This window comes from Rhabdothermincola salaria, assembly GCF_021246445.1.
In the GTDB taxonomy this organism is placed as follows: Bacteria; Actinomycetota; Acidimicrobiia; order Acidimicrobiales; family Acidimicrobilacustridaceae; genus Rhabdothermincola_A; species Rhabdothermincola_A salaria.
Genome location: NZ_JAJQXW010000002.1, coordinates 453,901 through 511,571, shown reverse-complemented (window position 1 = coordinate 511,571; position 57,671 = coordinate 453,901). Strand labels below are relative to the sequence as shown.

At 72.1% G+C, this 57,671-nt stretch carries 45 protein-coding genes and 1 pseudogene (2 of these 46 only partly in view); 22 read left to right on the top strand and 24 right to left on the bottom strand.

What is annotated here, in order from left to right; all coding sequences use genetic code 11:
• From LUW87_RS11625 to LUW87_RS11610, 4 genes are all read right to left on the bottom strand, one after another.
• Window positions 1-9,453, bottom strand: partial view of a fibronectin type III domain-containing protein gene (locus LUW87_RS11625; RefSeq protein WP_232671342.1) — the 5' portion only. 876 nt of this gene lie to the left of the window's left edge; the window shows 9,453 of its 10,329 coding nt (coding positions 1-9,453); it begins with the start codon at window positions 9,451-9,453; its stop codon lies off the left edge, out of view.
• A gap of 187 nt (window positions 9,454-9,640) precedes the next feature.
• Window positions 9,641-12,376, bottom strand: a complete 2,736-nt coding sequence (locus tag LUW87_RS11620; protein ID WP_232671341.1) for a helix-turn-helix transcriptional regulator — start codon at window positions 12,374-12,376, stop codon at window positions 9,641-9,643.
• 64 nt (window positions 12,377-12,440) lie between these two features.
• A complete protein-coding gene (locus tag LUW87_RS11615) occupies window positions 12,441-13,904 on the bottom strand; it encodes an amidohydrolase family protein (RefSeq protein WP_232671340.1) in 1,464 nt (487 codons plus the stop codon).
• Between the two features lie 82 nt (window positions 13,905-13,986).
• On the bottom strand, window positions 13,987-14,745 hold the full coding sequence (locus tag LUW87_RS11610) for an SDR family NAD(P)-dependent oxidoreductase (RefSeq protein WP_232671339.1): 759 nt from the start codon (window positions 14,743-14,745) through the stop codon (window positions 13,987-13,989).
• Window positions 14,746-14,889: 144 nt separating this feature from the next.
• Between LUW87_RS11610 and LUW87_RS11605 the strand changes: the two genes are divergently transcribed.
• On the top strand, window positions 14,890-15,873 hold the full coding sequence (locus LUW87_RS11605) for a methanogen output domain 1-containing protein (RefSeq protein WP_232671338.1): 984 nt from the start codon (window positions 14,890-14,892) through the stop codon (window positions 15,871-15,873).
• 31 nt (window positions 15,874-15,904) lie between these two features.
• On the opposite strand, the gene purU is transcribed toward LUW87_RS11605, so the two are convergent.
• The 3 genes from purU to LUW87_RS11590 form a co-directional block, all read right to left on the bottom strand.
• Window positions 15,905-16,777 carry a formyltetrahydrofolate deformylase gene (purU, locus tag LUW87_RS11600; protein ID WP_232671337.1) on the bottom strand — a complete coding sequence of 291 codons (873 nt, stop codon included), beginning with the start codon at window positions 16,775-16,777 and terminating at the stop codon, window positions 15,905-15,907.
• A gap of 67 nt (window positions 16,778-16,844) precedes the next feature.
• Window positions 16,845-17,117 carry a hypothetical protein gene (locus LUW87_RS11595; protein ID WP_232671336.1) on the bottom strand — a complete coding sequence of 91 codons (273 nt, stop codon included), beginning with the start codon at window positions 17,115-17,117 and terminating at the stop codon, window positions 16,845-16,847.
• A gap of 36 nt (window positions 17,118-17,153) precedes the next feature.
• Window positions 17,154-17,894, bottom strand: a complete 741-nt coding sequence (locus LUW87_RS11590; RefSeq protein ID WP_232671335.1) for a hypothetical protein — start codon at window positions 17,892-17,894, stop codon at window positions 17,154-17,156.
• A 95-nt stretch (window positions 17,895-17,989) separates the two neighbouring features.
• Here LUW87_RS11590 and LUW87_RS11585 point away from each other — a divergent pair, with 95 nt between their 5' ends.
• The 3 genes from LUW87_RS11585 (at window position 17,990) to LUW87_RS11575 (ending at window position 20,007) form a co-directional block, all read left to right on the top strand.
• Window positions 17,990-18,145 carry a CsbD family protein gene (locus LUW87_RS11585; RefSeq protein WP_232671334.1) on the top strand — a complete coding sequence of 52 codons (156 nt, stop codon included), beginning with the start codon at window positions 17,990-17,992 and terminating at the stop codon, window positions 18,143-18,145.
• A 222-nt stretch (window positions 18,146-18,367) separates the two neighbouring features.
• Entirely contained in the window at window positions 18,368-18,823 is a 456-nt protein-coding gene (locus LUW87_RS11580; protein ID WP_232671333.1) for a sigma-70 family RNA polymerase sigma factor, read from the top strand.
• Window positions 18,820-20,007 carry a hypothetical protein gene (locus LUW87_RS11575; RefSeq protein ID WP_232671332.1) on the top strand — a complete coding sequence of 396 codons (1,188 nt, stop codon included), beginning with the start codon at window positions 18,820-18,822 and terminating at the stop codon, window positions 20,005-20,007. The genes LUW87_RS11580 and LUW87_RS11575 overlap by 4 nt, the downstream gene beginning before the upstream one ends.
• Before the next feature lie 120 nt (window positions 20,008-20,127).
• On the opposite strand, the gene LUW87_RS11570 is transcribed toward LUW87_RS11575, so the two are convergent.
• On the bottom strand, window positions 20,128-21,141 hold the full coding sequence (locus LUW87_RS11570) for a LysR family transcriptional regulator (protein ID WP_232671331.1): 1,014 nt from the start codon (window positions 21,139-21,141) through the stop codon (window positions 20,128-20,130).
• 195 nt (window positions 21,142-21,336) lie between these two features.
• Here LUW87_RS11570 and LUW87_RS11565 point away from each other — a divergent pair, with 195 nt between their 5' ends.
• Entirely contained in the window at window positions 21,337-22,641 is a 1,305-nt protein-coding gene (locus LUW87_RS11565; RefSeq protein WP_232671330.1) for an inositol-3-phosphate synthase, read from the top strand.
• 61 nt (window positions 22,642-22,702) lie between these two features.
• Here the strand turns inward: LUW87_RS11565 and LUW87_RS11560 are convergent, their stop codons facing one another.
• A complete protein-coding gene (locus LUW87_RS11560) occupies window positions 22,703-26,560 on the bottom strand; it encodes an ABC transporter ATP-binding protein (protein WP_232671329.1) in 3,858 nt (1,285 codons plus the stop codon).
• 123 nt (window positions 26,561-26,683) lie between these two features.
• On the opposite strand from LUW87_RS11560, the gene LUW87_RS11555 reads away from it, so the two are divergent.
• From LUW87_RS11555 to LUW87_RS11545, 3 genes are all read left to right on the top strand, one after another.
• Window positions 26,684-27,664: a DNA polymerase domain-containing protein gene (locus LUW87_RS11555; RefSeq protein WP_232671328.1), complete on the top strand. Its 981-nt coding sequence runs from the start codon at window positions 26,684-26,686 to the stop codon at window positions 27,662-27,664.
• A 62-nt stretch (window positions 27,665-27,726) separates the two neighbouring features.
• Window positions 27,727-28,212, top strand: coding sequence for a cation:proton antiporter regulatory subunit (locus LUW87_RS11550; protein ID WP_232671327.1), 486 nt, complete (start codon window positions 27,727-27,729; stop codon window positions 28,210-28,212).
• Entirely contained in the window at window positions 28,209-29,432 is a 1,224-nt protein-coding gene (locus tag LUW87_RS11545; protein WP_232671326.1) for a cation:proton antiporter, read from the top strand. Before LUW87_RS11550 ends, LUW87_RS11545 begins: the two co-directional genes overlap by 4 nt.
• 82 nt (window positions 29,433-29,514) lie before the next feature.
• On the opposite strand, the gene LUW87_RS11540 is transcribed toward LUW87_RS11545, so the two are convergent.
• On the bottom strand, window positions 29,515-30,252 hold the full coding sequence (locus tag LUW87_RS11540) for a YoaK family protein (RefSeq protein ID WP_232671325.1): 738 nt from the start codon (window positions 30,250-30,252) through the stop codon (window positions 29,515-29,517).
• Between the two features lie 53 nt (window positions 30,253-30,305).
• Here LUW87_RS11540 and LUW87_RS11535 point away from each other — a divergent pair, with 53 nt between their 5' ends.
• The gene (locus LUW87_RS11535; RefSeq protein WP_232671324.1) at window positions 30,306-31,064 is read left to right on the top strand and encodes a cupin domain-containing protein; all 759 of its coding nucleotides are present in this window, start codon (window positions 30,306-30,308) and stop codon (window positions 31,062-31,064) included.
• Between the two features lie 53 nt (window positions 31,065-31,117).
• On the opposite strand, the gene LUW87_RS11530 is transcribed toward LUW87_RS11535, so the two are convergent.
• The 3 genes from LUW87_RS11530 to LUW87_RS11520 all read right to left on the bottom strand — a co-directional run bounded on the left by LUW87_RS11530 (window position 31,118) and on the right by LUW87_RS11520 (window position 34,773).
• Window positions 31,118-32,008 (bottom strand): fructose bisphosphate aldolase, encoded by an 891-nt coding sequence (locus tag LUW87_RS11530; RefSeq protein WP_346742556.1) that lies wholly within the window; start codon window positions 32,006-32,008, stop codon window positions 31,118-31,120.
• A gap of 253 nt (window positions 32,009-32,261) precedes the next feature.
• On the bottom strand, window positions 32,262-32,888 hold the full coding sequence (locus tag LUW87_RS11525) for a hypothetical protein (RefSeq protein ID WP_232671322.1): 627 nt from the start codon (window positions 32,886-32,888) through the stop codon (window positions 32,262-32,264).
• Between the two features lie 205 nt (window positions 32,889-33,093).
• The gene (locus LUW87_RS11520) at window positions 33,094-34,773 is read right to left on the bottom strand and encodes an N-acyl-D-amino-acid deacylase family protein (protein ID WP_232671321.1); all 1,680 of its coding nucleotides are present in this window, start codon (window positions 34,771-34,773) and stop codon (window positions 33,094-33,096) included.
• Window positions 34,774-34,989: 216 nt separating this feature from the next.
• Here LUW87_RS11520 and LUW87_RS11515 point away from each other — a divergent pair, with 216 nt between their 5' ends.
• The 3 genes from LUW87_RS11515 to LUW87_RS11505 all read left to right on the top strand — a co-directional run bounded on the left by LUW87_RS11515 (window position 34,990) and on the right by LUW87_RS11505 (window position 36,461).
• On the top strand, window positions 34,990-35,463 hold the full coding sequence (locus LUW87_RS11515) for a hypothetical protein (protein ID WP_232671320.1): 474 nt from the start codon (window positions 34,990-34,992) through the stop codon (window positions 35,461-35,463).
• Window positions 35,464-35,651: 188 nt separating this feature from the next.
• Window positions 35,652-36,116: a hypothetical protein gene (locus tag LUW87_RS11510; RefSeq protein ID WP_232671319.1), complete on the top strand. Its 465-nt coding sequence runs from the start codon at window positions 35,652-35,654 to the stop codon at window positions 36,114-36,116.
• A gap of 21 nt (window positions 36,117-36,137) precedes the next feature.
• Window positions 36,138-36,461, top strand: coding sequence for a cupin domain-containing protein (locus LUW87_RS11505; protein WP_232671318.1), 324 nt, complete (start codon window positions 36,138-36,140; stop codon window positions 36,459-36,461).
• 118 nt (window positions 36,462-36,579) lie between these two features.
• On the opposite strand, the gene LUW87_RS11500 is transcribed toward LUW87_RS11505, so the two are convergent.
• The 9 genes and pseudogenes from LUW87_RS11500 to LUW87_RS11460 all read right to left on the bottom strand — a co-directional run bounded on the left by LUW87_RS11500 (window position 36,580) and on the right by LUW87_RS11460 (window position 45,759).
• Window positions 36,580-39,228: a replicative DNA helicase gene (locus LUW87_RS11500; RefSeq protein WP_232671317.1), complete on the bottom strand. Its 2,649-nt coding sequence runs from the start codon at window positions 39,226-39,228 to the stop codon at window positions 36,580-36,582.
• Window positions 39,229-39,586: 358 nt separating this feature from the next.
• Window positions 39,587-40,033 (bottom strand): 50S ribosomal protein L9, encoded by a 447-nt coding sequence (gene rplI / locus LUW87_RS11495; RefSeq protein ID WP_232671316.1) that lies wholly within the window; start codon window positions 40,031-40,033, stop codon window positions 39,587-39,589.
• A 197-nt stretch (window positions 40,034-40,230) separates the two neighbouring features.
• A pseudogene (rpsR, locus tag LUW87_RS11490) lies at window positions 40,231-40,485 on the bottom strand (30S ribosomal protein S18); the annotation flags it as partial.
• Window positions 40,485-40,946 carry a single-stranded DNA-binding protein gene (gene ssb, locus LUW87_RS11485; protein WP_232671315.1) on the bottom strand — a complete coding sequence of 154 codons (462 nt, stop codon included), beginning with the start codon at window positions 40,944-40,946 and terminating at the stop codon, window positions 40,485-40,487. The pseudogene rpsR and the gene ssb, both read right to left, overlap by 1 nt.
• 17 nt (window positions 40,947-40,963) lie before the next feature.
• Window positions 40,964-41,314: a 30S ribosomal protein S6 gene (gene rpsF / locus LUW87_RS11480; RefSeq protein WP_232671314.1), complete on the bottom strand. Its 351-nt coding sequence runs from the start codon at window positions 41,312-41,314 to the stop codon at window positions 40,964-40,966.
• Between the two features lie 169 nt (window positions 41,315-41,483).
• Entirely contained in the window at window positions 41,484-42,011 is a 528-nt protein-coding gene (locus LUW87_RS11475; protein WP_232671313.1) for a DUF192 domain-containing protein, read from the bottom strand.
• 44 nt (window positions 42,012-42,055) lie between these two features.
• Window positions 42,056-42,919: a 3-methyl-2-oxobutanoate hydroxymethyltransferase gene (gene panB, locus LUW87_RS11470; RefSeq protein WP_232671312.1), complete on the bottom strand. Its 864-nt coding sequence runs from the start codon at window positions 42,917-42,919 to the stop codon at window positions 42,056-42,058.
• 152 nt (window positions 42,920-43,071) lie between these two features.
• Window positions 43,072-45,357, bottom strand: a complete 2,286-nt coding sequence (locus LUW87_RS11465; RefSeq protein WP_232671311.1) for a transglycosylase domain-containing protein — start codon at window positions 45,355-45,357, stop codon at window positions 43,072-43,074.
• A gap of 3 nt (window positions 45,358-45,360) precedes the next feature.
• The gene (locus LUW87_RS11460; protein ID WP_232671310.1) at window positions 45,361-45,759 is read right to left on the bottom strand and encodes a DUF5318 family protein; all 399 of its coding nucleotides are present in this window, start codon (window positions 45,757-45,759) and stop codon (window positions 45,361-45,363) included.
• Between the two features lie 90 nt (window positions 45,760-45,849).
• Between LUW87_RS11460 and LUW87_RS11455 the strand changes: the two genes are divergently transcribed.
• Window positions 45,850-46,560, top strand: coding sequence for a class I SAM-dependent methyltransferase (locus LUW87_RS11455; RefSeq protein WP_232671309.1), 711 nt, complete (start codon window positions 45,850-45,852; stop codon window positions 46,558-46,560).
• Between the two features lie 49 nt (window positions 46,561-46,609).
• Here LUW87_RS11455 and LUW87_RS11450 read toward each other — a convergent pair whose 3' ends face one another.
• Entirely contained in the window at window positions 46,610-48,001 is a 1,392-nt protein-coding gene (locus LUW87_RS11450; protein WP_232671308.1) for a CCA tRNA nucleotidyltransferase, read from the bottom strand.
• Between the two features lie 68 nt (window positions 48,002-48,069).
• Window positions 48,070-49,083, bottom strand: coding sequence for a histone deacetylase family protein (locus tag LUW87_RS11445; RefSeq protein WP_232671307.1), 1,014 nt, complete (start codon window positions 49,081-49,083; stop codon window positions 48,070-48,072).
• Between the two features lie 73 nt (window positions 49,084-49,156).
• On the opposite strand from LUW87_RS11445, the gene LUW87_RS11440 reads away from it, so the two are divergent.
• The 9 genes from LUW87_RS11440 to trxA all read left to right on the top strand — a co-directional run.
• The gene (locus tag LUW87_RS11440) at window positions 49,157-49,888 is read left to right on the top strand and encodes a GNAT family N-acetyltransferase (RefSeq protein WP_232671306.1); all 732 of its coding nucleotides are present in this window, start codon (window positions 49,157-49,159) and stop codon (window positions 49,886-49,888) included.
• On the top strand, window positions 49,885-51,972 hold the full coding sequence (locus LUW87_RS11435) for a DUF6049 family protein (protein WP_232671305.1): 2,088 nt from the start codon (window positions 49,885-49,887) through the stop codon (window positions 51,970-51,972). The genes LUW87_RS11440 and LUW87_RS11435 overlap by 4 nt, the downstream gene beginning before the upstream one ends.
• A gap of 67 nt (window positions 51,973-52,039) precedes the next feature.
• Entirely contained in the window at window positions 52,040-52,879 is an 840-nt protein-coding gene (locus LUW87_RS11430) for a DegV family protein (RefSeq protein ID WP_232671304.1), read from the top strand.
• Window positions 52,880-52,917: 38 nt separating this feature from the next.
• Window positions 52,918-54,456 (top strand): protein kinase domain-containing protein, encoded by a 1,539-nt coding sequence (locus tag LUW87_RS11425; protein ID WP_232671303.1) that lies wholly within the window; start codon window positions 52,918-52,920, stop codon window positions 54,454-54,456.
• Between the two features lie 31 nt (window positions 54,457-54,487).
• Window positions 54,488-55,087: a sigma-70 family RNA polymerase sigma factor gene (locus tag LUW87_RS11420; protein WP_232671302.1), complete on the top strand. Its 600-nt coding sequence runs from the start codon at window positions 54,488-54,490 to the stop codon at window positions 55,085-55,087.
• Window positions 55,084-55,992 carry a hypothetical protein gene (locus LUW87_RS11415; protein ID WP_232671301.1) on the top strand — a complete coding sequence of 303 codons (909 nt, stop codon included), beginning with the start codon at window positions 55,084-55,086 and terminating at the stop codon, window positions 55,990-55,992. The genes LUW87_RS11420 and LUW87_RS11415 overlap by 4 nt, the downstream gene beginning before the upstream one ends.
• A 70-nt stretch (window positions 55,993-56,062) precedes the next feature.
• A complete protein-coding gene (locus LUW87_RS11410; RefSeq protein ID WP_232671300.1) occupies window positions 56,063-56,524 on the top strand; it encodes a hypothetical protein in 462 nt (153 codons plus the stop codon).
• 79 nt (window positions 56,525-56,603) lie between these two features.
• On the top strand, window positions 56,604-57,575 hold the full coding sequence (gene trxB / locus LUW87_RS11405; RefSeq protein WP_232671299.1) for a thioredoxin-disulfide reductase: 972 nt from the start codon (window positions 56,604-56,606) through the stop codon (window positions 57,573-57,575).
• An 88-nt stretch (window positions 57,576-57,663) separates the two neighbouring features.
• On the top strand, window positions 57,664-57,671 hold the 5' portion of the coding sequence (gene trxA / locus LUW87_RS11400) for a thioredoxin (protein ID WP_232671298.1). Its footprint extends 319 nt past the window's final position; 8 of the gene's 327 nt are visible here — the first part of the coding sequence; it begins with the start codon at window positions 57,664-57,666; its stop codon lies off the right edge, out of view.

The window sequence follows — 57,671 nt, the reverse complement described above, 5'->3', positions numbered from 1 at the left end:
CTCGAGCCGACCGACCTCGTCGCCCAGCTCATCACCGGTGGCCGCCGGGATCATCGGGACCGCCCCGTTCACCGCCGCCGGCGCCGACGCCGCCGGCCGGGCACCGTCGGAGCCGGCCTTCACCCCGCCGAGCGGGGCGATGAACTCGTCGTCGGGATCCTTGGTGCGTTCGAAGAACGCCACCTCCTGGCCCTCGATGCGGCCGATGCGGTAGTCGATCGCGTGGCGGCCGTCGAGGGCCTCGATGGTGCTCGTCACGTCCACGGGCGGCAGAGCGGCCGACGTGACCACCTCGGCCACCTCGGCGGAGCCCTCCCGAGGCACCAGGGTCCACGTGCCCTCCGCCGGCTCGAGCACCAGGACGTGCTGTTGGCGGTCACCCCGGAAGAGCAGGTAGCCCTCCTCGTCGGGGGCGCCGTCGGTGACGTCCTCGTAGCGGGTGCCGTCAGGGGCCACGAGGGCGTAGTCGGGCACGCCGGCGTCGCTGAAGAGCTGCACGCCGAGCATCTTCTCGTCCGGCCCGATGGCGAAGGCGTGGGTCGGCGCCTCGTTCTGCGGGGTCGAGACCAGCTCGCTCTGCACCTGGTTGCCCTGCACCTGGTTGCTGGAGAACTCGCTGAGCTCGGCCGCCTCCACGATGAGGTAGCGACCCATGTCGCACTTGAAGCGCAGCGAACGCAGCGGACGGTCCCAGTAGAAGCCGCCGCCGACGTTCAGGCCCTGTTCACCGCCCAACGAGGCGCAGGCGCCCAGGCCCACGGTGTTGATCAGCACGCCCGCCCCGGCCACCTCCCAACCGAAGAGGGTGGCGCCCACCGAGCCCTCGGCCTGGAACCCGAAGCCTCTGAGCGGTTCGCCCGTGTCGGGGTTGGTGGCGCCGATGGCCTGGGAGCGGAACACCGATGCGTCGACCTGGCCGAAGATGGTGATCGGCGCCACCGGCTGGGCCACGACGCGGCCACCCATGCCGACGAAGCCGCGGGTCTGGATCTTGATGTAGCCCTGGGCGTCGACCGGCAGGCCGAAGAGCTCGGCGTTGGCCCGCAGCATGAACTCCAGCCATTCGGCCTGGTACTCGTCGTAGGGCGTGGACGGGTCCCAGTCGGGCTGCTCCTCGAGGCTGACCGAGCCGTCGAGCTGCATGAACGGCACCGCCGGCGGTCCGACCCGGGCGCCCATGTCGCCCTGCAGGAACAGGTTGGGGTCCTTCCTGAGCGTGGCGCCGACGCTGTCGAGCGTCACCCCGGGGAACAGCGGCAGGCCCAGCCCGCTGGCCGAGAGCGAGGCCCCCACCAGCTTGTTGTCGCGAAGGCGGATCGAGCCGGCGATGCCCACCGGGTTGGGGGTGGGCAGCTCGATGGCGATGGCGCCCTCCCACACGTCGCCCTCGCCGTCGCAACCGGCTCGGGTCGACCCGTCGGGACAGAGGCTGATGTAGAGGCCCTTGAGCGGGAACGCCGTGAGCGCGCCGTTGCCCGACGCCGGGACGCCGTTGGCGCTCGGCGGGTCCGGCTCGTCGTCACCGTCGGCATCGAAGCCGAGCTCGCCGCCGATGAGACGACCGTCGACGACGTCCATCCCCACCACGATCGAGGGCGCCCAGGGCAGGTTGTCCACCGCCGTGCCGATGGAGCCCTGCCAGCCGCCGTCGGGGCTGAAGCCCATCGAGAACGAGTGGATGGGCAGCGCGTCGAAGAAGAGGATGTTCTGGGCCGCCAGGGAGCCGCCGACCACCCGCCCACCGTCGAAGTCGAGGCTGAAGGCGAGGGTGGACGGCTCGGAGCTCCCGGCCCGGGCCACGCCACCGTTGCCCGACAGCCTGGTGCCGTCGGGCGTCTCCTCGAAGGAGACCCCGAGGTCCTCGATGGTGAACAGGCCGGCCACCGGGAGCTCGTCGATCGTCAACGAGCCGCCGGTCATGCGGCCCTCGTCCATCTCGATCGAGCCCGACCCCCCGATGGTGTTGCCCTCCGGCCCGGAGATGCTGAGCCCGGCCGCCCACGTGGAGCTGCCGTCGGGGTTCTGTCCGACCTGGAACTCGAGCAGCTCGATGGTGGTGACCCCCAGCGGTACGTGTCCGATCTTGAGGCCGCCACCGACCACCCGGCCCTCGTCGAAGGTCATCGACCCGTAGAAGGTGACCAGGCGGTCCTCGAGGCCCACACGACCACCGAGGCGGAAGGAGCCCTCCTGGGTGAAGGCCACCCGGGCGTTCTCCAGCCGCACGAAGTCGCCGATGGGCAGGCAGGCCACCGACACGTCGAACCCGGACAGGCGTCCGTCGGCGAACCCGAGCGAGCCCCGCCCTTGGTAGGTCTCGCCGTCGTGGGTGACCGAGGTGCTGACCGCGTAGTAGGACTCGGCCCCTTCGGTGGTCGGCTGCCCACCCGGCACGTTGGGCCCCGTCGGGACCTGGGAGCACTCGGTGGTGCCGCCCATCATCCCGAACGGTGCCGATTCGGCTTCCAGCGGCAGAATCCGCGGTATCCGACGGCCGACGTAGTCGATGGAGAGGTCCTCGAGCACGGTGAGGTCGCCGAGGGGCAGGCTGTCGATCTGGATGGAGCCACCGACGATGGTGCCCCGCTCCACGGCCAGCGAGCCCGCGACCTGCGAACCGGCCTGGCCCGGGCGGGCGAGATGGGCGGCGAGGAACCAGTCCGTGCCCGTGGCGGAACGGTCGTACGCGATCTCCACGTCGCGCAGGTCGAGCATCCCGGCCAGTTCGATCCCACCGGCCTGCAGGTGCAGCGACTGGAGCTGGCGGTCGAGGATGGCGAAGTCCAGCGACGCGGTGGCGAGCCCGCCCTCTCCGTCGCGCACGGTGGCCGCACCGCTCCAGCGCTCCAGCGGACGGTCGACGGTCGCCGCGCGGTAGGACAGGTGCACGTCGTCGAGCACGGCCAGCTCGGTCATGCGGATCCCGTCGCCGCAGAGGGCGGCGTCGGTCATCCGGCCGTCGGTGAGCTCCATGTGGCCGCCGGCGCTGGAGGTGTTCCCGTCGCCGTAGCCGATGGTGGCCCCGAGGGCGTAGACCACGCTTCCCGCGTCGGCGCCGACGGTCGTGTCGCAGGAGTCCACCTCGCCGTCGGTCACCGCGAGGGAGAAGTCGTCGAGGGCCAGCGGGCCGAACTGGAGGTTCTCGGCGACCAGTTCGCCGCGGTGGGGCAGGCCGTCCACGAAGGCCAGCTCACCCCCGAGGGTGCTGAGCCCGCCCTCGTGGCGCACGCTGCCCTTGGCCGCCCACCCGGGCAACCCGTCGACGTCGGCGGGGAAGTCGAGCTGGAACTGCTCGATGGTGAGGGTCTCGCCGAGGCGCACGTCGCCCAGCGCCAGGCTGGCCTCGGCGAGGCGACCGTCCGCCCAGGTCATGGTGGCCGACCCCTCCGCCTCGAAGCCGCCGCTGCGCGCCAGCAGGGCGCCGGCCCAGGTGGTGGTGTCCCCTTCGGTGGAGGCGGAGAGCGACAGCTCCTCGACCTCCACCAGCCCGGCGATGGAGAGGCCCGTCACCGAGAGGTTCCCGGCCATGACGCGGCCGTCCTCGAGCGTGACGCTGCCGGTCAGCGAGCTCGATGCCCCCTGGGGCGAGAGCACTGCGGCGGACACATCCCAGATCCGCCCGTCGTCGGTGTCGGCGGTGATGAGCCGGAACTGCTCGAGGGTGAGCAACCCGTCCCACTCGACGCGCTCGGCGAGGATCTCGCCGTCGACCAGACGGCCCTGCCCGTCGATGACCAGATCCACGCTGGCCGCGGGCCCCTTCCCGCTGCCGAAGCCCTCCACCTCCCCCGATCCCGACCAGCTGGTGAGACCGGTCTTGTCGTCGAAGGAGTAGGCGAACTCCATGTCGGCGAGCTGGAGCTGGTCGTAGATCGGCAGGCGCGGGATGGTCATGGTGGCCGACACCAGCCGGCCCTCGGCCACGACCGCCTCACCGTCGATGGCGAAGGTCTCGCCGCCGGGAACGGTCACCGAACCGCCGATGGCCCAGCCCGACCCACCCTCGTCCGCGGTGTAGACGAGTCCGAAGCGGTTGAGCAGGAGGGGCCCGACCGGCAGCTCGTGGATGTCGATCGAGGCGGCCTGCACCCGGCCACCACGGCCTTCGGGCGCCAGGCTGAAGCTGCCCGACACCGCGGTGGTGCCGCCCCCGTGCACGGCCTGGCCGCTGAGGGCGAAGGTGGTGTCGCTCTCGCCGTCCCAGCGGCCGCTCTGGTCGTAGGCGATGCGGAGCTGGCGCAGCTCGACGCCGCCGACCAACGGCAACGTCGACATGGAGAGCTCGAGCGACTCGAGACCGCCGTCCATGACCGCCGCCTGGCCGGCGAACGTGCGGGTGTCGCTCTCGCCGGTGATCACGGTGCCGGAGAGGGCGAGCACGGTGCGGTCGAGCACGGCCTCCCCACCCTCCGTGGTGGGCAGCGTCGCCTGTTCCAAGCCCTCGTAGGTGAGGAGCAGGTCCTCGAAGCGGAAGAGCTCGGTGAGCTCCACCGAACCGAGGCCGAGCTGGGCGGCGACGAGGGTGCCGTCCTCGATGCCCAGGCAGCCCGTCACCGGCACCTCGTCCTGGCCGACGACGGCGCTCACCGCCCAGAGGCGCAGCTCGGGACGAGCGGGGTCGGGGACCTCGCGCTCGAGTCCCGGGCACTCGGTGAGCGCCGCATCGGTGGTGAGGCTCAGGTCGGAGAGCTTGAAGAGACCACCGAGGGGCAGGCCGTCGGCCTCGACCGTGGCGTCGACGATGCGACCGTCACGGAAGGTGAGCCCGAGGCTGGCATCGACGCGTGGGAGGTCGCCGGCGGTGACGAGCCCGGCGGCGCCGGAGACGGTTGCGAGGTCGTCGGCCTCGTCGTGGTCGTAGCCCAGCTCCAGGTCCTCGAGGTAGGCCAGGCCGCCGAGCTGGAGCATGGGCACGCCGAGCTGCATGGACTCGATGCGGCCGTCGACCATGGTGAGCGAGCCGGTCACCGGCTCGGGCGGGCCGGCTTCGAGGCCCTTGTCCGGGGTGGTGACGGCGGGGACGTCGACCAGCCCGGAGATGGCGTAGGAACCGGTGCGGTTGGTGTCGTCCTGCGAGCGGGTCAGCTCGAGCTCGAGGTCGTCGATGGTGGCCACGCCCAGCGAGAGGGTGCCCACCTCCAGCTCGGCGGCCGTCAGGAAGCCCTCGTCGTACTCGAGCAGGCCCTCCACGTCGTTGAGGAGCTTCCCGTTGGCGTCGAGGATCGTCCCGGACAGGGCCCACGAGGTGCCGAGGGTGAAGGCGATCTCGACGTCTTCCACGGTGGCCAGCTCACCGATGGGCAGCGCCGACAGGCTCAGGAACCCGGACTCGAGCTGCCCGCCGGAGGTGAACACCAGCTCGCCGCTGACGGCCCGATCGCCTTCGAAGGCCTTGCCGCGCACCTCTCCGGTGAGGGCCAGGCGGCGGTCCACCACCGCGTCGACGGTGAGGGTGAGGTCGACCTGGGCGAGGGGGCCGATCTCGACCCCGTCGATCTGCAGGGCGCCGCTCAGCACCCGTCCGTCGTCGACCACCAGCTCGCCGGTGATCTCGGCGTCGGGCTCGGCCAGGTTCCCCTCGACCGCCCACGTCCCGGCGTCCCCGTCGAACGTGAGCCGCAGCGACTCCACCGCGAGCCAGTCGCCCCACGAGACCACGGGGGGTCCGTCGTCGTCCTCGGGTGCGAGCCACAGGTCGCCGGCGACCAGGGCGCCGTCGTCGAAGGCCAGCTCCAGCTCACGCAGGGGCCCGCCCCGGATCGTGGCTTCCCAGCGCTCGACGTCCCCGTCGCGGGTGACGGCGAGGAAGGTCTCGGGGAGGGTGACGAGGCCCTCGATGGTCGTCTCGGGGATGGCCAGCGCGCCTTCCTCGATGCGTCCCTCCACGAAGTGGAGACGGCCGGTGACCACCGCGTCCTCGTCGGTCGCCTGGGCCACCCGGGCCGTGAGGTCGAAGGCGGTGCCGCCCTCGTCGGGTGCCACCAGGAGCTCGATCTCGGTGAGCTGAGCCACGCCGACGCACAGGCCGGTGGCCCGCAGCCGGCCGGCCACCGGCGCCCCGTCGTCGAGTCGCAGCGCGCCGCCGATCTCGCTCTGGCCCGTGCCGCAGGTCAGGGTGGCCATCTCCGAGCCGTCGGTGCCCCCGAGCACCCAGTCCGGGGACTTGGCCGGGTCGTACGAGAGGCGACCGTCGAGGCTCGCCAGCTCGCCCAGGGCCACGTCGACCGAGAGGTCGGCGAGCACCACGCCGCCGTCGAAGGCCATGAACCCGTCCACCGAGCTCGTCTCGCCGCCGCTGTGCATCGTGGCGGCCACCGCGTAGACCTCGGCCCCCTCCGGCGCCGGGCTGCCGTCCGGGAGGGTGGCGTCCTCACCCGCGTAGCTCAGCGAGAACGGGTCGAGGCGCCCGAACGGACCGTACGAGGCCGTCAACGTCACCTCCAGGTTCACGATCTCGCCCTCGTCGGTCACCAGGGCCCCCATGAGGCTGTCGGTGCCCCCGAGGTGGGTCACCGTCCCCGTCAACGCCCAGACGCCCGCCCGGTAGGTCATCTCGAAGTCCTCGACGGTGGCCAGGCCGAACGCGACGTCGGCGAGGGCCACGGTGCCGCCCACCAGCGAGGTGCCGTCGGTGTCGAGCTCGACGTCCACCCTCTGGCCGTCGGCCACCTCGTACTGGCCGGACCACCGGCCCTGGGACCGGTCGAACTCGAGGGTGACGGTGGCGTCGGGATCACCGAGGCCGGCCACGCTCAGGCCGGACACGACCAGGGTGCCCGCCGTCAGGTCCCCGTCGTAGTCGAGCTCACCGTCGATGGCGAAGGGATCGCCGATGGCCGAGACGATGCGCCAGGTGGTGTCGCCCGCCCAGGTGAGGGCCAGGTCCTGGAGGGCGGCCAGCTCGGCGAACACGGCGTCCTCGATCCCCTCGAGGGAGAGGTCGGCCGGATCGATGCCCAGGTCGCTGATCACCGCCGCGAAGTCCGCCGTCTGGCCACCGACCACCGCCGGCAACGGGATCGGCGCGCCGAGGAGCCAGGCGTCGTTCACGACCTGGAGGGTCATGCCGTCCGGCAGCGGGAGCCCGAACAGGTCGGCGACGGAGGCGAGGTCGATGGGCTGGTCCAGGCGCCAGTCGACGCCGAAGGTCCCCAGATCGATGGACGAGCCGTCGGAGGCGGGGAACGACGCACCATCCACGTCGCCGCCGTCGCGCCCGATCAGCGGGACCGTGACCGAGGTGTCGCCGAGCTGGGACTCGTCGGCCGACAGCACCGAACGGAGGCGAGGCTGGGTGGGCTCGGACAGGTCGAGCAGGAGCTCGACCCCCGCCGAGGGCTCGAACACGATCCCTCCGATGCCGGGCAGATCCCCGTCCGGGGCCACCGCCACGCCGGCGGCGTAGACGCCCTCGCCGCGGTCGCTCCAGCACCCGGTCAACGACAGGCCCAGGACCCCGGGGAGGGCCTCGGTGCACTTCTCACCCGGATCACCCGGATCACCCGGATCACCCGGATCACCCGGATCACCCGGATCACCCGGATCACCCGGATCACCCGGGTCGCCCGGGTCGCCGGGGTCGCCGGGGTCGCCGGGCACGGCCCAGAGACCATCGTTGCGCACCTCGACGACGGCCTTGTCGGCGCCCGGACCGGTGAGCGCGATCGATCGAGGATCGGCCACCGCCCCACCGGCGGGCACGAGCAGCACGGGGCCATCGGGTGCCTCGTCCAGCCACACGCTGATCACGCCATCCGGGTCGACGGTGAGACGGCCCTGGACCTCGAGTGCGTCCTGGCCGTGGAGCAGGGTGATCTCGCCCCCGTCGCGGACCTGGACATCACCCGAGACGGTGAGCGAGGGGAACTCGGTCCCGTCGATCGCCTGGTCGAGAGGGAGCCGACCGTCGAGCACGAGGTCGCCGTCGAAGACCGAGGGCCCGAAGTACAGCGCCAGCTCCCGCCCGGGCGGGATCACCAGCGGGTCGCCGACCCGCAGCGTGGATCTGCGCATCTCCAGCTCGAACCCGTCCGCCGGCCCGTCGGTGAGAGCGCCCTGCACGGACAGCTCGGCGTCGTCGAGGCTGATCGCTTCACTGGACAGGTCGCCCGGCCAGACCGTCGAAGTGGACCACACGTTCAGACGGTCCACGTGCTCGACGCCGGCGTTCGGTACCGCCGACCCGCCGGTGAGGAGCTCGGCGTCAGGGCCCTGGAGGGTCAGGTCGCCGATGGCCCCGACCTTCTCGCCCAGCACGAGACGGCCCTCGACGTCGAGCTCGACGCCCTCGAGGACGTCGTCACCGGCGTCGATCGCCAGCAGGTCGCCGAGGACGAGCTCGTTGTCGGCACGCGAGCGGATCGAGTCCGGGGTCAGCGCATCGCCCACGCCACCGACCGCCCAGGCCACGGAGGTGCGCCCGTCGCCGTCGTTGCGCCACACGTCGAGCGAACCAGTGCGTAGCGTCCCGCCGTCGCCGGCCACGGACAGATCGCCTCGACCGTTGACGGAGGTGCGCGAGGCCTCGAGCACGTGGCCCCCGCTGGCCACGAGCGAGGCGTCGGCGGGCAGGCCGATCCGAGGGGGCCCGATGGTGAGCTCGTCGACGAGGAGTCGACCGCCGTGCAGAGAGACGACGGCCCCGTCGTACACCCGGACGTCGCCGTTCAGGCCGTTGGTCACCGCCAGGGTGCCGGTGATGTCGAGCGAGCCACCCCGCAACGACAGGTCCACCGTCGAGGTCGCCCTGATCACGCCGCCGGCCCGCAACGCCAGGTCCCCGCCATCGATCCGGAGGTTCCGCGCGTCGAAGGACCCCAGCACCTCGAGCCCGCCGCCGTCGACCATGCGCAACGGCCCGGCCGCGGCCGATCCAGCCGGAGCGGCGAGCGAACCCACGGCCGGCTCCTTCTCCGAGATGCTGATCGGCAGGTTGTGGTTGGCCTCGACGCACGCCGCGTCGGCGGGCCCGGGGCTGCGCAGGGTCGGATCCCCCTTGGCATCGACCAGCACGGGAGCCCAGTTCCGATCGTCACCCCACCCGTCGCCGGCGGCACCGGTCCAGGTGATGGTGCAGTCCAGGGTGTCCGCCGTGATCCGGACCTCCGGGCCTCGGAGCTCGGCCAGCTCCCTCCCCTCGGCCATGGCCCGCACCGAGTAGGCCATGTCTCCGCCCTCGGGCGCGGCAGGATCGACCAGCGCGCGCGCATCACCGCCGGCCGTGGCCACGACGGCACCGTCGCGGAGCAGCTCGAAGCCGTCGATCGTGCCCCCGGGGGTCGGCCACGTCACGCTCACCGCTCGCGACCCGCTCGTGGTGTCGACGTCGACCGCCGCGACGACCAGCACGTCCTCGGCGTCCCACACCGGTTCGTCGGCGCCGACGATCGCCGCCACCCCGGTCGCGGCCGCGGCCACCACCACCGCCATGGCCACCGCCCACCAGAGTCGCACCCGCCCTCTCGGTGCGCGTGCGATCAGTCCTTCTCCGCCCAGGATCTCCACGGCAACAAAAGCTACGGAGCGCGCTCGACCCGGTCAGTAGGACATATCACCTAGCGACTCCCGACTCCCGACTCCCGCATCGCGACCCCCGCCGGCGACGAGGCGGGTGATCGGCGCCGCTCCGGCGAGGAGCGCGTCAGCGGTCGAGATAGCGGTGTGCGGCTTCGGTCCTCGACGACACCGACAGCTTCCGGTAGATCGCCGAGAGGTGGTTGGCCACCGTCTTGGGGCTCACCCCCAGCTGCACCGCGATCTGCTGGTTGGTGGCCCCGCGGCTGACCGCCGACAGCACCCGCAGCTCCGCCGGGCTCAGCTCCGCGATCCCGCCGGCACCATCGGCTCGCCGATGGACGGCGACCTTGTCCTCCCAGGGGACCGAGCCGAGGCGACGGAAGGCGTAGCGGGCTTCCGCCGCCACCTCCTCGGAGGCCGCCGTACCCCGACGACTCCGGAGCCGGGCCAGGTCGAGCAGCGCACGAGCGCGGTCGAAGCAGTCGGCCACGGGGTCGAGGATCTCGACCGCCTCCTGCAGCAGCCGGTCACCCGCGACCGGGTCTCGGCGGGCAGCGACCAAGCCGGCCGACCATGCGGCCGAACCACGCGTCCATCGGCTCGCCCCCGGCGCAGCTGCGGCGTCGGTCAGCGGCCCCAGCACCTCCGACGCCAGGTCGTCGTCACCGCGTGCCAGGTGGGCGCTCACCAGGTCGGGGCGCCACCGTCCGAGGTTGGGGGACAGGACCCCACCAGCGTTCTCGAAGAAGCGGCACTCCTCGAGGAACCCGACCGCCTCGGCCGGGGCGTCCCGGGTGAGGGCGTCCATCCCTGCCGCCCCCAGGAGGAAGTACCGCGCCCCCAGGAGGGTGAGCTCGTCGGCGATGCCCAGACCGGCGTCGAGGTCGGCCTTGGCCCCGTCGTGGTCCCCGCGCACGGAGCGAACCCGGGCCCTGAGCGCGAACCAGAACGGCGCGAACGCCCGCTGCCCGGTCGCCAGGCTCAGCACCAACGCCTCGTCGAGGTTGGCGATCGCCTCGTCGTAGCGGCAACCCCGGACGTGCAGCTCGCCCAAGGTGCCGTAGGTCATGGCCAGCGAGGCCCGGGCCCGCTCACCCCGGCCCCGGGCAGCCAGCGCCGTCAGCGCCTCGACGCCGTCGTCGATCCGCTCGGCCAGACCGAACGAGCGACCGAGGTGAAGGCCCAGCTGAGGATCGTGGTCGAGCGCGTCCAGCAGGTCGATCTCGGGGAGGGCCTCCACGAGGTGCCGACCACGACCCTCCGCCGTCGCTCCGACGGCGTGGGCGTGCACCACGTCCGCCACGTGGCGGGGCACCGTCCCGGGCTCGGTGTGCTCGATGGCGAGCGCGGCCTGGACCTCGATCTCGCGGACCAGGCCCAGCATCCCCAGCGGAACGGCCATCGTGGAGTGGACGACCCCGACCTCGGCCTCCGGGGCGACCGCCACGCACTCCCGCAGCCGCTGCCAGGCGCCGAGCGGATCGCCGTTCAACGCCTCGATGCGGGCCAGCCGGATCGAGGCCATCGCCCGCCACCGCGCCGCCCCGACCCTGTCCTCGGGCCCGTCGTGAACGGTCTCGAGCTGACGGCGCGCCGCGAGGTGGCTGCCGGACACGGCGAGCACGTCGGCGGAGTCGATGCGCATCCTCTGGCACCGGTCGGCGTCGCCCGAGAGGGCGACGGCTCGCTCGAGGAGACGGGCGGCGCCCTCGGCCCCTCCGCGAGCCCGTTGGCGCCGCGCCGCGTCCTCGAGTGCGTCGACCAGCACCTCGTCCGGGCCGAGGATGCTGTGCGCCCGGTGCAGCAGACGGGTCTCGACCGGGATCTGCGCGACCTCCGCCAGGCGACCGTTCAGCTCTCGGCGACGGCGCCGCGACATCGCCACCACCGCCGCGGAACGCACCAGCGGGTGGGTGAACACGAGGCGACCGTCGTCGAGGTGTCCGAGACCGGCGGCCTCCACCTCGGCCACGAGCTCGTCGATCGATCCGGGCACGGCTGCCCCGATGACCGCCATCGACCCGTCGGCGCTCACGGCCGCCAGCTCGATCAGCTCACGCGCCGGAGGGGTGAGCGAGGCGAGCGGTCGCTCGAAGGCATCGCGGAGGTCGCCCGCCACCGGGATCGGCTCGGGAAGGAGCTGCGTGCCGTCGAGGTGTCCCGGCTCGAGGTGGTCGGGCAGGGACCGCAAGGCCAAGGGGTTCCCCTGCGAGACCTCCAGGAGGCGCACCAGGACCGCATCGGCCACCTGCGTCGATGCCGATGCCAGCAGCAACCGGCGGGCGTCGGCATCCTCCAAGCCCTCCACTCGGAGGGTCCGGAAGCCCTCGGCAAAGGCCATCACCGCGTCGGTGGGTCGGCCGGCCGCCACGGCCAGCAGGCATGGGGCGACGGCGCCCCTCAGGGCCAGGTTCACCGCCGTGCGACTGGCCGGGTCCATGTCGTGGACGTCGTCCACCAGCACAACCAACGGTCGGAGGCGCGCCGCGCTCTCGAGCGCCTCGCGCAGGACGTGGCCGGCGACGATCGGATCGACCTCGTCGACCGCGTCCAGGCGGGCGACGAAGGGATCGGCGTCCGGGAGTCGCCCCAGGAGCTCACCCAACGACGACAGCGGACGGGCGAGGTCGCCGCCGCGCCCAACCACCTCCACGACGGTCCCCCCATCGGGACCGATGTGAGCCCGGAGCCAGCGCAGGAGGCTGGACTTGCCCATCGCCGCATCGGCGACGACGACGACGACCTGCCCGCCGCCCGCCTGCGTGCGCTGCCATCCCGCGGCCAGCTCCGCCGTCACGACGTGGCGGCCCAGCAGGGCAACCCCTCCGCCGTGGTGGGTCGGCTCATCGTCGCTGCTCATGCTTCCCGCCGTGTCGTCCAGAATCCGATGCTCCCACATCCCGCCTTCGGGGCGCGGCGCTGGATCAGGCGGTGGAGACCGCTCCCGACTCGATGGCCTTGCGGGCGGCCGACTCGACGACGGTGCCGTCGAAGAACCCCGGGTTGCCCTGGGTGAAGAGCTTCACCGGGTTGTGGAACGTGAAGTCGGCGAAGTCGGCGTCGGTGAGCAACCCCTTGCGCACGAGGCCGTGCGCCTCGTCGACCACGCCGGCCATGTCCTCGACGTCCCAGTGGGCCAGGTCCGAGCTGAAGATGGGCTGGAGGCGGGCGCCGAAGGCGTTGGCCTCGGAGAAGGCGAAGGCGATGGCCCGGTCGTCGGCCTCGCAGCCGAAGAAGAACCGGGGCACGAACTTGTCGCGGATGTCGGACTTCTTCTCGATGCCCATGAAGCGGAACTCGTCACGGTGGGGCGGCTCGACCCCGACCGCGATCATGTCGCGCAGGGTGGCCTTCACGTCGACGTCGCCCGCCTTGACCAGCAGGTCGGCGCCGTAGGAGGTCATGAGCCGCTCGAACTCGTCGAGGTCGACCAGGGCCGGGTCGAGGTTGCCTTCGAGCGCTTCGAGGTTGCGCTTCTCCCAGTGCTCGATGAAGTCGATGAGCAAGCTGGACGCCCACCCCACGCCGCACTCGAGGAAGGCGATGTTGAGGGTCGGGAAGCGGTTGGTGACACCACCCATGAAGAGGCTCTTGCAGAGCCGGTTCATGCGCTCGGCGAAGAACCCGATGTGGTTGTAGACGTAGCTGCTGATCGAGGTGAACGTGAAGGGAGCGAGGTCGCCCAGACCGCCGTGGAAGGTGACCGCGAACCCGTGCTCCACGCACTTGGCCCACACCGGGTCGTAGTCGTGGGCGCTGTCGAGGCCGAACGTGTCGAACCAGTGGGTCTGGCCGGGCAGCAACCACGGCGAGGCCGCTCCCGGCTCCTCGATGGGCCGCAGCACCCCCTCGGGGAAGCTCACCACCTTGACGCCGTTGGCCGCGCAACGGTCGAGCTCGACCAACGCCTCGTCGGGCGTGTGCATCGGGATCACCGCACCGGCGGTGAGCCGGTCGGCGTAGGGCCGGTAGGTGTCGAAGAGGAAGTCGTTGAACCCCCGGCACAGGCCGTTGCGCATCTCGTCGTCGTCGTGGCCGGCGATGCCGAGGGCCTTGGACGGGAAGAGGATCGAGTAGTCGATGCCGAACTCGTCCATGCGCTCGTGCAGCAGGCCCGGGATGGCGGCCGTGGCGAGGTCGCGGGTGTTGCCCGGCGTGCCCCACCAGGCGCTCTGCGGTGTGCGGGTGCGCTGACGGCGCTCCCAGTCGTGGCCACCGATGATGCTGTCGTGCTGGCTGGTCTGGGCCCGGTACTCCTCGAACTTCTTCGGCCCCAGCGCCTCGCGCAGGTAGGGCATGGCGGCCGGCAGATACTCCTGCACGTGGCCGTCCGCATCGATGATCGGGTGGTCGAGCTGCTCGCGGATCTGCTGCGATTCCGAGGTCACGGGGACTCCTGGGTGAGACGGAGGGATGGAGCGGGGATGGTCGGTCTCGGCGCGCTGCCGGGCGGGCCAGGGCGGCAGCCGGTCAGGGGACCGTGTAGCCGCCGTCGACGGGCAGGGCCACGCCCACCACGAACGAGGCGGCGGGGGAGGCCAGCCAGACGGCGGCCTGGGCGATCTCCTCGGGCTCGGCGATGCGCCCGATGGGGTGCAGGCCGGCGATCTCGGCCTCGGCCTCGGCGCTGCCCTGCATCCACTCGTCGACCATGCGGGAGCGGGCGGTGCCCGGACAGATGGCGTTGACGCGGATGCCCTTGCCGATGACCTCGAGGGCCACCGACCGGGTGAGGCCGATGACCCCGTGCTTGGCCGCCACGTAGTTGGCCTGGCCGGGGAAACCGATGAGGCCGGCTCCTGACGAGGTGTTCACGATGGCACCGCCGCCGGCGGCCTCGAGGTGCGGGATCTCGTGCTTCATGCAGTAGAAGACGCCGCTGAGCATGACGTCGATGCCCCGCTGCCACACGTCGTCGTCCATGTCGGCGACGTCGGCGCCGGCGCCCATGATGCCGGCGTTGTTGTGGGCCACGTCCAGACGCCCGTAGGTCTCCACGGTGCGCGCCACCATCTCGGCCACCGCCGCGCTGTCGGCCACGTCGACCGGCACGGCCAGCGCATCACCCCCGGCCGCGCGCACGAGCTCGGCAGTCTGCTCGGCCCCGTCGAGGTCGATGTCGGCTGCCACGACCTGGGCACCCTCACCGGCGAAGAGCCGCACCGAGGCTCGTCCGATGCCTGACGCGGCCCCCGTGACGAGGACCACTTTGCCGTCGAACTGCCCCATGGCGAGCTCCTCCGAGCAGACGTGGTGATCGGCATCACCCTAACGCCTGTTTGGCAGAGGCGCCGAGCCGGACGTCGCCGACCTCCCGCCGCACCGCCGAGTGGATCGACGAGGAGGGGCGCGACAGGCCTACCGTGGCGACTCATGGAGTGGTTCCTCGACACCCGGGTCGCCGGCTCCGGCTCCGATCTCCGCCACCAGGTCATGGACTACCTGCAACGCCACGGCGACCCCGCCGACGACTTCGCCGGGGCGGAGATCACCATCTCCGAGCTGCTCTCCAACGTCGAGCGCCACACCGAAGGCGTGGCCTGGGTGTCGCTCACCTGGAGCGGCACCAACCCGCTGCTCTCCGTCCAGGACCTGGGCCCCGGCTTCGACCTGCAGGCGGCCCTCCCCGAAGACCACCTCTCGGTGGGTGGCCGCGGGCTGTTCCTGGCCGATCGGTTGTCCCGGGGCCTGGCGGTGCGTCGCCGCAGCCACCGCGGCTCCCACGTGAGCGCCACCCTGCCCGTCAACCGGCCCACCGCCGCGGACCTCGATCCCCCCCGCCACCGCATCGACGCCCTGCCCGCTCCCGACGAGGCCCGTCCCGATGGCGGCTTCGGCCGCGAGCCCTTCCTACGCGCCCTCGTCGTCCAGCTGGCGGCATCGGTGGAGGAACAGCGGGGTCCGGACGCGGCCGAGGCGGCGGTGGCCCAGGTCGGCATCGACGTCGGGGGCAGCATGGAGAACGAGTACCGGGCGGCGGCCGAGGTGGTCGGCCACCTCTCGGCTCAGCAGCTCGCCGAGTGCTACGTCCGCCTCAAGCACGCGATCGACGGTGCCTTCTACGTGATCGAGGTCAGCGACGACCGCATCGTGCTCGGCAACGACCGCTGCCCGTTCGGCGACGTCGTGACCCGGGCACCGTCGCTGTGCCGCATGACGTCGAGCGTGTTCGGTGGGATCGCGGCGGCCAACCGCGACGATGGCGCGGCGGTGCTGCTCGAGGAGCGCATCGCCGTCGGCGACCCGGGATGTCGGGTCGTCATCGACCTGGCTCCCGGCTCCCACGCCCCGAACCCGGCGGCCCACCACTACCGCAGCCCCGCCGCGGGCACACCGGTCGCCGAGCCGTCGCGCTGAGGCATCCGGCCGGTCCGCAAAGACGAGGCCGTCAGGCGAAGACGCAGGTGCGGTTGTCCCACACGAGCACGCGCTGCTCGAGGTGGAGGCGCACGGCGTCGGCCAAGGTCTGACGTTCGACGTCGCGGCCCTTGCGCACCAGGTCCTCGACCTCGTCGCGGTGGGTCACCGTGGCCACCCGCTGGGCGATGATGGGCCCGGCATCGAGCTCGGCGGTCACGTAGTGGGCGGTGGCGCCGATGATCTTGACGCCCCGATCGTGGGCCCGGTGGTAGGGCCGGGCGCCGGCGAAGGCGGGGAGGAAGGAGTGGTGGATGTTGATCATCCGGCCCGTCCAGGCCTCGGTGATGGCCTCGGGGAGGATCCGCATGTAGCGCGCCAGCACCACGAGGTCGGGCTGCAGCTCCTCGAGGGTGGCGGCGAAGGCGGCTTCCTGGGCGACCCGCTCCTCGCCCGACAGGCCGCCCTCGACCGAGCGGAAGGCGACACCGTGGCGTTCGGCCAGGGCCCGCGCCGGCGTCTTGTCGGAGACGACGGCGACCACCTCGGCGTCGAGCTCGCCCAACTCGACCCGGTTGAGCAGATCGGCGGCGCAGTAGAGCTCACCCGAGCAGGCCACCGCCACCCTCGTCGGCGTGCCGGGACGGTGCAGCTCCCACTCGATGCCCATCCGCCGGGCGGCGTCGGCCAGTCCGGCGTCGAAGCGACCCCAGTCGATGGGCCCGTCGATCTCGATGCGCTGCAGGAAGACGCTGGAGGCCCGGTCGGTGTGCTGGTCGGCGTTGGCGATGTTGCCGCCCGCCTCGGCGATGAGGTTGGCGACCGCGGCGACGATGCCCGGTTGGTCGGCGCAGCGCACCGTGAGCACGCTGGGCTGGGGTCGTTTGGCGGGTTCGGCAGGCACGGGGGCTCGTTCGGTCGGCGGGATCGGGACCGGGACTGCGGTCCGGGTCAGGTCAGGTCAGGTCAGGTCAGGTCAGGAGGCTGCCCAGGCCCCAGATCGAGGCGATGGTGCCCAGCACGATCATCACGATGCTGCGCGAGAGAGGCGGGCGGGGCAGGTCGTTGCCGTCGGGATCCTCCCGCGGGCGCACCAGCGCCAGCGTGGTGCCCACGGCCAGAGCCGCCCCGATGGCCAGCACCAGCCAGGGCAGGAGGTCGTCGCCGAGCGGGTTCAGGGTCTCCGACTCCTGGGCGAACACGAGTCGCAGGTCATCGCTGGTGGGGTGCAGGTCTCGGCCCATCGGTCCACGCTCTCGTCGTCGGCTCGGGCGAGCCGGTCAGGCGCCCTGGGGATCGTAGGTGTCGTCGGCCGAGAGGTCGAAGTCGCCGTCGCTCACCCGGCCGGTCACGACCAGCCCTTCGAGGACGTCGGTCGCCCCGCCCTCGCGACGCACCTCGAGGCGGCGTAGCGCCCCGGTGGCCCGATCGAAGCACAGCTCGGCCCGGCGGCCGTACACCGCCTCGGGCTCGCTGAGGCGCCGTTCGAGCCTGAAGCAGTCGTTGCCGACCTCCTCCACCGCATAGAGGGGATCGTCGCCCAGGACGTAGTCCTGCAGGGCCTGCAGCTGCTCGCCCCGCCTGACCTCCCACGGTTCGGCCTCACCGCTCACGGCACAGGCGTAGTCGGCGCCCTCGGAGCGGCCGCAGTTGACCGTGCGACCACCCACCACGCCGACGGTGCCCCCGAGCGAGCGCTGGATGCGGTCCGGCGGCCGTTGGACCACCAGCAGCCCGGAGACGAGGGCCCGACCCTCGTCGAGGGTGCGACGGAACTCCCCCTCGAGCCGGTAGGTGGCGTCGAGGTTGCGTTCGCTGGCGTCGAGGAAGGCGTCCGCCGCGGCCGCCCCGGTGACCACGGCCGGCTCTCGACGGTCGAGCAGCCACGCCACGATCGCCCCCACGGTGACGAGCACGGCGAGCCCGGCGAGCACCCAACGGCGTCCCAGGTCCCGGGATCGCTCCCGTCCCGGTTCACCGTCACCGGCCACGGGCGACTCGGACTCGGACTCGGACGCCATCGGTGGCGACGGTAGCGGGGGCACGAGAAGAGAGGGTGCTGTGCGGTCCCGGTCGTGGGTACGAGGAGGACATCCCCCGAACGAATGGAGCACCCATGGCGAACATGGACGAAGCGAAGGGCCGGGCCAAGGAAGCGGCCGGCGACATCACCGACGACGACGACCTCAAGCGTGAGGGCAAGGCCGACAAGGCCACCGGCAAGGTCAAGGACGCGGTGGACTCCGTCAAGAACAAGCTCACCGGCAAGTAGCCCGACCTCCCCCCGACCTCGACCCCGCCGTCGTGCCGCCACCGCACGCCGGCGGGGTCGAGTCGCGCCCCGCCCGCCCTCACGGGTGCTCGAGTCGTCGAGCCCGAGAGCACGAGACGGGGCCGACGAGTTGCCCGCTGGAACCGAGGTGTCGCACCGCTCGTCGTAGAGGATGTGAGCGGAACAGCCACCGGGGTACCGGCCCCGAGGACGGTGGAGGACGTGGTCGACGACGAGGCGGGGTTCGAGGCGCTGTACCGGCGCGAGTACGAACCCATGGTGCGCGTGGCGTTCCTGTTGCTCGACGCCGACACCCTGGCCGAAGAAGCCGTCCACGACGCCTTCGCCAAGGTCTACGAACGCTGGGAGAAGATCGACGACCACGGTGCCTACCTGCGGCGCTGCGTCGTCAACCGGTGCCGTGACCTGCAACGGCGACGCAAGCTCGAACGCCGGCACCGCCTCGAGGGGGGTGCCGCCTACGACGAGCTCGGCGCCCGCGAGCTCACCGACGCTCTGGCGGCCCTGCCCCACAGGCAACGGGCCGCCATCGTGCTGCGCTACTACGAGGGGCTCAGCGAGGCCGACATCGCCGCCGCCCTCGACATGGCCCCCGGCACGGTGAAGTCGACGGTCAGCCGGGGGCTGGCCCAGCTGCGCGAGGTGGTGGAGCGATGACCGACCACGAGCACCACGACGACCTCGACCCGTTCGAGCGCCGCCTGGCCGCCCGCCTCGACCGACGAGCTGCCACGATCGCCGCCGACCCCGAGGGGCTGTCCGCCATCCGCGCCCGTGTCGGCCAGCGGCGGCGACGGCGCCACCTGGTCGTCGGCGTCGCCTCTGTGCTCGCGCTCGTGGTGGTCGTCGCCGGCGTGCTCGACCTCACCCGTTCGCCCGACGACACCGACGTGGTCGACGCCGGTGGCAGCACCATGCCCTTCCTCGGCTTCGCCAACGACACCTGGCAGGTGACGACCTACGCCCCCGGCACCTCCTACGTGGCCTTCGATTCGATGGAAGGCCCGAGCGACGAGGCCGTGACCCTCCTCGTCACCCGCGACGGCACCGGACCGGGGGAGACGAGCCAGACCATGCCGTCCGGCGTCCCCGGGGTGGAACGCATCGCCGAGCGCACCATCGAGCACTCGGAGGGGCCGCTGCAGGTCGGCACCGTCCGCTGGGCATCCGGTGAGGAGGACCGACCCCCGACGGAGGGGCCGGCGCTGTGGTGGTCGCCCGCCCCGGGCTGGACGGCCACCCTCATGGGCAACTCCCCCGACGCCTTCGCCGATGCCGAGGCCCTGCTCGAGGCGGCGGACCCCGTGGTCGACGTCGATCGCCCCACCTGGGAGCGGCGACTGCGCAGCTCCGTGGGGGACGTCCTGCTCAGCGCGAACCCGGCCCTGGTGCTGCGTGGCGCCGACGGATCCACCCAGGTGGTCCAGGCCACGCTCGACTTCGTGCTCATGTGGATCGCGCCCTCCGGGAGCACCCCGCCCACGCTGCTGGTCGCCGGCGGTCCGGGTGTTGAGTTCGGCCTCGACGGCACCGAGCAGCCGATCGAGGTACGGGGGCGGCCCGGCCACCTCGACGAGGGCCGCGACGCACCCGAGCGGACCATCTCGTGGACCGAGGGCGACCGCACCTACGCCCTCCACCTCGGCGTCGACCAGTCGGTCGACGACGCCCTCGCCCTGGCCGACCGGCTCACGATGTCCACCGGCGAGGAGTGGGAGGACCTGCTCTTCCCCGCCGAGCCCCGGCCGGTGCCCCCGGCGCTGCTGGAGCGCTGGAGCGAGCCCGTTGGGTCGTCGGCGAGCGGGACCGGGTCCTCCCCTGAGTCATCCGGCTCGCCCTAGGCATCCTGGGGGCGCGAGCCCGGCGATGCTCCCCCCACCCCGTAGTTGCATGTGTTCGACGCTCCCCAGAGCGACGAACACATGCAGGAAGCGGAAGATGGGCGATGCCGGCGAGGTCGGTCAGGAGCCCGTCGGGTGGGGGCGGGGACCGCCGAGCTCATCGGTGAGGGAGTCGGGCAAGGCGGACCTCAGGGCGTTCGCCAGGGTGTCGGCGGCGGGGTTGGTGACCCGTCCTGCCCGACGGGCGATGACCAGGCGGCGGGTGGCGAGGACCTCCGGCTCGCCGCTGGGGCGCCGGCGACGAGGGCCCTCGCGGGCCTGCAGCTCGGGCAGCACCGTCCAACCCACGCCCAGGCGGGCCATCTCGCGCAGCACCTCGGGCTGGTGCGACTCGGCCACCACCTCCACCGGGGCACCCCGCGCCCGCAGCGCGGCCTCCACCACCGCCCGGGTGTGCGAGCCGGCCGGGAAGAGCACCCACGGCCCCCAGGACGCCGGATCGGTCACCCCGCCCCCCTCGGCGTCGCCATCGTCGCTTCCCTCGCCGTCGGGATCCGAGCGTCGCCGGTCGCCCGGCGCGGCGGAGAGGCCCTCCGCGGGAACCACGACGAGCGGTTCCTCGAGCAGCACCTCGACCTCGAGCGCCGGGTCGAGCTCCGGCGGTTCCACCACCACGGCCAGGTCGAGCGCCCCCGAGGCCAGCTGCTCGAGCAGCTCGCCCGACGGTGCCACCCGCAGGCGCAGGTCGACCTCGGGGTGGCTGCGACGGAAGGCCCGCAGCGGGTCGGCGCAGTGGTGCACGGCGGCGGCGTCGATCATGCCCACCCGGAGGCGGCCCGACGCCCCCGAACGGACGGCGGCCGCCCAGCGAGCCAGGTCGCCGGTGTCGGCCACCACCCGGCGGGCATAGGCGAGGACCTCGGCGGCCTCCTCCCGTAGGACCTGGCGCCGACCCACCCGTTCGAAGAGCGACACCCCCACCCGACGCTCGAGCTCGGCCAGGCCCTGCGACAGCGCCGAGGTCGTCACCCCCACCGCCGCGGCCGCGGCGGCGAAGGTGGGGGCTTCGGCCACCGCCACCAGGTAGGTGAGCTGCGGCACGGTCACCGCCGGCAGCGGGACCTCAGCGTCCACCGCCAACCCCTTCGTTCTTGCATGCGTTCGGCGTCGCAGAGCACGCCGAAGCCATGCAAGAACCGGTGGGGAGGTACGTCGTCGGGGTGTGGCGGGCCGGGGTAGGAGCGGGTCGAGGGGCCACCCCCCGAGGCTAACTGTTCAGTCTTGCTACACAGACCTCAATGACTGTTCAGTTCCTCGTAGCATCGCGGCATGACCGAATCCGTTGACATCGCCCCCGCCACCGGGCGCCTCGGGGTGCTCACCCCCGGGATGGGCGCCGTGGCCTCCACCTTCATCGCCGGCGTGCTGGCCACCCGGGCCGGCACCGCCGTGCCCGTCGGCTCGCTCACCCAGCTCGCCCACATCCGCCTGGGCAAGCGCGAGGACGAGCGCAACCCCATGATCAAGGAGTTCGTGCCGCTGGCCGACCTCGGCGACCTGGTGTTCGGCGGTTGGGACCCCATCAGCCCGAACGCCCTCGAGGCCGCCCGCACCGCCGGCGTGCTCGACGACAAGGACCTCAACCCCATCTCGGCCGAGCTCGAGGGCGTGGTGGCCATGGACGCCGTGTTCGACCAGCGCTGGGTCAAGCGCCTCGAGGGCGCCCGGGTCAAGCAGGTCACCGCCAAGCGGGCCCAGGCCGAGGCGCTCATGGCCGACATCGAACGCTTCCGCGCCGAGAACGACTGCGACCGCCTCGTCATGGTCTGGTGCGGCAGCACCGAGGCCTACCAGGAGGCCAGCGCCGTGCACATGTCGATCGAGGCGTTCGAGGCCGGCCTCGACGCCGACGACGACAACATCTCGCCCAGCCAGATCTACGCCTACGCCGCCCTCATGTCGAAGGTGCCGTTCGCCAACGGGGCCCCGAACCTCTCCGTCGACCTGCCCTGCATGCGCGAGCTGTCCGCCCGCGAGGGCGTGCCCATCGCCGGCAAGGACTTCAAGACCGGCCAGACCTGGCTCAAGACGCTGCTCGCCCCCGGCATCAAGGCCCGCATGCTCGGCCTGCGCGGCTGGTACTCCACCAACATCCTCGGCAACCGCGACGGCGAGGTGCTCGACGACCCGGAGAACTTCAAGACCAAGGAGGTCTCCAAGCTCGGCGTCATCGACTCCGTGCTGCAGCCCGAGGTGTACCCGGACCTCTACGGCGACGTCGACCACGTGGTGCGCATCAACTACTACCCGCCCCGCGGTGACAACAAGGAGGGCTGGGACAACATCGACATCTTCGGGTGGATGAACTACCCGATGCAGATCAAGGTCAACTTCCTCTGCCGCGACTCCATCCTCGCCGCCCCCATCGTGCTCGACCTGGCCCTGTTCATGGACCTCGCCGCCCGTTCCGGCCAGAGCGGCGTGCAGGAGTGGCTGAGCTTCTACTTCAAGGCGCCTCAGGCAGCCACGCCGGTGCCGGCCGAGCACGATCTGTTCATCCAGCAGACCAAGCTCAAGAACACGCTGCGCGAGTGGATGGGTGAGGAGCCCGTCACCCACTCCGAAGCCGGCTGACCACTCTGGTGCGTCGGTCTCGGGGCCGGTGGGGCAGCGTCGCTCCACCGGCCCCGGCGCGTCACGGCACCAGCGCGCCGTCCCCGTCGTCGGCGGTCTCGGCGAACGCGGCCCACAGCGAGGCGTAGGCCCCACCGGCGGCCACCAGCTCGTCGTGGGTGCCGTCCTCGACCACCCGGCCGTCGTCGACCACCACGATGCGGTCGGCCCGGCGGGCGGTGGGTAGGCGATGGGCCACCATCAGGGTCGTGCGCCCCTGGGCGGCGGCGTCCATGGCTCGCTGCACCCGGCCCTCGGTGGCCAGGTCGAGCTGGGAGGTGGCTTCGTCGAGCAGGAGGATGGCGGGGTCGACCAGGCGGGCCCGGGCCAGGGCGATGAGCTGGCGCTGGCCCGACGAGAGCGACCGGCCCCGCTCGCTCACCGCCGTCAGGTAGCCCTCGGGCAGGGTGGCCACGAACTCGTGGGCGCCCACCGCCCGGGCGGCGGCCTCGACCTCGGCGTCGGTGGCCTCGGGGCGACCGTAGGCGATGTTGTCGCGCACGGTCCCGGTGAAGAGGAAGGCCTCCTGGGGCACGATGCCGAGCTGGCGCCGGAAGGCACCGAGGTCGATGTCGCGCAGGTCGATGCCGTCGACGGTGACCCGCCCCTCGGTAGGGTCGTAGAAGCGGGCCACCAGCTTCACGACGGTGGACTTGCCGGCCCCGGTCTCGCCCACGAGGGCCACGGTCTGCCCGGCCGGGATGACCAGGTCGAGCCGGCGCAGGGCGTCGTCGGACGCTCCGGAGTAGCGGAACCGCATCGCCTCGAAGCGCACCTCGCCCCGCACCCGACCCGGGTCGACCGGGTCAGCGGGCGGTGGGGTGGTGGAGGGGGTGGCCAGCAGCTCCTCGATCTTGGCCACCGACACCGACGCCTGCTGCCAGGTGTCGAGCACCTGGGACAGCTGCTGCAGAGGGGCGAAGAACTGGTTGAGGTACAGCAGGAAGGCGATGACCACGCCGGCGGTCACGATCCCGCGCGGCTCGAGGGCGGCACCCGTGCCCAGCACCACCACCGCGCCGAGGTCGGACAGCAACAAGATGAACGGGAAGTAGAGGGCCACCAGCCGCTGCGCCCCCAGGCGGTGGTCGAGGTAGCGACGGTTCACCGAGCGGAACCCCGAGATGTTGCGATCCTCACGGGTGTAGGCCTGCGCGACCCGGACACCCGAGAGGCTCTCCTGGAGGTTGGCGTTCACGTCGGCGATGGCTTCGCGGGCCTTCTCGTAGCGCTCGGTCGACCGGCGCCGGTACCACCAGGTGGCCAGCAGCAGCGGCGGCAGGATCGACGCCGCCGCCAACGCCAGGGGCGGCGACAGGATGACGAGGAACACGAACACGCCGACGCAGGTGAACACCCCGACCACGGCGTTGATGAGGCCGGTCTGCACCAGCTGGGAGAGCGCCTCCACGTCGGTGGTCATGCGGGTCATCAGGCGCCCGTCGAGCTCGGCGTCGTAGTAGTCGAGCGACATGCGCTGCAGGTGCCCGAAGATCTTGACCCGAAGGGCGTACAGCATGCGCTCGGCGGTGCGGCCCGTCACCAGCGTGTAGGTCCACACCACGGCCCAGTCGACGAGCACCGCGCCGGCGAACATCACCACCGCGGCCCACAGGGCGGCCCGGTCGCCCGGCGTGATGCCCTCGTCCACCCCTCGGCTCACGAACACCGGTCCGAGCAGGGTCAAGATGGTGTCGAGCACGACGAGGCCGAGACCCAACGCCAAGCCGGCCACCCACGGGCGCACGAACCGGCGGATGCGGAACGGTCCGTCCTCGGGTGCTGACACGGCCGCGACGTCGACGTCGGGGGTGCCGTCGGCCGGCGGCAGCCGGTCGAGCGCGGCCAGCAACTCCGGGGTGGCCGACAGTGCCGCCCCACCGAAGCCGCCGCCCCCTCCTCCGCCCCCGGTGCCGGGGTTGCGAGCCGGGCCGGCGACCGCCGCGCTGGGGGCCGGCGCCGCACCGGAGGGGGCGGGCCAGGCGGACAAGGTGATGGCCCCGGCCGAGCGACCCGCTTCGTCGGCCTCGGCCACCCGCTCGGCGTAGAGCGCCAGCGGCTCTGCCCCCTCCCCCGCGACCCTCCCCTGTACCGCGGAGCCGAGGGCCGGGTCGACCAGCCCCTCGCCGTCGAGGTCCTCGTCGCCGGCGAACAGGGTCCGGTACCGGGGGCTCTCCACCATCAGCGACTCGTGGGACCCCTCGGCCACCACTCGACCAGCGTCGAGGACCACGATCCGTTGGGCCAACCGCAGGGTCGAGCGACGGTGGGCGATGAGGATGGTGGTGCGGTCCTGCATGAGCGAGCGGAGGGTGGCGTGGATGGCTTCCTCGGTCGCTGCGTCGATCGCCGAGGTGGCGTCGTCGAGCACGAGGATCCGAGGGTCGGTGAGGATGGCGCGGGCCAGGGCGATGCGCTGGCGTTGGCCCCCGGAGAGGGTGAGCCCCCGCTCGCCGACCACGGTGGCGTAGCCGTCGGGCAGCGCGGTCACGAAGCCGTGGGCCCCGGCCGCCGTCGCCGCCGCCACCACGTCGTCGTGGGTGGCGTCGGGGCGGCCGTAGGCGATGTTGGCCGCCACCGAGTCCGAGAAGAGGAAGGCGTCCTCGAACACCACGCCGACCTGGCGCCGCAGCGACTCGAGCGTGACCTCGCGCACGTCGGTGCCGTCGATGGTGACCCGACCCTCGGGCACGTCGTAGAAGCGGGGGAGCAGCGCGGTGACGGTGGACTTGCCCGACCCACTGGTGCCCACCAGGGCCACCACCTCGCCGGCCCCGATGCGCAGGTCGAGACCGTCGAGCACGGGCTCGCTGCGCGTGTACCCGAAGCGCACGCCCTCGAAGCGCACCTCCCCCGCCACCTCGTCGAGGGTGACGGCGTCGGGTGCCTCGGTGACCACGGCGTTGGCGTCGAGCACGTCGAGGATGCGCTCGGCACCGGCCCGGGCCTGCTGCCCCACCGTGAACAGGCCGGCCAGCATGCGCACCGGTGCGACCAGCTGCACCAGGTAGGCCGAGAAGGCGAGGAAGGTGCCGAGGGTGAGGTGCCCCTCGATGGCCAACCACCCCCCGAGGGCCAGCACCGCCACCTGGGCCAGCGCGGGGATGGCCTGCAGGGTGGAGGTGAACCGGGCCTGGAGGCGCACCAGGCGGGCGCGGGAGGCGTACAGCCCGGCTGCGGTGTCGGCCAGGTGGGCGATCTCGCGGTCCTCCTGGCCGAACCCCTTGACGACCCGGACCCCGGAGACGGCCTCGTCGACCACGCCGGCCACCTCGCCGGCTCGCTGCTGGGCGTCCCACGTGGCCGGGAAGACCTTGCGGCGCAGGCGCAGAGCGGTGACCAACAACAGCGGCAGGACCACCACCATCACCAGGGTGAGCGGCGGGGACAGGATCGTCATGATGACGAGGGCGAGCACGACCATCACCACGTTGCCCAACATGATGGGGAGGAAGGCGAGCAGGCCCTGGATGAGCGCCAGGTCGGTCGAGGCGCGCGACACGAGCTGGCCGGTCTGGAGCTGGTCGTGGCCGGCGAAGTCGAGGCGCTGCAGTCGTTCGTAGATGGCGTTGCGCAGGTCGTACTGCACGTCGAGGCTCACCCGGCCGCCGATCCAGCGCCGCACCACCGCCGAGGCGAACGAGGCCACGCCGATGACCACGAGGGCGGTCAGCCAGGGCGCCACCGGCCGGCTGCGACCCACGATGCCGTCGTCGACCACCACCTTCTGGATCAAGGGGGCCAGGGCCATGAGCCCCTGCCCGACGACCGACGCCCCGAGGGCCAGGACGACGTTGCGACGATGCGCCATGAGGAAGGGCCACAGCCGCCGGATCCAGCCGCCCTCGGCTGCCGGCTCGGGGGAGGGGCGCTCGCTCACCCCCGGGAGGCTACGGGCGCCACGCCGGGGGCAGACCGGTTCGGCGGGCACCGCCCGCCTCGATGGGGTACGAACAGACTCGTGGCAGCGCGTCCGGACCCAGAGGGCTCTCCCGTCAACGTGGTGACCGACCCCCCGGCCCGTCCTCCGGGCTGGGACTTCCCCACCGACGACGAGCTGGCCGCGCTGGACGAGCTCGCCGACGAGGGACTGTGGGCGCTCGGCGGGATCGAGGTGAAGCTCACCAACCTCGACAAGGTCCTGTTCCCCGGCCGCCACGGCGGTCCCGCCACGACCAAGCGCGACCTGGTGCGCTACGCCGCCTCGGTCGCCCCGTTCGCCCTCCCCTACCTCTACGACCGACCGGTCAACCTCAACCGGTTCCCGAACGGCGTCGACACCGACGGCTTCTGGCACAAGGCGGTGCCCTCGCACGCCCCGCAGTGGCTGAGCCGCTGGCACAACGAAGGGGCCTCCGCAGGCGACACCGAGTGGTACTTCGTGGTCGACTCACCCGCCGCCATGGCCTGGATGGCCAACTACGGGGCGATCGAGCTCAACCCCTGGACGTCGCGCATCCCCGCCGTGCGCCGGCCCACCTGGGCGCTGATCGACCTCGATCCCGGTGCCAAGACCTCGTGGGACGACCTGCTCACCCTGGCCCGCCTGCACCGCACCGCCCTCGAGCACCTCGACGTGCGGGCCGGCGCCAAGGTCACCGGCAAGCGGGGCATCCAGATCTGGGTGCCGGTGGCGCCCCGGTACGGCTTCGACGAGACGCGGGACTGGGTGGAGAAGCTGTCTAGGGCCGTCGGCGCCACGGTGCCGGACCTGGTCAGCTGGAAGTGGTCCAAGAGCGACCGCAGCGGCCTGGCCCGGCTCGACTACACCCAGAACGCCGTCAACAAGACGCTGGTGGCGCCATGGAGCACGCGCCCCGCGGCCGGGGCGCCGGTGTCGGTCCCCATCGAGTGGGACGAGCTCGACGACCCCGAGCTGGCCTCGGACCGCTGGACCATCCGGGACCTCGAGGGCCGACTGGCCGAGGTCGGCGACCCCCTCGCCCCCCTGATCGGACTGGACCAGGAGCTCCCCCCGCTCTGAGCGCGGAGCGGCTCGCACCCGTCGACTCGCACCCCGGCGAGCAGGGGACGCGACAATGGGACATGCCCGAGATCCGCGAGACCAAGCTGCCCGGCGTCGGCATCGAGTTCGAGATGTCGTGCGAGGCGGGAGAACGCGTCGGCGTCATCTCCCGGCACTCCGGACGGCGTGAGGTCGTCCTCTACGACGAGGACGACCCCGACGCCGTCGCCGCCCGCATCGAGCTGACGCAGGCCGAGAGCGCGGCGATGGCCGAGCTGCTGGGCGGCACCCGCATCACCGCCCAGCTGGCCGCCCTCTCGGCCGAGATCGAGGGCCTGTTCATCGACTGGTTGCCCCTCCCGCCCGAGTTCACCCCCATCACCATCGCCGACACCGAGATGCGCACCCGCACCGGCTCGTCGGTCATCGCCATCATGCGCGACGGCACCGCGGTGCCCGCCCCCGGACCGGAGGACGAGATGCTGGCCGGGGACACGGTCGTGCTGGTCGGCACCAAGGACGGCATCGTCGCGGCCGCCGAGCTGCTCGGCGCGTCGGCCGGGTGACCGCTCTGGCCGGCGTGGTCCCCACGATCCTCGCCGCCGGCGGCGAAGGCGTCGCCCGCACCCTGCTCGAGATCGGCGGGGTCCTCCTCGCCCTCGGCCTCATGGCCCGGCTGGCCAACCGGATCGGCCTCTCCCCGATCCCACTGTTCCTCATGACCGGGCTGCTCCTGCGCGACGGGGGCCTCTTCGACCTCACCGCCACCGACGAGTTCATCGAGGTCGGCGCCGAGATCGGCGTGGTCCTGCTGTTGCTCATGCTCGGCCTCGAGTACACGCCCCAGGAGCTGATGGGTGCGTTGCGCGCCTCGGCCGGTGCCGGCGCGGTGGATCTGGTGCTCAACTTCCTGCCTGGCCTGGCCTTCGGCCTCGTCCTCGGCTGGTCGCCCCTGGCCGCCGTCTTCCTGGGTGGCATCACCTACATCTCGTCGTCCGGCATCATCGCCAAGGTCCTCGGCGACCTCGGACGACTGGGCAACCGCGAGACCCCGACCGTGCTGGCCATCCTCGTCATCGAGGACCTGGTGATGGCCGTCTACCTGCCCATCGTGGCCGGCCTCGCCGTGGGTGGCGCCTTCTCCAGCATGGTCATCGGCGTCGTGGTGGCCATGGCGGTCGTGGCCCTGGCGCTCTTCTTGTCGGTGCGCCACACCGACGTGCTGGGGCGGCTGATCTTCGCCCGCTCCAACGAGGTCCTGCTCTTCAGCATCCTCGGCCTGGCCCTGGTCATCGCCGGCGCCGCCGAGGCGTTGCAGGTGTCCGCCGCCGTCGGTGCCTTCCTGGTGGGCATCGCCGTCTCGGGACCGTCGGCCCATCGCGGCGCCGAGCTCCTCGCCCCGCTGCGCGACCTGTTCGCCGGGGTGTTCTTCGTCTTCTTCACCTTCACCATCGAGCCCAGCGCCATCCTCCGGGCCCTGCCGATCGCGCTGGCCCTGGCCGTCGTCACCGCCGCCACCAAGATGTTCACGGGGTGGTGGGCGGCCAACCGGGCCGGCATCGGTGTCCGAGGCCGCGTCCGGGCCGGCACCGTGCTGGTCGCCCGCGGCGAGTTCTCGATCGTCATCGCCACCCTGGCCACCACCAACGCGGTCGAGCCCGACATCGGCGCCCTGGCCACCGCCTACGTGCTGATCCTCGCCGTGGTGGGCCCGGTGCTCACGCGCTACGCCGACCCGCTCACCATGCGCTTCGCCGGCTCTCGCACCCGCACCGGCTCGGCCTAGCCCACGACCCTCCCCCACCCGACCCGCTCCCACGCGTAGCTGTCGGGAAAGGGCGTCACCCCCCAGCGCCCTTTGCCGACAACTACGCCGGGGGGCGGATGTCGACGTCCCACGGCTCCTCGGCCAGGCGTCGGTGGGTGGCCAGGGCGGTCGCGGCCAACACCACCACCGGGATGAGCAACCAGCCGGCCGCCGAACCGGCCCACGCGGCGAGGGCCGCGCCGCCGAGGTAGGCGAGGACCACAGCGGCCAGGACCCGGGCGGCCCGGGCGTGCGGTGACCGCTCGTCCACGCCGGGGGCCGAGACCATCAAGGCCGACTCGGCCCCGAGCCGGGCCACCGACCCCGACGCATAGGTCGTGGCCACCGCCACCGCCCCGACCCGCAACAACGCCGCGTTCTGCATGCCCATGGCGAAGGCGCCCACCCCGATGACCGGGTACACGAACCCGGTCTCGCCGGCGTGCTCGCCGCCCAGCACGGCGATCCAGACGACGACGAGCACCATGAGGCCCGCCTCGAAGGCCAACACCAGGTCCGGGCGCATCGGGCGGTCGCGGCGGCGGTTGCGGGCATGGAACCAGTTGGCCACCGCCGCGCCGAGAGCGAACGAGACCAGGGCGGTGCCGTGACGGGCGCCGGCCCGCCAGCTGCCCTCCCCGAGCGCCATCCCGGCCAGCACCAGGTTGCCGCTCATGTTGGCCACGAACACATCGGTGACGTGCAGGAAGATGTGCGCGTCGGAGAAGCCGGCAGCCGCGGTCAGCGCCACCGCCGCGCCGAGCGGGCCCGACAACCGGGGTTGGGTGGCGTGGGGCACGTCCGCCGAGCGTAGGTGGCCCCGACCCCACGGCGCGCCCCTATCCTCGCCCCGTGCGCCTGACCATCACCGAGGTCGACGGTTCCCCGGCCGTCGCCGAACACCCCGGCTCGTGCCAGGTGAGCCGAGGGGCTCGGCTCGGCCCGCTGGTGACCGGGGGAGACCTGCGTCTGGTGATCGTCGAGCTCGAGGCCGGAGCCACCATGTCGTGGCCCGCCGAGCACGGCGAGGACGCCGTGTACCTGCTCACCGGTGCCGTGGACGTGGACGGTGCAGCCCTCGCCACGGGCGGTGCGCTGGTGCTGCACGCCGGCGGCCCCGTCACCCTCGCCGCCACCGAAGCGTCGCGCCTGGCCCACTTCTGGTCGACCCCGTCGAGCGTCGAGGACGACCCACCGGCGGGGCGGCACCTCGTCGGGCCCGACGGCTGGGCCGTGTCCGGCTCGCGCGACGCGTCGTTCGCCACCTGGTTCGCCGACTCCACCTGCGAGGGTTGCGACGTGACCCTCATGAAGGTCGAGCGCGACACCCCCGGGAACCGGGGTCGGGCCCACACCCACAGCGCCGAGGAGATCATCTTCGTGATCGACGGCGAGATCCACCTCGGGGCCCACCCGGTGCCCGCCGGCACCGCAGTCCACATCCCCGCCGACACCCGCTACGCGGTGACCTGCGGCGACCGCCACCACGCCTTCCTCAACTACCGGGCCGGGCCGTCGACCCAGCACTACGCCGGTGACACCGAACCCGTCCCCGAGACGGCCCTCGGTCGCGGCGGTCGTCTCGTCCACGCGGCACGGCCCCGGTCCTGAACCCCTGAGGGACGGGCCGGGGCCGCACTGCACCGACCGGAGCCGGCGCCCGGTCAGGCGATCGACGCCTCGTAGATGCTCTGGATGGAGCCGTCGAGCATGGCGTTGAACTCGTCGTCGGTCTGCTGGGCGGTGAGGCCCTCGGTGAGCGCCCGGGAGAACGACGCCACCACACCCGGGTTGCGGGCCAGGCGGGCGTTGGCCTCGTCGCGGGTGTAGCCCCCGGAGAGGGCCACCACCTTGAGCACCTTGGGATGCTCGACGAGCTCGGTGTAGAAGCCGTCGGCCTCCGGGAGGGTGAGCTTCAGCATCACCTGCTGGCCCTCGGCGATGTCGGCCAGTGCGGCCAGGATGCCGTCCTTGAGCAGCCCCTCGGCCTGGGCCTTCTCCGGGCTCTTGATGTCGATCTCGGGTTCGATGATCGGGACCAGACCGTGACCCAGGATCTGACGGCCGACCTCGAACTGCTGGCCGACGACGGCACCCACGCCGGCGGCGTTGCCGAGCTTGATGACCGAGCGCATCTTGGTGCCGAACACGCCCTTGCCCTTGGCCCGCTCGAGGAGCTCGTCGAGGCCGGGCATGGGCTTCATGAGCTGGACGCCGTCGGCGTCGTCGGCGAGGCCCTTGTCGACCTTGAGGAACGGCACGACGCCCTTGTCCTGCCACAGGTAGGCGGCCGAGCCCTTGCCGCCGATCTCACGGTCCATGGTCATCTCGAAGAGGATGGCGCCGATGATGCGCTCGCCGCTGAAGGCGGGGCTGGTGACGATGCGGCTGCGCATCTGGTGGACGAGGTCGAACATCTCGTCCTCGGAGGAGTAGGTCGACTCCTCGATGCCGTACAGCCGGAGGGCCTTGGGGGTGCTGCCGCCGCTCTGGTCGAGGGCGGCGATGAAGCCGTTGCCGGCGGCGATCTTGTTCAGCTGCTCTTGGTTCACAATGGCCCCGTGGGTCGTGGTGTGGGTACAGACCTGCGCTCGACGGCGCCCGGGTGAGGGGTCGCAGGCGGCCCCTCTTCGACACGCCGCCGATCACCCATTTCTACTCGCTCCGGGCCCGATCCCACAGAGGCGATGGTCCGTTCCGCCACCTCTCGGCGGGGCCGCACCCCCTCGGTCATCTCCCGGACACGGCGCAGCAACACACAGGGACCAGAACGCGGGGATGCCTGCCGCGCGCCCCCGGGGGACACGTTCAGAAGGGCGGGCCGCCGCCGGTGTCCTCGGCGTCGTCCACGACCTGCCAGCCGGAAGGGGTCGCCGCGGTGAGGACCCAGACCCCGAAGTCGCCGCCGGGGAAGTCGGCGAGGCGGAACACGACCTCGGCTCCGCGGTCAGCGAACACGCTGGCGCACCAGGGGTCGACGCCATGGTCGGCCATGGAGTCGAGCTGGTCGCACAGCCCCACGTAGTTCAGCCCCAGTGCGGTGGCCCAGTCGGCGATCGCCTCGTAGGGGCTGCCCACCGCGGTGGTCCAGTCGAACGGGGCCGTGGTGACCGGCGCCGAAGGAGGGGGCGCGGGGGCCGGCGTCGGGGTCGTGGTCGGCTCCGTGGTGGTGGTGGTGGTCGACGTCGTCGACGTCGTCGACGTGGAGGACGCCTGGCCGCTGGCCACGAACACCTCGCCCGCGCCGCCGCCGCCGGAGCGGGCGGCCCACACCACGATGCCACCGGCGATCACGACGCCGATCACCACCACGGCGATCGCCGCCCACAGCAGACCCCGACCCTCCGGCTCGTCGACGACCAGTCCGCAGCGATCGCAGGCCAGCGCCCCGGGGTGTCGAGGAGCCCCGCAGGCCGGGCAGACGGCACCGTTCATGACGACCACCTCCGACGGCGCAGCGCCTCCGTGGGCCGTGAGCGACCCGACGGGTTCGCCACACCCTCCGTCGGTGACGGTACCGAGGGACCCGGAACAGCGACAGAGCCGGACGCGGGCCCGACGGGGGCCGAACGACCCGGGACCGCCCCACCGCCACCATCGGCGGCCCCCGGACAGCAGACCGCTCGGACAGGGGCTCCCCTCAGGCGGGGCGGGCGCCTCTCACCAGTTGCCCGGGCAAGGCACCGGTGTCCTCGCCGTCGGCCCGGACGACCTCGCCGGCCACGATCGTGGCCCGGTAGCCGTCGACCCGCTGCACCAGGCGCTTGCCCCCCGCCGGGAGGTCGTAGCGCATCTCGGGGTTGTGCAGGGTCAGGGCGTCGAGATCGATCAGGTTCACGTCGGCCCGCTTCCCCACCTGCAGGGTGCCGCGGTCGCCGAGCCCGACGAGGGCGGCCGTGGCGGCAGCCTGGCGCGCCACGACCCACTCCACGCCGAGGCGCTGGTCCTCGGCGACGTCGCGCCCCCAGTACTGCAGCAGGTGGGTGGGGAAGCTGGCGTCGCAGATCATGGTGCAGTGGGCCCCGGCGTCACCCAGGCCGGGCACCGTGCGAGGGTGCACGAGCATCTCGCGCACGGCCGCCAGATCGCCGTCGGTGAAGTTCATGATGGGCACGTAGAGCACGCCCCGACCCTCGTCGGCGAGCAGCGCGTCGTAGGCCGCGGCCAGATCGAGGCGATCAGCAGGGCGAGGGTCGTAGCGGGGCTCGTCGCCGAAGGCGAAGGTGGGCCCCAGGCGACCCACGATGTCGGTGGCGGGGTCGGCGAGCTCACCGAGCACCCGCTCGCGCACCTCGGGGCGGCGCAGCTCGGCCACTCGCTCGGACAGGGGGCGCTCAGCCATGGCCTGGTAGGTGGGCGAGGCGACCAGCGGGTGCAGCCGGCCCTCCAGGCTCAGGACCAGGCCCACCGGTCGCGACGCCACCTGCCCCCGGACCTCCAGCCCGTCGGCGGCGGCTGCGGCGATGAGCTCGAGGAGGCGACGGTACGCGTCGGGGGACTGCTCGGCGCGCTGGAGCGTGGTGATCGAGAGGGGCCGACCGCTGACCTCGGCCATGGCCCGCAGGAGGGCGAACTCGACGTCGACGTCGACGAGGTCGGCGACGGCCTGGAAGACACCCTTGCCGGTGGCGCCGACGGCTCGGGCGATGCCGAGCAGCTCGTCGGCGGTGGCGGTGAGGCTCGGCGTGGGGCGGCCGTCGACGGAGCGGTGGGCGATGGTGCGCGACGTGGTGAAGCCCAGGGCCCCCGCCTCGATCGCCTCCGCCGCGAGACGACCCATGCGGTCGATCTCGTCGGGCGTGGGGAGCTCGGCATGCTCGGCGCCGCGGTCGCCCATGACGTAGCCACGCAGCGCGGCGTGGGGCACCTGGGCGGCGAGGTCGATGGCCTTGGGGGTGCGGCCGAGGGCATCGAGGTATTCGGGAAAGCTCTCCCACTCCCAGGTGATGCCCTCGTGCAGGGCGGTACCCGGGATGTCCTCCACGCCCTCCATCAGTGCGACCAGCCACTCGTGGCGGTCGGGGGCCACCGGGGCGAAGCCCACCCCGCAGTTGCCCATGACCACGGTGGTGACGCCGTGCCACGACGACGGCGTGAGCTGCGGATCCCAGGTGGCCTGGCCGTCGTAGTGGGTGTGCACGTCGACCCAGCCCGGCGTGACGAGCAGTCCGTCGGCCTCCAGCTCTCGCCGGCCGCGCCCCTCGACGTCGCCCACCGCCACGATGCGGCCACCGTCGACGGCGACGTCCGCCTCGCGGCGCGGCGCCCCGGTGCCGTCCACCACCGTGCCGTTGCGGATCACCAGGTCGTGCGCAGCCATCGAGCCCTCTCCCCTCGCCGACGATCGCCGGCGCTCTCCCCCGCGACCGGGCCCGGTCGCTCGGGCCCAGTCCACCCCCACCGCCACCGGCGGCGCAAGCGGCGGCCGGGGCTGTGTCCCGCCTCCCTCGGTGGGACCGACGGGGTGACGAACACCCCCGGGGCGCCCGGACGGGGCGCTAGCGTTCAGCCAGGCAACCGGACCGAAGGGGCCACGATGATGCGGAAGCTCTTGTTCATGGCGGCGGCCGCCGCGCTGTTCCTCGGCGCCTGTTCGAGCGACGACGGTGGCGCCAGCCTCAGCGACGACCAGCAGGAAGTCGTCGACATGCTGAACACGGCCATGGAAGAGGAAGGCCTGGCCATGGATCAGGCATGCGCGGAGGACGTCGCCTCCAACCTGTCCGACGAGGACGCCGCCGCGCTCGTCGCCGCCGGGGTCGACGGCGACCCCGAGCTGTCCGCCGAAGGCGAGGCGTTGGGCACGGAGATCTTCGGCTGCCTCGACCGCGACGCCTTCATCGACTCGATGATCTCCGAGATCTCCGACAGCGGCGCCACGGTCGACGAGGACTGCGTGCGCGATGCCCTCTCGGACTTCGAGATGAGCGACCTGGCGGAGGCGCTCGAGAGCGACGAGCCGCCCGACGGGTTCCTCGACGCCATCCTGGGGTGCGTCGAGGAGGAGTAGCAGCCCCTGCGATCTCGGCCGAGATCGCCGTGCGCGACGGACCAGTTCGGCCCGACCGATCAGCCGACGGTCCCCAGGGTTCAGGTGGCACCGAGCACTCGGGAGGGATGCCGGCCGGGCTCTCTCGACGGGCGGCCGGCGGGAGGGCCTAGCCTGCGAGCTTCACACGAGTGGACCGGAGGGTCTCGATGCGCAAGTTCCTAGTCCTGGCGGCGGCCGCCGCGCTGTTCCTCGGCGCGTGCGGGAGTGACGATGGTGGCGCCAGCCTCAGCGACGACCAGCAAGAGGTCGTCGACGCGCTGATGGCCAGCGCCGAGGAGGAGGGCTTCGGCATCGACGAGAGCTGCGTCGAGGACGTCGCCGCCGACCTCCCCGACGAGGATGCCGCCGCCCTGGCAGCCACCGTCGAGGGTGACGAAGAGCCCCCGAGCGAGCTCATGGGCGCGGTCGGCGACATGTTCAACTGCATCGACCCCGACGACTTCGTCGACTCGATCATCGAGGACATCGAGGCGAGCGGGGGCACCGTCGATGCCGACTGCCTGCGAGACGCCTTCGAGGACGTCGACATGGGCGAGTTCATCACCGCCCTCGACAGCGACGAGCCGCCCCCCGCGTTCCTCGAGGCTCTCACCAGCTGCGTCCAGGAGTAGTCCCGACCGGTACCCGGCACCATGGCTGACGTGCGCCGGGGGCGACTCGAAGACGGGCGACAGGCCCCCGGCGTGGGCGAGACACACCATGTGCTCGCCCACCTGGGGGCCGTCCGCGTGGAGCACATCCTCAGCGGCCACCTCGAACGCGCCGAGCGCTTCGTGTCCGACGCCGACGAGTGGGTGGTGGTGCTCACCGGTTCCGCCCGCCTCGAGATCGCCGGCGAGGTGCTCGACCTGGCGGCGGGCGACTGGGTCACCATCCCGGCCGCCACCCCTCACGTGCTGCACGAGACCGAGCCCGGCACGTCGTGGCTCGCCGTGCACGCTCCCGCCGCGCCCTGAACGGGCTCGGGGCCGCCCGTCGTCGGAGGAGAGGTCGTCACCCGGCCAGTCTGACCAGCATGTGCCCGCTCGACGAAGGAGTTTCGCGGGTCGCCTGTCCCCCGATAACCGGGGGGTGCTACGCGCCGCGAGCCATGTTGGCGAACTTGGTGTAGTGATCGAGGAACGCCAGACGGACCATGCCGGTGGGACCGTTGCGGTGTTTCGACACGAGGATCTCGGCCGTGCCCCGATCGGGTGAGTCGGGGTTGTAGACGTCGTCGCGATAGATGAACATCACCACGTCCGCATCCTGCTCGATGCTGTTGTGGACGATGATTCCGTCGGCCAGGAAGTTGTGGGTACCGTCGACCGTCGCGTCGAAGACCGGCTGCGGGCCGAGCGGCACGATGTCGACCACCTCGTCCCAGAAGACATCGGAGGCGGCGAGATCAGCGATCCACTGGTCCTCGGGCAGAGCCGCCGAGAGCCGCTGCATGCGATCACGAGAGACACCATGGAGGTAGAGCGTCGAACCGCAGTAGGCCATGTCGAGCCGGCGCGCCAGCTCCCTGGACGACACGCCGTGCTCCGGCATCGACTTGTGCCGAACGTGGTCCCAGACATCAGCAGGAACGGCATCGAGGTTTGTGTTCGGACGTCGGCTCGCGTGCCATTCACGCAACGGGGTCAGATGCCGGGCTCTCTCGCCATGCACCCCGACCACCTCTGCGAAGCGGCATTGGTCGGCGGCTCCCTGCACGATCACGTGGTAGCCGAGGCGGTGCGGCCCCTGGGCCACGGACCGCACCCGACCTCTGATTCCCAAACGCAGCAAGAGGGTCTGCACATCGGTGGCCAAACGCCGGCTCGTGGTGGCGTAGTAGACCACCGGCGCCCGTCGCCGTTGTACATCGGACCAGACGCAACCGTCGGTTGCCCAGAGATGATGGAGGAAGAGCGCGATCTGGTCGTCCGGCAGGGCGAAGATCTCGTCCGGCACGAACTTCTCCCACGAACGCTTGTTCCACAGTCCGAGTTCGTCGAGCCAGACGGCGATCGGATTACTGACGCCGTGGGTCAGGCGCTTCGTGGCGGACAGGTATACCTGGATCCAGGTCCGCTCGTGAACGACCCGGGGAGTCACGTCGAACACCGAGGCGGCGGCGAGCACCGCCTCGACGTTCTCGGGGTCGACGGTCGTGTACTGCAGGCTGTGCCGCTCGACGTGCGACCCGTCGCCGAGCATGTGGCCCAACATGATGAGGTGCTCGTCGTCCCACCGAGTGGTGGCGAGTGGTGTGGGGAGCGACCGCGGGACGGCGACGCGGTCACCGACGACGAGAGCATCGAGCGGTGTCCAACCACCCAACCGCATGAACGGGTGGTTCCCGCTGGCCTTGACGGACCGCCCAGACCGCAGCCTGAGCTCGTAGGTCTCCTTGACGCCGCTCGCGAAGACATGGCTCATCACACCGGGGACGAGCTTGTAGTGCTCGTCGAGGGTCCACACCGGAACGTCGGTGGCGCCGGTCTGAAGGAGTTCGCCGATGGGGACCTGCGCACCGGTGTCGGCGCGGGTGATGAGGGTGTCGGCGGTGAGGCAACCGCTCTCGCGGAGGTCGGCCAGCATGGGGCGCTTGTCGGCTCGCATCTCGAGGCCACGCGAGAGCTGGGACATGGCCAGCACCGGGCACTCGAGCTCGCGGGCGAGGATCTTGAGGCCACGGGAGATCTCCGACACCTCCACCTGGCGGTTCTCGGCGCTCGACCGACCCGTCATCAGCTGCAGGTAGTCGACCACCACCAGGCCCAGATCACCCAGCCGGCTCTTGAGGCGGCGGGCCTTGGACCGGATCTCCATGATGGTGAGGTTGGGGTTGTCGTCGATCCAGATCGGCGCTTCGGCCAGACGGCCGGTGGCATGGGCGATCTTGCCCCAGTCGGCCTCGGTGAGGTTGCCGTTGCGCACCCGTTTGGAGTCGACCCGGGCCTCGGAGCACAACATGCGCTGGGTGAGCTCGAGCTGGCCCATCTCGAGGCTGAACAGCAGCACCGGCCGGTTGGCCTCGATGGCGGCGTGGGTGGCCAGGCCCAGGCCGAAGGCGGTCTTGCCCATGGACGGACGGGCCCCGAGCACGACGAGCGCGTTGGGCTGCAGGCCCGACAGCAGCTCGTCGAGGTCGAGGAAGCCCGTGGGGACACCGGTGATGGAGTCGCCCTTGTCGTACAGGCTCTCGAGACGGTCGAGGTTGGCGTTGAGCAGGTCGTGGATGGGCGCCATGGAGTCGGTGACTCGGCGCTGGGCGACCTCGAAGACCAGCGACTCGGCGGAGTCGACCGTCTTGGTCACGTCGTCGGGCAGGCTGTAGCCCATCTCGGCGATCTCGCCGGCGACGCCGATGAGGCGGCGCAGCAGCGCATGCTCCTCGACGATCTTGGCGTAGCGGCTGGCATTTGAGATGGCCGGGGTGGCGCCCTGCAGCGTGACCAGCGTGGCGGGGCCGCCGATGGCGTCGAGAAGGCCGGCGCGACGCAGCTCCTCGGCCACGGTGACGGGGTCGGCCGGTTCGCCAGCGGCGCTGAGCGAGGTGACGGCCTCGAAGATGTGGCCGTGGGCGGGCTTGTAGAAGTTCTCGGGCTCGAGGATCTCCGAGGCCACGGCGATGGCCTCCTTGGAGAGCAGCATCGCCCCGAGGAGGGACTCCTCGGCCTGGAGGTTGTGCGGTGGGACCCGCGTCGCCCCACCGGATCGGGGGGCACGGCTCTCGTCATCGGGGAAGGTCATGGCCTCGACACACTCTCGCATTCGCCCTGTGCAGCGATAGACGGACAACCCTGGGAATTTCCACCGATCCCCCTGTGGACGGTGTGTGGACAACCCGGCCCGGTTGTGAGTTGCGAGCGGCAAGGCCACTCGAGCCGAGCCCTAGTCCCATATGGGGGAACGCTACGCAGGGGCTGCGACACTGAACCGGCTCAAACAGTGACGCCCACTGTGGAGAAGTGCTGCTGTTCGGATCTGCACCGATGCTGACCGACCGGCGCTGATCAGCACTAAACGTGACGGGCGTCACGCCCCGGCGCAACGACGAAGGACCGGCCTCGGGCCGGTCCTTCGCCACGTTCCGAAGAGGGATCGACGCCTAGGAGGCGACGACCTCCACGGTGATCTGGAACTGCACATCGCTGTGGAGCTTGACCGGCACGGCATGGGTGCCGACCGTCTTCAGCGGCTCCTCGAGCAGGATGTGGCGACGCTCGAGCTCGACCGCCGTCTGCTCGCCCACCGCGATCACCAGATCGTGGACGGAGACGGAGCCGAACAGCTTGCCCTCGCCCGAAGCTCGCTCGGTGAGGGTGATGATGGCGGGCACGAGGGTCTTGGCGATCTCCTCGGCGGAGGCCCGCTCGGCGGCGTCCTTGAGATCACGGGACCGCCGCATGGCCGAGGCCTGGGCCTCCACCCCGGGGGTGGCCGCCACCGCGAAGCCCTTGGGCACCAGGTAGTTGCGGGCGAAGCCGTCGGCCACCTCGACGAGGTCGCCCTTCTTGCCCACGCCCTGGACGTCGGAGCGCATGAGCAGCTTCACTCGGACACCTCCTCGGTGGCCTCCACCTCGACGACCTCGGCCTCGGTGGCCTCGGGCGCGGTGTTCTCGGTGTCGGTCGGGGCGGTGGTCGCCTCGGGACGGGGCCCGCGGTCGCCGCGGTCGCCACGATCACCGCGGTCGCCACGATCGCCGCGGTCCCCACGGTCACGTCCCCCGCCGCGCTGGGTGGTCACCCGGCTGGCGTAGGGCAGCAACGCCATCTCTCGGGCGTTCTTGATGGCCCGAGCGATCTCGCGCTGCTGCTGGGAGTCGTTGCCGGTGACGCGACGAGCCCGGATCTTGGCCCGGTCGGACATGAACCGGCGCAGCAGGTTCACGTCCTTGTAGTCGACGTACTCGACCTTCTCCTGAGTCAGGACGCTGATCTTCTTCTTGCTGCGACGCGCGTTGTCCTTGTTCTTGCCGCGCTTCGGTGCTGATGCCTTGGCCATCAGAACGGCTCCTCGTCCGTGTCGTACCCGCCGGCAGGGGCTGCCGACTGCGCCCGGGGGGCGCCACCGCCGGCCCCGCCGCTGTCGTAGCCGCCCTCGCGGCGCTCGTTCCTCGTGATCTGTGCGGTCGCCCAGCGCAGGCTGGGGCCGATCTCGTCGGCGACGACCTCGACGGCGACACCGGTGCCACCGTCGCGCTTTTCGTAGGTGCGCACCGAGAGGCGCCCGGTGACGAGCACCCGGCTGCCCTTGGTACAGGTCTCGGCCACGTTCTCGGCCATCTGACCGAAGCAGGTGACGTCGACGAACGACGTCTCCTCGGTCCACTCACCGCTCTGGCGGTTCTGGCGACGGTGGTTGACCGCCAGGCCCATGGTGGTGACCTGCATCCCCGAGGCGGTGAACCGCAGCTCCGGGTCTCGGGTGCAGTTGCCCACCATCGTGACGTTTGCATCTGCCATGGAAAGTGCCTCCTGGGTCAGCCGGCCTCGGCCGGCGCCGCCTCGCCCAGCAGACCTCGGCGGGTCGCTTCGCGTTCGGGCAGGCGGAGTGCCTTGTGGCGGACCACAGGGTCCGCGAGATGGAGCTGACGCTCGACCTCGTGCAGATCGCGACCTTCGGTCACGATCTCGAGGACGACGTAGACGCCTTCCCACTTGTGGTTGATCTCGTAGGCGAAGCGGCGGCGGCCCCACATGTCGCGCTTGGCGACGGTGCCTCCTCCGGCCTCGACTGCGGCGGTGACGAGCTTGAGCTGCTCGGACACCCCGGCGTCGTCGAGATCGCCGTCAAAGATGATCATGAGTTCGTAGGCTCGCACGGCGAGCATCACCTCCCTACGGACCCGTGGCCGACCTCGCGGCCACCGGGGCCCCGTCAGCACGGGGCAGGGCTTCATTGGACCGGGCGACCCTATCGGACGCGGACCGCAATCCCCAAGAGCACGCCATCGTCGACCAGTCTGGCCGGCCCCTGTGACAGCGGCTCGCCACACGTGCTCAGCAGGCGTCGCCCAGCGTCACCCGGCTGCCGTCGACGATCCCGAGGTCGTCGAGGCGACCCTGGGGCACCTCCACCGCGTAGCGGTAGGGCCCGTCGGGAGGGTAGGACGGACACGTCTCGGCGTCCTCGGGGCAGGGCTCCATGTCCGCGGTGGACACCACCGATCCGTCGGCGGCGACGTAGGCGATGGTGAGCGGCAGCGGCGTGTCGCGCATCCAGTAGCCGTTGGAGGTGTCCGTCTCGTAGGTGAACACCATGCCGGCCTTGCCACCGAGGTCGGGATCGGTGACGTTCATCAGCCCCCGGGAGCGCTCGGCGGACTCGTCGGCCAGCCAGAGGCACCACTCCTGTACGGAACCGTCGGGCTGGGTGACGACGACGGTGACCGCCGTGTAGCCCACCGGCGCCACCAGGCCCGGTTCGGCCACGAGGGTCGTGGAGGTGTTCGTGCCATCGGCGGGAACGAGGGGAGTCGCGTCGGGGCTGCCGTCAGAGCACCCCGAGGCCACGACGGCCAGCGCCACGAGCGCGCCGCTCGCCACCCGAGCCACACCGGGCCGTCGCGCCGTCACGCCGTGTGCGCCGTGCTCCCGTAGAGCCCGAGCGCCTCGGAGGCCTCCGCCGACAGGTGGTAGCTCTCGTCCGGTCCGGGGAACCGCCCGGCGCGCACATCGGCGGCGTAGGCCTGCAGGGCCTCGACCGCATCGGACTTCAGCGAGGCGTACCGGCGCACGAACTTGGGGGTGATGCGGTCCTCGATGCCCAAGACGTCGTGCAGCACCAGCACCTGGCCATCGCAGGCCGAACCGGCCCCGATGCCGATCGTGGGGACGTCGACGGCGTCCGTGACCATGCGGGCCACCTCGTCGGGCATGCCCTCGAGCACGACGGCGAAGCACCCGGCGTGGGCCAACGCCTTGGCGTCGTCGACCAGCGCCAGGGCGGCGGCGTGCTCGCGCCCCTGGACCTTGAACCCGCCCATGGCGTTGACCGACTGCGGGGTGAGGCCGACGTGGCCCATCACCGGGATCTCGGCGTCGACCAGGGCCTCGATCATCGGCACCCGCTTGCGCCCGCCCTCCAGCTTCACGGCCTGGGCCCCGGCCCGCACCAGGGTGGCGGCGTTGCGCACCGTGTCCTCGGTGGACACGTGGTAGCTCATCCAGGGCAGGTCGGCCACGATGAGCGGGGCCGGTCGGGCCCTGGCCACCGCCGCGGTGTGGTGGGCCATGTCCTCGGTGGTCACCGACAGCGTGTCGTCGTAGCCGAGCACCACCATGGCGAGCGAGTCGCCGACGAGGATCATGTCGACCCCCGCTTCGTCGGCCATCCGCGCCCCCGGGGCGTCGTAGGCCGTCACCATCACCAGCGGTTGGGCACCCCGTCGGGCCTTGCGGGCCTGCACGGAGGGCACGGTGGTGCGTGCGCTCATCGGAGCCTCCTCGAGCCGTCCGGCGCCCCTCGGCTGCCGGCGGTGAGACGAACGCTACCCACGCCATGGGCCCGACCGCCAGAGCCGCGGGTCCCGAGGTGACGGATGACCGGCGGGCCTCGACCCCCTGTCAGGCCCGGGTCAGGCCCGGGTCAGCCCCGCTCGTCGGCGCCGTTGCTCCCGTTGCCCCCACCGGCGCCTCCGGCCCCACCGGTGCCCGGTGGGGCGGTCGTGGGCGGCGCGGTGGTCGGCGGGACCGTGGTGGGGGGTGGGGTCGTCGGCGGGGCGGTGGTGGGTGGCGCCGTCGTGGGCGGGGCCGTCGTGGGCGGCAGCGTCGTCTCCGGAGCGGTGGTCGGCGGAGGCTCGGTCGTGTCGACTGGCTCCTCCTCCGCCTCGTCGTCGACGAACGGGGCCAGGTCGGGCTGGGTGAACTCGCACGCGTCCTTGTCGCGGGTGGCCTCGACCATGAACTTGCGCCAGATCTCGGCCGGGAACGACCCGCCGGTGACGTCGCGACCCCGGACGTTCTCCATCAGGCGGTCGTTGCCGTTCTCGTCGACACCGGGATAGCCCATCCAGACCGCGGCGGTGAGACGACACGTGTAGCCGACGAACCAGGCGTCGCGGTAGTTGTCGGTGGTACCGGTCTTGCCGGCGGCCGGCTGGTCGTACTTCGCCGCCGTGCCCGTGCCCCCCTCCACCACCTGGTGCAGCGCCCAGTTGACCTGCTCGACCTGGGCCTGGTCGAGGATCTGATCGCGTTGGACCTCGTTCTCGTAGAGCACCCGACCCGAGGCGTCGGTCACCCGGGTCACCACGTAGGGGTCGATGTGGACGCCGCCGTCGGCGAAGGTCGAGTAGGCGGACGCCATGTCGAGCACCGACACCTCTTCGGTGCCGAGCACGGTGGCCGGATAGGCGTCGATCGCCGCCGTGATGCCCATGCGCTTGGCCAGGGCGACCACGTTCTGCGGCCCGACCTCCAACATGAGCTGGGCGTAGGCGGTGTTGGAGGACTTGGCCGTCGCCGACACCAGGTCGAGGGTGCCGAGGCCAGCGTCGGCGTAGTTGCCGACCTCCCAGTCCTCGCCGTCGTTGGCCTCGGGGATCACCAGCTTGGCCGGGGCGTCGTAGGTCTTGTTGAGTGGGATTCCCTGGGCGACCGCCTCGGCCAGGGCGAAGGTCTTGAACGACGAACCGGGCTGGCGCCCACCGCCGCCGCCCAACGTGCCCGTGGCCAGGTTCACCTTCTCGTTGGCGAAGTCGGTGCCCGAGAACATGGCCGAGACCGCCCCGACGTCGTCGATGGCGACCAGCGCCGCCGACGGATCGTCGGGCTGGCCGAGGGTGGAGACGACCGCCTCGTGGGCCGCTCGCTGCATGTCGAGGTCGAGGGTGGTGTAGACCCTCAGCCCTCCTTCGAAGACGTCGGCGTCGCTGAAGCCGCCCTCGGTGACCAGCCACTGGCGGACGTGGTCGATGAAGTACTCGGTGCCCCACTCCGGGTTGGCCACCCGCCCGAAGTTGGTCGGCACCTGGCGGGGGGTCACCGTCTCCAGGGCGGTGGCCATCGCCGCGTCGTACTCGGCCCGGCTGGCGAAACCGGCCTCGAGCATGGCGTCGAGCACCGAGTCGCGACGGCGCAGGGCGGTGGCGGCCTGGACGGGCGCGGCGGGGTCGTCGGGGCCCCGGTTGGCGTCGGCCGTCTCCGGCGAGCGGATGAGCCCGGCCAGGTAGGCGGCCTCGGGGAGGGTGAGCTGCTGCACCGGCTTGCCGAAGTAGCTGCGTGACGCCGCCTCCACCCCGTAGGCGCCCCGACCGAAGTAGATGGTGTTGAGGTAGCGCAACAGGATCTCCTGCTTGGGCAGCTCCCGCTCGAGCTTGACGGCCAGGGCCGCCTCCTTGATCTTGCGGGTGTAGGTGCGCTCCTGGGTGAGGTACACGTTCTTGACGTACTGCTGGGTGATGGTGGACCCGCCCTGTTGCACGTCCTGGTTGCGCACGTTGGCCCACAGCGCCCGCAGGATGCCGGCCGGGTCCACCCCGCTGTGGAGGTAGAAGTCCTTGTCCTCGGCGGCCAGCACGGCATCGACGAGCACCTGGGGAAGGTCCTCGTACTCGACGTTGACCCGGTCGATGCCCCCGCTGAGCTGGGCGATCGAGTTGTCGGCGTTGCAGTCGGTGGTGACGTCGGAGGCGCAGAAGAACGACGTCTGCGACAGCTCGGGGTCGTCGTCGGGCAGCGGGACCTGGGTGAACAGGTAGGCGACGCCGGAGACCCCCAGGACGAACAGCAGCGCCATGAGGAACCACGCCCGTCGCCAGCGCCAGACGAACGTGCCCTCCTTGGGGGGCTTGCTCGTCGCCGCTCGGGACCCACCCGACCGGGAGGGGCGGCCCTTGGGGGCGCGATCGGCGGCACGACTGCGGGAGGCCATGGATCAGGCGGAGCGGGCCGGGTTCAGCACGAACGTGCGCGCCAGGTGGTTCCAGTGGCAGGAGGGGCAGACCTCGACCACGTAGCAGGAGAACTCGCCGGACCGGCGCGCCAGCGCCTTCAGCTCCTTGGCCGACGTGATGCACCGGCCGTAGCTGGGCAGGCGGGGCCCGAACACGTAGGAGACCAGCACCAGCTTGTCGTCCTCGCAGATGGGGCAGTCGATGCGCGACGTCTCGCCCACCTCTCGGGCTGCTCGCACCAGCTCGGGGTGGGCATCGCAGACCTCGTGCTGGGCCAGGCGCCCGCGCCTGAACTCGGCCACCAGGTGCTGGCGCGCGAGCCGGTAGTCGATCTCGCCCGGGGACGTCGCCCCCTGGATCGAACCCGGTCCGAAGCTCACGACGCCAGAGGCTATCCACGCCGCTGCCCGCAACGGCCTCGGGCCAGGTGTTCCACGGTCCCGGTGGTCCCGTCTGGGAGACTGCGTCGCATGCCCGAGCCCAGCGCCGCCGCCGCCTTCCCTGCCGGGGACCACGGCCTTCCCAGCGATGTCGTGAGCTACGGCCCCGACATCCCCGACGAACGGTCCCTCCGCCTCCTCGGCTCGCTCGACACCAAGCGCGTCATCGTCCTCGGGGCGGGTGGCGGTCACGGCGCCGTGGCCCTCGCCGGCCAGGGTGCCCACGTCATCGTGGTCGATCCCGACCACGATGCCCTCGAAGGGGCCCGCGACCTGGCCGAGCGCCACGAACGACGCCTCGAGCTCCACCACGGCGATCTCGCCGAGCTGGCCTTCATCCGAGCCGACACCGTCGACGCCGCGTTGTCCGTCTACGAGCTCGGACGCGTCGGCGACCTCGACCGGGTCCTGCGCCAGGCCCACCGGGTGCTGCGCACCGGGGGCACGTTCGTGTGCTCGTTGCCCCATCCGGCGTTCTGCATGCTCGACGCCTCCGACGACGACCCCTTCCGCATCACCCACGGCTACCTCGACCGTTCGGCGCGCGCCGACGGCGACGTCGTCGTCCACCCCCGCTCCGTGGCCGAGGTGTTCGCCAGCCTGCACCGGGCCAACTTCAGGGTCGACAACGTGCTCGAACCGGCCCCCACCGACAGCGTCGCCCGTGGTCCCTTCTGGAGCGAGGCCATGACCAGGGTGCCGGCCACGCTGGTGGTCCGGGCCCGCAAGGAAGGCATCTGACGCTGGCCCCTCAGGCACCGGTCGACGCCCTCCGGGCACCGGCCCTGTCTCAGCCCTCGGGAGCAGCCCGGCGTTCGGCCCACCACGCGTCGAGGCGCCGGTAGGCCTCCTGTTCGCCGAGAGGTCCCTCCTCGAGGCGCAGCTCGAGCAGGAAGTCGAGCGCGTCGCCCACGTCGCGCCCCGGCGCCAGCGCCAAGTGGGCCATCACCTGGTTCCCGTCGAGATCGGGACGGATCGACGCCAGCTCCTCGCGCTCGCGCAGCTCCGCGATGCGCGCCTCGAGCTCGTCCATGCGCCGGGAGAGCATCCGGGCCTTCTTCTCGTTCCGGGTGGTGCAGTCGCACCGGGTGAGCTCGATGAGCTCGGGCAGCAGGTCGCCGGCGTCGCGCACGAACCGCCGCACCGCGGCGTCGGTCCAACCCATCTGGTACGTGTGGAAGCGCAGGTGCAGGAAGACCAGGCGGGTCACGGCCTCGACGTCGTCGCCGGAGTACTTGAGGGCCTTCATCCGCTCGCGGGTCATCCGGGCGCCCACCACCTCGTGGTGGTGGAACGACACCTTGCCGGAGTCGAACGAGCGGGTCCGGGGCTTGCCCACGTCGTGGTAGAACGCGGCCAACCGCACGATCCGCTCCGGCCGGGTGTTGCCCACGACGGCGATGGTGTGGGTGAGCACGTCCTTGTGGCGGTGGATGGGGTCCTGTTCGAGGCGGAGCTTGCCGAACTCCGGGACGAAGCGATCGATGAGGCCGGTGTCGACCAGGAACCACAGGCCCGGTGCCGGGTCGGGCACCACGATCAGCTTGTCGAACTCGTCGCGGATGCGCTCGGCCGACACGATCGTGAGACGGTCGGCCATGGTCTCGACCGCGGCCCGCAGCTCCGGGTCGGGGGCGAGGTCGTAGCCGGCGACGAAGCGGGCGGCACGCAGCATGCGCAGCGGGTCGTCGGAGAACGACTCCTCGGGCGCCAACGGGGTGCGCAGGCGGCCGGCGGCCAGGTCGTCGGCTCCTCCGAAAGGATCGATCAGACGGGGCTCGGGGAGGGCCAGGGCCATGGCGTTGACGGTGAAGTCACGGCGTGAGAGGTCGGCCTCGACGGCGTCGGAGAACACCACCTCCGGCTTGCGGGACTCGGGCGCGTAGGCCTCGGCACGGTGGGTGGTGATCTCGAAGTCCCAGCCGTCGCGGCGACAGCCGATGGTGCCGAAGCGCTCGCCCTGGGTCCACACCGACTCGGCCCAGCCCTTCAACAAACGCTTGGTGTCGGCCGGGCGGGCGTCGGTGGTCAGGTCGATGTCGCGCCCACCCGTGAGGTCTCGACCCAACAACAGGTCGCGCACCACCCCACCCACGAGGTACAGGGTGAAGCCCTCGGCGCGGAAGCGCTCGGCGAGAGGTGTCACCCGTTCGAGGACGGGCTGGAGGCGGTCGGGAATCACGGCGGGCGAGGCTATCGGCGTCCGGGCCGGTCCTTCCCCGGCGACGCAATCGCCGGGGTCGGCGGCGGTCAGGACCAACCGGCGGCCGACCTCATGCGGGCGACGGCCTCGACGACGGTGCGACCGGGTCCTCCGCTGCTGGCCGGCTCGGGTCGATGGTCGCCGCCCACCAACGCGCTCAACGCGGCACCCGCCGACATGGACAACGCCTCGAGGTCGTAGCCGCCCTCGAGGAACACGAGGCACCGGCCCCGGGGCACCATCGCCACCAGCGCCGCGGTGATGTCGGCGAAGTCGCCGGCGGTGAGCTCGAGGCCGGTGAGCGGGTCGCGACGGTGGGCGTCGAAGCCGGCGGAGATCAACAGCCAGGTGGGCGCCCAGCGTTCGACCAGCGGCGCGACCACGGTGTCGAGGCCCAGCCGCAGCACGTCGCCGGTGGCCCCGGCCGGGATGGGGAAGTTCACGGTCGTCCCCACACCGTCGCCCCAACCCGTCTCGTCCATGGCGCCGGTGCCGGGATAGAGGGGGTACTCGTGGAAGGACACGTAGGTGACGCGCGGGTCCCGGAAGAAGATGTCCTGGGTGCCGTTGCCGTGGTGGGCGTCGTAGTCGACGATCAGCACCCGCTCACCCCGATCGGCCAACGCCGCCGCCGTGACGGCCACGTTGTTGACCAGGCAGAAGCCCATGGCCTGGCGGGGCGTGGCGTGGTGGCCCGGCGGGCGCACGGCACAGAAGGCCACGTCGGCCTCGCCGGCGTCGAGGCGATCGACCGCGTCGAGTCCGGCGCCCGCCGCCCGCAGCACGGCGGCGAAGGACTCCTCGCTCACGACCGTGTCGGCGTCGATGTGCCCCCCACCGATCGCGGAGAGCTCCTCCAGACCGAGGAGGTACCGGTCGGGGTGGACCCGCTCGATGGCCGCCCACGACGCCGGCTCCGGTTCGAACCGCACCACGGCATCGCGCAGCCCGGCCGCATCGATGCCCTCCATCACGGCCGTGAGCCGCGCCGGGCGCTCGGGGTGGCCGTGACCGGTGTCGTGCAACAAGAACTGGGGATGGGTCGCGACGAGGACGGTCACGAGGGAACCCTACCGAGCAGGCCGAGGGAGGCGGACGGGCCGAGCGTCGTATCGTGAGGGGCCGAAGGCAACCATGCGACGACTCGACACCCTCTCCACCGGCTCCGACCGGTTGCGCCTGGGCTCGTGGCGGGGCGACGACGCCGTGGCGCTGCTCAGCCCCACCGCCGGCGTGGCTCCCACCCCGGGCGGGCTCGCCGAAGCCCTGCAGCGCGTCGTCGAGCAGGGCTACCGCACGGTCATCACCCCGGCGCTCACCCACGGAGAGCAGCAGCCGTTCCTCCGCGCCGGGTTCACCGTGCACGAGCGCCTCCACCTGCTGCGCCACCCCCTCGACCGGATCCCTCCGCCGCGCACCCCGAACGCCCGGCTCCGCCGGGGGCGACGAGGTGACCTCGACGCCGTGCTGGCCGTCGACGGCGCCGCCTTCGACAGCTTCTGGCGCTTCGACCGCGCCGGCCTGGCCGACGCCCGCTCCGCCACCCCGTCGCACCGCTTCCGGGTGGCCGGCGCCCACCGCCGGGTGGTGGGCTACCACGTGACCGGGCGAGCGGGACGCCTCGGGTACCTCCAACGTCTCGCCGTCGATCCCGCCCACCAGGGCGGAGGCCTGGGCACCGCCCTGGTCGGCGATGCGCTCGCCTGGTGCCGCCGCCACGGCTGTCGGTCCGTGCTCGTGAACACCCAGGAGACGAACCAGCGCGCCCTCGGGCTCTACCAGCACCTCGGCTTCACCCCCGAGCCCTACGGGCTGGCCGTGCTCGAGCACCCCCTCGGCCGACCCACCCCGGCGACGACGCCGTGAGCGCCGCCGCGGACCATCCGCCCACGACACGGGGGCGGCGGTGGCTCGTCCTCGCCGCGATCCTGCTGGTCGCCTCGGCGCTGTCGACGACCACCTCCCGCCCGGCCCGGGCCCAGGACACCACCCCCACCGGCACCGTGCCCCGCCTGACCCTCGCCGGCCAGACCCCGTGGACGGCCCCCACCGGCGAGTTCCGCATCCAGGTGCTCCCCCAAGGGCTTCCCGCCGGTTCCACGATCGAGGTCGACGTCCACGCCGCCTCCATCGGGCGGATCCGCTTCGAGCGCTCGATCCGCGGGGAGGACCTGTCCAGCCCGCTCGGCCCGGGTCCGAGCCCCGTCCCGGTCGACACCGCGCCGCGGGCCACGAACGGAGCGGTCGAGATCGCCGTGCCCGTGGTCCGCACCGGCCCCGTGCCCGAGGGTGGGGTGCTGCTCTCGGGGCCCGGCGTGCACCCGGTGGTGGTGAAGGCCATGGGCCCCGACGGCGACGAGCTGGCCCGCCTCGTCACCCATCTGATCCGCGTCCCCACCGACGACACCGAAGGTCCCTCCCTCGCCGTCGGGACGGTGCTGGGCATCGGCGGGACGGTGACCCCGACCGAGGCCGACGAGCTTTCCCTCGACGCCGCCGACACCACCCAGGCGCTCGCCACGATCGACGCCCTCACCGAGCACCCTTCGGTGGCGCTCACCGTCGATCCCGTCCCCGCCGTGCTGGCGGCTCTGGAGGGCACCTCCACGAGCAGCGCCGACCCCTCCCCGGTCGATGCCCTCGCCGGGCACCTGGCCGGCCGCCAGGTCCTCGTCGAGCCCTACGTCCGGCTCGACCTCGGTGCGTGGGTGGCGGCCCGGCTCGACCCCGAGCTCGACGTCCAGCTGGCCCAGGGGGCGACGACGACCGCCGAACTGCTCGGCGTGACACCCGACGGCCGCACCACCGTGGCCGACCCGACGCTCACCCCCGAGGCCCTCCGGCGCCTCGACGGACTCGGCCTCGACCAGGTCGTCGTGCCCACCGACCAGCTCGTCGACCCGCCCACCACCGACGTCACCTTCACCGACGTCTTCGAGCTCGCGGTCGGCGACGGCTCGTCGCTGTCCGCCGTCACCGCCGACCCCGACCTGGCCGGCCGCCTACGCGCCACCGACGACCCCGTGCTCAACGCCCACCTCGTACTGGCCGATCTCGCCGTGCTCTACAACGACCGGCCCGGCGAGAGCCGCGGCGTGGCCCTCGACCTCGGCACCGACACCGACCCCCAGACGCTCACCACGCTCCTCGCCGGGCTCGCCCAACCGGCGCCGCCCGACTCCGACGGCCGCCCGATGGTCAGCCCCGTCACCCTCGACGACCTGTTCCGGGTCACCGAGGCCGCCGAGGACCAGAGCGGAGCCACCGACCTCGTCCTCGACTACCGCAGCGACCCACCCACCTCGCTCGGTGACTATCCGAGCGAGCTGCGCGCCGCCGAGCGACAGGTGACCGGGTACCGGTCGCTCACCGAGCCCGCGTCGCCGACCCTCGCCGAAGGCCTCGCCCGAGCGCTGCTGCTCTCCGGCGCGATCTCGCTCGACGCCGCCGAGCGCGCCGACATCCTCGACACGGTCACGACGCGCATCGATGCGGCCACGAGCGAGATCGTCGCGCCGCTGCAGCAGTACGTGACGCTGACCTCTCGTTCGGGGAAGATCCCGCTCAACCTCGAGAACCGGCTCCCCTACCCGGTGCGCATCCACCTGGTCCTCGACAGCGTGAAGCTCGAGTTCCCGGCCGGCAACGTCATCGACGTGGAGCTCCCGGCCGCCGCCACCACCCGTCTCGACGTCGAGGTCACCACCCGGGCCTCGGGAGCGTTCCCCCTCGAGGTGGGCGTCCGCTCCCCCGACGAGGTGCTCGACATCACCTCCACCAGCTTCACCGTGCGCTCCACCGCCATCTCGGGAGCCGGACTCGTGCTGTCCATCGGCGCCGGCGTCTTCCTCCTCGTCTGGTGGGGCCGCCACTTCCGCAAGGTGCGCCGGGCCCGCCAGCTGGTGGCGTCGGACCACCCGGTCTTCGGTGAGCCCGACCCCACTCGGTGAGTCGGCCACGACCGGGAGGGCCCGAGCAGCGGGGATACGCTCCAACCACACGACGAAAGGGGGGCCCATGGCCGGAGTGCGCATCGTGACCGACAGCTCGTGCGACCTGGACGAGGCCGACACCACGGCGCTCGACATCGGCGTGGTGCCACTGAGCATCCGCTTCGGCGACGACGAGTACGTCGATCGCGAGGAGCTCGATGTCGAACGCTTCTACTCGCTCATGGACAGCACGGGCCTGCTCCCCGAGACCGCGGCCCCCTCGCCGGGCCGCTTCGAGCAGGCGTTCCGCGACGCCCAGGCCGCCGGCGCCGACGCTGTGGTCTGCATCAACCTCTCGAGCGCCCTCTCCGCCACCATGCAGTCGGCCCAGGCGGCGGCGCGCGCCCTCGAGGGCGAGGTCGACGTCCGGGTGGTCGACAGCCGGTCGATCACCGGCGGCCTCGGCACCATGGTCCTCGAGGCCGCCACCATGGCCCGCGACGGTGCCGACGCCGACGCCATCGTCGCCCGGGTCGAGAGCATGATCCCGCGCACCGACATCTACGGCGCCCTCAACACCCTCGACAACCTCAAGAAGGGCGGTCGCATCGGTGGGGCCCAGCACCTCCTCGGCTCGATGCTGTCGGTGAAGCCGCTCATCCGCATCGTCGACGGGGCCGTCGAGGAGGCCGGGAAGCCTCGCACCCGGCGCCGGGCCCTCGAGACGCTGCGCGACAAGCTCTACGAGGCCGGCGAGGTCGAGTCGCTGTCGATCCTGCACGGCGAGGCCACGGACATCGACGACTTCCTCGACATGATCTCCGACCGCTATCCGCGCGACACCATCCGCCTGGGCAAGATCGGTGCCGTCATCGGCACCCATGGCGGTCCCGCGGTCATCGGGATCTGCTATCTGCGGTCCTGATCGCCGATGACGAGCCGCCCGGGAAGCGACGTGGTGTCGTGAGCGACGCGCCAGCGCTGGCTCCCGGGCGGTCGCTCGGTGGGCGGTACCGCCTCGACGCCGTCCTCGCCCGTGGCGGCATGGCGGAGGTCTGGCAGGCCACCGACCAGGTCCTCGGCCGCGCCGTGGCCGTCAAGATCCTCCATCCCCACCTCGCCGACGACGAGGGCTTCCGCGCCCGGTTCCGCTCCGAGGCAGTGTCGGTGGCCCGCTTGGTCCACCCGTCCATCGTGGCCATCTACGACACCTGCAACGACGACGGCACCGAAGCCATCGTGATGGAGCTGGTGCGGGGTCGCACGCTGCGCGAGTTCCTCGACGAACGGGGCGGGCGCCTCGACCCGGTCGAAGTGGTCCACATCGGCGCCGACGTCGCCGCCGCGCTGACCTGCGCCCACCGCGCCGGCATCGTGCACCGAGACATGAAGCCGGCCAACATCCTGCTGTCCGACGACGGTCGGGTGCTCGTCACCGACTTCGGCATCGCCAAGGTGCTCGACCAGCCCGACATGACCCAGACCTCGACCCTGCTGGGGACGGTGAAGTACCTGGCACCCGAGCAGGTCGAGGGGGCACCGGTCGACGCCCGAACCGACGTGTACGCCCTCGGCGCGGTGCTCTACGAGGCGCTGTGCGGATCGCCGCCGTTCGTCGGCGACAACCCCGCCGCCCTCGCCCTGCGCCGCCTGCAGCACGACCCCCCTCCCCTCGCGGATCGGGTGCGAGGTGTACCCCCCGAGCTCGACCAGGCGATCCGTCGGGCGCTCGCCCGTCGACCCGACGATCGCTTCGCCCGCGCCGACGACCTCCGCACCGCCCTGTTGGCCGTGCGCCCCGAGGGCGATGCCACCGTCGCCACCCACGTCGATGAAGGCTGGGCCACGGGCGCGTCCCCCGCCACCCCGCCGGGCCCCTGGGACACCGTCCCCGCCACGGGACCTGCACCCCCCGCGGCCGGCTCCCGGCGCCCCACCGCCATGGTCGTCAGCGGCGTGCTGGTCACCCTCGCCCTCGTCCTGGTGGCCCTGCTGGTGGCCCGCACCGACTTCGGGGAGGACCTGTTGTCGCGGGCACCCGGTGCCGGGCCCACCGCCCCCTCTCTCGTCGCGGTGAGCGGGGTCACGTCCTTCGACCCGCAGGGCATCGGCACGCCCGGCGAGCACGAGGCCACCGTCGGCAACGTGATCGACGCCGAACCCTCGACCACCTGGAACACCGAGACGTACCCCAACCGGGCCTTCGGCAACCTCAAGACCGGTGTGGGCATCGCCCTCACGCTCCCCGAGGCCCGCTCCCTCGAACGGATCCGGGTCAACAGCCCCAGCCAGGACTGGGCCGTCGAGGTGTACGTGAGCGACGCCGTCGCCCCCACCCTCGCCGGCTGGGGTGAGCCCATCGCGAGGGCCGACGGTGTGGATGGCGACGTCGAGCTCGACCTCGGAGGGGCCACCGGAGCCGCTGTGCTGGTGTGGATCACCGACCTCGGCACGAACGACCCGTTGCGGGTGACGGTCTCCGACATCCTGCTGGCGGGTTGACATCGACATCCCCACCGTCCCCGAGACCACCGTGGCCGCAGCCCGCGAGGGCGACCCCCGGGCGATGGAGACGCTGCTGCGCGCCCACCAACCACAGGTCTGGGCCCTCTGCCGACGACTCACCGGCGACGACGACGATGCCGCCGACGCCGCCCAGGAGGCCCTCATCGCCATCGTGCGGGGCCTACCCCGCTTCGACGGGCGCTCGGCGCTCTCCACGTGGGTCTACCGGGTCGCCACCAACGCCGCGGTCGACGAGCTGCGCCGGAAGCGACGACGCCCGCTGCTGCGACCGGCGCAGACCGCCCACGGCGGCGACCCCGACGACGATGCCTGGGATCGGCCTCGTGACGACTCGCCTGACCTCGACCACCGGGTGAGCGACCGCCTCGACCTCGACGCCGCCCTCGCCCAGCTCCCCGAGGCCTTCCGTGTCCCCGTCGTGCTGCGCGACGTCCTCGGCCTCGACTACGCCCAGATCGCCCAGGTGCTCGACCTCCCCGCCGGCACCGTCCGCTCACGCATCGCCCGGGGCCGCGCTGCGCTCGCCCGGACCCTTCGACCGACGGGTGACACCGATCACGGGAACCAGGAGACCGGGGTCGACGTCGAACAGGACGATCACCGATGACCAGCCCTCCCCCGAACGGCCCGGAGCCGAACCCCTTCGACGACGAGCTCACCCGTGAGCTCTCGACCGACGAGCTCGCCGTGCACGCCGTCGTCGACGGCGACGCCACCGACGCCCAGCACCACCTGGTCGCGTCGCGCGCCGACCTGGCCGCGCACGTCGAGGCCCTCCGCGTCGTTCGTTCCCAGCTCGAGGTCCCGCCGGCGGGCCCCGACGCATCCGTGGTCGACGAGCACGTCGCCCGGGCTCTCGAGGCCATGGCGGACGACGACCCTGCCGATGGCCTCTCCCGAGCCGCTGGTGCGGCCGCCCCCGGGCGACGCGCCCAGCGCCGGGACCCTCGCCGGGGCGCACGGCCACCGGCCACGCGCTGGCTGGTCGCCGCCGTCGCGGTGGTCGTGGTGGCCCTGGGTGCCGTGGTCGGGACCACGCTGTCGGACCAGCGCTCCGACGACACCGCATCGGTCGCCGACGATGCCGGCTCCGGGGCCGAAGCGCAGTCGAGCAGCCCGGTCGAGGAGAGCGCCACCACCACGATCGCCCCGTCGGCGGCCGGCCCACTCGCACGCGACGCCGACCCGGCGGTCGGCGACCTCGGTGCCGTCCGCACCCTCGACGAGCTGGTGGCCGCCGCCCGCGCCACCCTCGACCCCACCGCAGACCGGGGATCCGCCGCGGCTGGTGCCGAACCGCCCACCCCGGAGTCCTTCGATGCTGCCGCGGCGGTGCCGTGCGAGGCCGAGGTGATCCCCCCGACAGGCGTCGTCGTGTTGGCGGCTCGTGCGGTCCTCGACGGGCGCGACGTCGTCGCGGTCGTGACCGCCGGCGACGACGCGGGTGTCGCCGACACCATCCGCGTCGTCACCACGGACGACTGCGCGCTGGTGTTCGTCGGCCCCGTCTGAGCTCGCCCCCCGGTCCCCGCGCGCACCGATCGGGCAAGGCATCGGGAGGCCGTGGGTAGGATTCGAGGCCATGGAGACCTCCGGTCGCGCCGATGGTCCCGTCGAGGGCCCCCCCGACAACCCGTCCGCACAGACACCACCGGTGGCTCCCGCCGTGCCGCCGGTGGCCCCCCCGCTGCCTCCGCCCGGCCCGCCCGTCGTGCCACCCGTCGCCCCCACCACCGAGCCCGGCTCGTCGGGCGGCCTCACCGGAGGGGACTGGCCGGCCCAGGTCACCGACACCATCGTCGACCTCGTCGGCACCGTCCGCGACAAGACCACCGGGCCCATCACCACGGTGGCCCGCGGCGTGGTCCTCGGCCTGTTCGCGGCCGTGATGGCCGTGATGGTGGCCGTCATCGCCATCATCGCCCTGGTACGCCTGCTCGACGAAGCCCTTCCCTCGAGCGTGTGGCTGCCCTACCTCATCCTGGGCGCGGTCTTCGTCCTGGCCGGGGCGCTGGTCTACCGACGTCGACGAGCCCCGGCGTAGACGGGAACAATTCCGGCACCGCCCGGGTTCTCTGCATACCCCGGTAGGTACACCCCCACTCGATCCAGCGGAGAGCGCAATGCCCGACAGCCCCGACGTGCGCAACGTCATCATCATCGGCTCCGGCCCCGCCGGGCTCACCGCCGCGATCTACACCGCGAGGGCCAACCTCGAGCCGCTGCTCATCGAGGGCGAGCCGTCCTCGACCAGCGACCAGCCGGGTGGCCAGCTGATGCTGACCACCGAGGTGGAGAACTTCCCCGGGTGGCCCGACGGCATCATGGGACCCGAGCTGATGATGCGGTTCCGCGAGCAGGCCACCCGCTTCGGCACCGAGATCCTCACCCGCAAGGTCAGCCGGGTCGACCTCTCCAGCCGCCCGTTCGGGGTCTGGGTCGGCGATCCCGACACCGCCGAGCCCACCTACCGGGCCAAGGTCGTCATCGTCTCCACCGGCGCCCAGTCCCTCATGCTCGGGCTGCCCGAGGAGAGCCGACTGCTCGGCCACGGCCTCTCGACCTGCGCCACCTGCGACGGCTTCTTCTTCCGTGACCACGACATCGCCGTGGTGGGCGGCGGCGACTCCGCTCTCGAGGAAGCCCTGTTCCTCACCAAGTTCGCCCGCTCCGTCACGCTCGTGCACCGCCGCGACGAGCTGCGCGCCTCCAAGATCATGCAGGACCGCGCCTTCGCCAACGACAAGATCCGCTTCCAGTGGAACAGCGTCGTGACCAAGATCGAAGGTGAGAGCACGGTCGAGGGCCTGTTGGTCCGCGACACCGTCACCGGCGACGAATCCCGTCTCGACGTCAGCGGGGTGTTCGTCGCCATCGGCCACAAGCCGAACACCGACCTGTTCAAGGGCCAGCTCCACATGGAGGACAACGGCTACCTCGTCACCCACGACGGCAGCCACACCGACGTCGACGGCGTCTTCGCCTGCGGCGACGTGCAGGACCAGATCTACCGTCAGGCCATCACCGCAGCCGGATCCGGCTGCATGGCCGCCATCGACGCCGAGCGCTGGCTCGAGGCCAACGACGCCCACTGATCACGCCCGCTTCGCCGGGGTCGGCCGCTAGCGTGACCCCATCCGGGCCCGACCTCTCGAACCCACGCCCCCACGAGGTGCACCCAACATGTCCGA

Excerpts from the sequence above, each read along its gene's own strand:
- LUW87_RS11620 (WP_232671341.1), bottom strand. The coding sequence starts at position 12,376 with ATGAGCAGCGACGATGAGCCGACCCACCACGGCGGAGGGGTTGCCCTG.
- LUW87_RS11610 (WP_232671339.1), bottom strand. The coding sequence starts at position 14,745 with ATGGGGCAGTTCGACGGCAAAGTGGTCCTCGTCACGGGGGCCGCGTCA.
- LUW87_RS11605 (WP_232671338.1), top strand. The coding sequence starts at position 14,890 with ATGGAGTGGTTCCTCGACACCCGGGTCGCCGGCTCCGGCTCCGATCTC.
- LUW87_RS11595 (WP_232671336.1), bottom strand. The coding sequence starts at position 17,117 with ATGGGCCGAGACCTGCACCCCACCAGCGATGACCTGCGACTCGTGTTC.
- LUW87_RS11590 (WP_232671335.1), bottom strand. The coding sequence starts at position 17,894 with ATGGCGTCCGAGTCCGAGTCCGAGTCGCCCGTGGCCGGTGACGGTGAA.
- LUW87_RS11585 (WP_232671334.1), top strand. The coding sequence starts at position 17,990 with ATGGCGAACATGGACGAAGCGAAGGGCCGGGCCAAGGAAGCGGCCGGC.
- LUW87_RS11575 (WP_232671332.1), top strand. The coding sequence starts at position 18,820 with ATGACCGACCACGAGCACCACGACGACCTCGACCCGTTCGAGCGCCGC.
- LUW87_RS11565 (WP_232671330.1), top strand. The coding sequence starts at position 21,337 with ATGACCGAATCCGTTGACATCGCCCCCGCCACCGGGCGCCTCGGGGTG.
- LUW87_RS11550 (WP_232671327.1), top strand. The coding sequence starts at position 27,727 with ATGCCCGAGATCCGCGAGACCAAGCTGCCCGGCGTCGGCATCGAGTTC.
- LUW87_RS11525 (WP_232671322.1), bottom strand. The coding sequence starts at position 32,888 with ATGAACGGTGCCGTCTGCCCGGCCTGCGGGGCTCCTCGACACCCCGGG.
- LUW87_RS11520 (WP_232671321.1), bottom strand. The coding sequence starts at position 34,773 with ATGGCTGCGCACGACCTGGTGATCCGCAACGGCACGGTGGTGGACGGC.
- LUW87_RS11515 (WP_232671320.1), top strand. The coding sequence starts at position 34,990 with ATGATGCGGAAGCTCTTGTTCATGGCGGCGGCCGCCGCGCTGTTCCTC.
- LUW87_RS11510 (WP_232671319.1), top strand. The coding sequence starts at position 35,652 with ATGCGCAAGTTCCTAGTCCTGGCGGCGGCCGCCGCGCTGTTCCTCGGC.
- LUW87_RS11505 (WP_232671318.1), top strand. The coding sequence starts at position 36,138 with ATGGCTGACGTGCGCCGGGGGCGACTCGAAGACGGGCGACAGGCCCCC.
- LUW87_RS11500 (WP_232671317.1), bottom strand. The coding sequence starts at position 39,228 with ATGACCTTCCCCGATGACGAGAGCCGTGCCCCCCGATCCGGTGGGGCG.
- ssb (WP_232671315.1), bottom strand. The coding sequence starts at position 40,946 with ATGGCAGATGCAAACGTCACGATGGTGGGCAACTGCACCCGAGACCCG.
- rpsF (WP_232671314.1), bottom strand. The coding sequence starts at position 41,314 with ATGCTCGCCGTGCGAGCCTACGAACTCATGATCATCTTTGACGGCGAT.
- panB (WP_232671312.1), bottom strand. The coding sequence starts at position 42,919 with ATGAGCGCACGCACCACCGTGCCCTCCGTGCAGGCCCGCAAGGCCCGA.
- LUW87_RS11465 (WP_232671311.1), bottom strand. The coding sequence starts at position 45,357 with ATGGCCTCCCGCAGTCGTGCCGCCGATCGCGCCCCCAAGGGCCGCCCC.
- LUW87_RS11455 (WP_232671309.1), top strand. The coding sequence starts at position 45,850 with ATGCCCGAGCCCAGCGCCGCCGCCGCCTTCCCTGCCGGGGACCACGGC.
- LUW87_RS11440 (WP_232671306.1), top strand. The coding sequence starts at position 49,157 with ATGCGACGACTCGACACCCTCTCCACCGGCTCCGACCGGTTGCGCCTG.
- LUW87_RS11430 (WP_232671304.1), top strand. The coding sequence starts at position 52,040 with ATGGCCGGAGTGCGCATCGTGACCGACAGCTCGTGCGACCTGGACGAG.
- LUW87_RS11415 (WP_232671301.1), top strand. The coding sequence starts at position 55,084 with ATGACCAGCCCTCCCCCGAACGGCCCGGAGCCGAACCCCTTCGACGAC.
- LUW87_RS11410 (WP_232671300.1), top strand. The coding sequence starts at position 56,063 with ATGGAGACCTCCGGTCGCGCCGATGGTCCCGTCGAGGGCCCCCCCGAC.
- trxB (WP_232671299.1), top strand. The coding sequence starts at position 56,604 with ATGCCCGACAGCCCCGACGTGCGCAACGTCATCATCATCGGCTCCGGC.